Origin of the sequence: Flavihumibacter fluminis (assembly GCF_021491375.1) — a bacterium.
GTDB lineage: Bacteria > Bacteroidota > Bacteroidia > Chitinophagales > Chitinophagaceae > Flavihumibacter > Flavihumibacter fluminis.
Map to the genome: position 1 here is coordinate 807,400 of NZ_JAKEVY010000003.1, position 57,671 is coordinate 865,070.

The following is a 57,671-nucleotide window of genomic DNA, read 5'->3' on the forward strand; positions in this document are numbered from 1 at the left end:
CCGCAATATTTGCTTCTTGCGAAAAGGGGCTCAATATTGAGCCAACCGCAAGTATTTCAGCTGAAAGGGCGCTCCTGACTGAAAGCGATGTGCGTGTAACCTTGATTGGTGCCTATGATGGTCTCCAAAGGGCTACAGTTCTTGGAGGTGATATTCAGGTAATCAACGAATTACTGGGTAATACCGATAATATTCGATTTACCGGTACTTTTGCAGGTTTGTCGGACATTGCTTTCCTTGAAATGTCAGCTCCTAATACGTTTGCTCGTGATACCTGGGCTGCAGCTTATAACACCATTCTTCGTTCAAACTATGTGCTCTCTGCACTGGATAAAGTAACCTCTTCCCAGGCTACAAAGGATCGTTTTGAAGGAGAAGCTTTATTTATCAGGGGTGTTTTATATTTTGAATTGGTTAAATTGTTTGGTAAAGCATGGGGTGATGGAGATAACAATGCAAACCCTGGTGTTCCAATTATACTTGCTCCGACAACTTCAGTTACGCCTGAGAGTTATGTTTCCAGAAATAGCGTTGCACAAGTATATCAAAGAGCAATTGATGATTTGACTAGAGCTGAAAGTCTTCTTCCTGCAAGGAATTCTTTTTATGCAACAAAAGCTGCTGCTGCTGCAGTACTTTCAAGGATAGCATTAATGCAGGGCGATTATGCAACTGCACGAGATGCAGCAAATCGCGTAATTGAAAGCGGTATTTATTCCTTAACACCCTCTTTTGCGGAGTTATGGGTAATTAATCCAAATGGAACTGATTTCACAACTGAAAATGTTTTCGGTATGAAAGTAACTGTTCAGGACGGAACAAATAGCTTGAATACCTACTTTGGGACTGGTATTGGCTCAATCCCTGGAACTGCTGGTCGTTCTGATTGTAAAATTCTGCAAGCTCATATTGATAAATATGAAGACGGTGATTTCAGGGGTGATTTCTTCCAGCAGGTTGGTTCTTTCACTTATACACGTAAGCATCTTTCCAGATTTGGCAACGTTGCATATATACGTTTAGCCGAAATGTATCTGACAAGAGCAGAAGCTAACTTCAGATTGGGTACTTCAGTTGGAAATACACCAGTTGACGATATCAATATTATTCGTAACAGGGTTAACATCGCTGACCTTACCACAATAACTTTGAATGATATCTTGAACGAACGATATCTTGAACTCGCATTTGAAGGAGAACGTATGGCTGATATTAAACGTACACGTGGAACTGCTGATGGAATTGCATGGAATTCACCATTGTTAATTCTACCTATTCCTCAACGTGAAATTGATGTGAATCCGAACCTCGTTCAGAACGAAGGGTACTAATTGTTTAATTAAAATTTTCAATAAACTGTATCCAGAAAGCAGCCCATTTTATAGTTTTATTTAAACGACAAGAGGCGGTAGTTTTACTACCGCCTCTTGTTTATTTCCCTATAATAATTGTCTGATCAAATCCTATCGTATCAGTTAGAGATTAATCACTTCGTAAGGTAGAGTATACATCACATTTGTGTTGCCGTCAAAAATCGGCCATTGTGATTGGAAGCCCCAGCCCTGATTCGTTGTTCCTGTTCCAAAATAGAAATTTCTATTTATAATGAAATTTCTGATTATTGGGTCATTCGTTCTAACAGTACTGGAAACATTTACGCTTGTTGTGACTCCATTATATGAATAACTTACTGTTGAGGTTAATGTGCTTGGATCATTATTATCTTCTTCATAAATTCCAAGAGCCTGTTCGACCTTTTCAGAAGTCCAATTAGTGTCCCATAAAGTTAACACCTGCTTCCAGGTTCCCTTTCTAATTTCTTTTCTTTTCATATTCACTGCTATGAACGGGAACCCTGGATTTACATTTCCATTCGCATCTGCTGTGGCAAAACCACGTCCAAATCTTAACACTCCGACCCACCACCATTCCTAATGGAAATCAATTTATCGTATTGTTTGGTACATTTTACCCAACCTAAATAAACTTTATATATTGTAACTCCTGTTATTGGAGGATTAGGTGGTGGAGGTGGATCACTTCTTACATCCATAATATTAATAATATGCGTAGCCTTTGTTAACTCAGCATAGTTATCATTAACTGTAACTGTTCGCCACCGAAGTTGTCGTGGAGCGTCTCTTCCAGCTTGATAATAATAGGGTTCATTTCCTGGTCCAGAATCCGCTTCTCTGTCGGCTGCGACTAAAGTCACCAAGCGCTGCATTTGATCTGTTACTGTATTTAATCCGGGTGTACCAGGATTATAAAGACTTCCCCAGTTTTCTGAATATGGGAAATATATTTTAATGCTATTAACATTAAATACTTCAAGTGGTAAAGAATCCAGCGCAACCATCACATCTGAAGAATTACTATTTGCTGATGACCCTACTTCATCAGAAAGGTATCCAGAATAGTATTTTTGAATTAATGGATATGACTTTTTATTTAATTGTTTTTTGAATTCTTCTTTAAATATACCATGGTCAATTTTCATTTCAAGAAATGCCGGATGATTATATAATCCAATTCTGTTTGGAGACAACAGACTTGTAATTGAAATAGACTCATCTGGTTCAAAAGATGAATAAATTGCTGCATTTACCTCATCTAGCGCATTTTGATTTAAATACACAGATTGTAAAACCTCTTTTAGCTCTTTTATCAATGCGATTTTAGTCCTATCAGCGTTTGAAAGGCTGGGGTCTAAATCGGGATTATAATTATTAAAATCTTGATCAAGGTTTTTTTTACACGAGCTAAAAGCAAGTAAAGTGATTAATAAATAGGTTATAAACTTCATAAATAGTTAATTTGGAAAGATTCATTGTTAGAAATAAGGTTGTTGTTTCGATAGATTTTTTCAGGAACAGGTTTTGATAAATAATTTTATTAAGGGAAATATTTTCCATCATGTCCAAATATTTATATGGATAAGATGTTATACCTTATGAATATATAAAGCTAGATTGGTTTCTTTTTTAATATTACACCAAAAGGCATTTTGTAGGTACCAAACTAGTTTTAGAATGTATAAAAAGTGACTTTTGATAAGTAAGTTTTATAGCTGTTCTTTCAAACAAAAAAGCTACCTGATATCAGGTAGCTTTTTACTTTTTACAACTTTATCTCTTCCTCATGGTCATCGTAAAAGTGAAACTCAGTGAGGTGATAGTTGGTATTTGCCTGTAATTTGATGTTTTGTTTGAAACGACGCTTCCATTTCCAGAATTTGCTGAAGATCCAGCCCTTGGTGAGATAAGCATACATAATCGGATGCACCACAAGGGTCAGGTTGGAATGCTTATGTGTAATGAGATAATTCAGGTTCTTTTCGATTTCATCTTCAAGAACCAGTGAAGAGGATATTTTACCTGTACCATTACAACTGGGACAAACCTCCATTGTATTGATGTTCAGCTCCGGTTTCATCCGCTGACGCGTGATTTGCATCAAACCGAATTTGGAGATCGGTAAGACGGCATGTTTGGCACGGTCGGGTTTCATCATAGCCTCCATCGCGTCCATCAGCTTCTTTTTATTCTCGGGTAGCTTCATGTCGATGAAGTCTACTACGATAATACCACCCAGATCGCGCAAACGTAACTGACGGGCGATTTCCTCAGCAGCTTCCATATTCGTTTCCAGGGCATTCTGCTCCTGGTTATTGCTCACACTTTTGTAACCACTGTTCACGTCAATGACATGCAGGGCTTCCGTATGTTCAATAATCAGGTAAGCACCACTGGGCAGGTTAACAGTCTTGCCAAATGCTGCTTTTACCTGCTTGGTTACACCATACTGATCAAATATGGGAGAGCCATTGTGATAAAACGAAACGATATCTGCTTTATCAGGAGCAATACGCTGAATATAGGTTTTGGTATCGTTGTAGAGATTCCGGTCGTTCACTACGATGCGGTTGAAATCTTCATTGAGCAAATCCCGCAACATACTGGTGGTCTTGGTTTGCTCACTGAGGATTTTGGCCGGCGCAGCTGCCCCTTTTAAGTTCTGCTGAATCGTTTTCCAGGTTTCTACCAGTGCCAGTAAATCCTCATGCAGCTCAGCTGTGTTTTTACCTTCCGCCGCAGTTCTTACAATTACCCCAAAATTCTTGGGCTTGATCGCTTCAATGATTTTTTGCAGGCGCTTTCGTTCATCCGCAGAATGAATCTTACGGGAAACTGCCACAACATCATTAAAGGGGGTAATAACCACGAATCGCCCGGGTAGCGATATTTCACAGCTCAGTCGCGGCCCTTTGGCTGCAATTGGTTCTTTCAGAATCTGCACCAGGATATTAGGCTTGCCACCCAATACCTCATTGATCTTACCGGTTTTTACGATTTCAGCTTCGACCTCAAACTTACCGAAGTCAAAGCTGCCGGAATTATCAACAATGGATTGCTGTGTGAATTTGAGGAGCGACTTGGCATAGGGACTCAGATCGGTATAATGCAAAAAAGCATCCTTTTCGAACCCTACATCCACAAATGCAGCGTTCAAGCCAGGTATCAGTTTGCGTACCTTCCCTAAATATAAATCCCCGACAGCAAAACTGGCATCTGCTTTTTCATTATGCAGTTCGACCAGCTTTTTGTCTTCCAGGAGAGCTATCTCAACACCCTGAGGCGCTGAGTTAATAATTAATTCCTTGTTCAAGCGAGTAATCTTTTAACATCAGTCCAATCTCACCAAAAGGAACTCAGCTGTGTTTGATAGGAACGATGGTTTTTAGTTTTTTGCAATAATCACCTACAACCACGTAAAACGAACAGCTGAAAGGGAATAAAGCCGGAATAAGATAATTCATTCCGGCTTTATATAAAGGCGTTGAAAGAAGGAAAATTATTTCTTCTTCTTATGACGATTCTTTCTCAATCTTTTTTTCCGCTTGTGCGTCGCAATCTTATGACGCTTTCTTTTTTTACCACAAGGCATCTTCAGTACTATTTACAATGTTAACAATTCAAATCACTTCAGTTGTTTGATACGCTTATCCAGTTCCGCTTTTAATACCGGATTCTCGATATGTTCGGCAGCGTGCTCATACCATTCAATCGCTTTCGCTTTATCGCCTTTCCGTTCGTATCCTTCTGCCAGCATCAGCAACACTTCCAGATTATGAGGTTCAGATAAGGCAACTTTCTCCAGGCGTTCAACGGCTTTGTCGTATTGCCCCGATACAATTCCTCCGATTCCCAACATCTTCTGCGCATACATATTGGTGGAATCTTTCCTGCTTACTTCCAGAATTTTCTGGATGCCCTGCATCACCGCCTGGGGATTTTCTGCGGAAGCTCCGAAAATATAAGTGCTTCCCAATCCCACTTGCAGTGAATCATTGGAAGGATTCAACGCAATTGCTTTTTCAAATAACTCTTTCGACTCGCCGGCAAGCCAGGATTTTAATCCCGGATCCTCCACTGCGCGGAGGTTATCCAACAAGATTCGGGCTGCAAAGGTGAGACTTTTTTCAGAATTTTCCAACTTGGCCGCTTCCGAGGTATAATAGGCGAATGGAACAAAGGCCCTGGCAGAGTCACTCCAGAACCTGGCCAGCTGCTGATAATTCTTGATTTTTTGCTCTTTTACATCCCCCCGAACCACGGCTTCGCTTAACCCATTTACATAAGTTTGCTGCGATTCACTGAGTTTTGCAGTAGCTCCTTTGATAACAGACTGAATATCAAATGTTTCAGAAGGTGCAGAAACAGTTGCCCCTGCCTTTGCCTTTACAGGCGGGGTCGTCTTGCCAAAGAAAAAAACTACCAGTAGCAGAAGAACACCGCCTCCTACTACTAAAAATTGCTGCTTTTTCAAATCCTACATTTAAGGCAGCAAAATTACATTTCTTCGTCGGGGTTTGGTTGCCCTTCCTTAACTGTTTTGAGTTTTTTTACTTCCTGCACAAATTCCTTGGCAGGTTTAAAGGCGGGAATAAAATGTTCGGGAATCTCTACCGCAACATTCTTTTTGATGTTACGCCCGATTTTGGCTGCTCGCTTTTTCGTAATAAAGCTGCCAAAACCCCGGATGTAAATGTTCTCTCCCTGCGACAACACATCCTTCACCTCTTTGAACATTGCTTCCAGGGTTACCAGCACATCCACTTTTGGGATGCCGGTTTTTTCTGCAATTTGATTGATGAGGTCGGCCTTTCTCATAATTCACCTGTTTTGAATCTTTTGTCAAGTGGCGGAATGCTGGCCAGTTAACCCGGATTCCACAACAATGCGGTTTTGTTTTGTTAATATAAAATAAACTTCTAATCCGTGCAACTCTTATGCAATTTATTGATTTTGAATTAAATTGAAATATTTTTCCAACATTCTGATGAACCTGCCCGAGTTTACCAAAAACCTGCTCAGCTGGAACCAGTTCAGCAACTCCCGCCAGATGCCCTGGAAGGGTGAAACCGACCCCTATAAAATATGGTTGAGCGAAATAATTCTTCAGCAAACACGTGTAGAACAGGGACTTGCATATTATGAAAAATTCATAAGCAGATTTCCAAAGGTCCAGGACCTGGCAATGGCTCAGGATGCTGAAGTGTTTAAATACTGGGAGGGACTCGGCTATTACAGTCGTTGTCGAAACCTTTTGGCTACTGCCCGTTGGGTAGCTTTTGAAAATAAAGGCCATTTTCCGCCTGATTATGAAGGATTATTAAAGTTGAAGGGGGTAGGTCCATACACGGCTGCAGCCATCGCTTCCTTTGCATTTGGTGAGCCCCGTGCCGTACTGGATGGAAATGTTTTCAGAGTGCTTTCGAGGTATTTCGGAATCAATACACCAATCGACAGTTTGACTGGTAAAAAACTCTATGCACAACTTGCCCAGGCGCTGTTGCCAACCGATCAACCTGGAGCCTATAACCAGGCGATAATGGACTTCGGTGCCGTCGTATGTAAACCCCAGGCACCACTTTGTTCAGCCTGTGTGCAGCAAACTGATTGTGAAGCATATCGGTTGGGTGTAGTGGGTGATCTGCCAGTGAAGGAAAAATCAATCAAAAAAAGAACGCGCTATTTTTATTACTTCCTGCTAAAATGGAACAACCAGTATTATGTAAGGCAAAGAGGGGGAGGCGATATCTGGCAGGACCTGCATGAATGGGTGCTTATAGAACAAGCTGAACCGCTTGCGACGGATCCTTCTATTTACCGGAATCTTTTGAAAAAATACCTGGGAACTGCCAAACTCAAACAGCTGAGAGTAGGAGAGGAAGTGCGGCAACAATTGTCTCATCAAACCATTATCGGACGCTTCATCACCGCTGAACTTACCATACCGCTCTCAACAGAAACCGGATATCAATTACTTTCTCCAGATGCCCTGTCCAAACTGGCTTTCCCCCGTTTCATCACCGCATTTTCACCCAGGCTCTGATTACTGCCTTTTCGCCAAAGGCGGATGCTTACCGGTTGGGTGCCACCCGACCGGTGAAGCGATGACGTTAAAACTGCATTAATGTCTCAAAAACAAGGAATTCCTGCGAAAAAAAATTAATTTTAGAGAGTACAAACAGGGATAGACGATTTTAAACACAAATGAAAGCATATGAGAGGTGTAAACAGAGTGATGCTGATCGGAAACCTGGGCAAGGATCCGGATGTACAGTTCCTGGAAGGAAATATCGCCGTAGCAAAATTCTCTCTCGCTACCACTGAAACCTACAAAGATCGCACCGGCAAACTGATTTCTCAAACAGAATGGCATACGGTTGTTTTATGGCGTGGCCTCGCTGAACTCGCACAAAAATACCTGCACAAGGGCAGCCTGGTTTATATTGAAGGCCGTTTGAGGACCCGCAGCTGGGAAGACAAAGAAGGCAATAAAAAATTCGCAACAGAGGTAGTGGGTGATAACCTCATCATGCTCGATAAAAGAAACGATGTACATGGACAATCCTTTAACGGACTGCACGGAGAAGGATTAGATGGGATTACAGGCGAAGATGCACCTCCTGAATCCAATCCGGATCTTCCTTTTTGATTGGAGAAAATAGTGCAATTTTGCTTCTATTGTAAACAAAACCCACTGCTTTGGACTACGTTTCAGTTGATCCCTTCTCAAATACCATGCTGAGCCTCCTGTTCCTTGCTTCCAATGTACAGGGAACGACTGTAATGGTAATCATGATTCTGGCACTATTGGTCGTTTCTTATTTCATTTCGGGATCTATGGTTGCTTTTTTCAGCCTGACCAGCCGGGATATCAATATGCTTAAGACCAAGCAGGGAACTGCCTGGAAGCGAATCGTGAACCTGCTCGAAGAACCCAAGATCCTGCTCGGTTCGATGCGGATTGGAAATACTTTTGTAAACATAGCCATTATCATCCTTTCCAATTTCCTTATCAATGAGCTGATGCCAATTCAAAACAGTTTCTGGTTCTTTGAACTGTTATTGAAAATTATCATAGTTACTTTTTTTCTGATCCTGTTTGGAGAAGTACTTCCAAAAGTGTACGCTTCTCAAAATAATCTTCGCTTCGCCCGGGATGCTTCCTTCCTGGTGGAAATTGTATACCTGCTTTTTAACCGGATAAGCCGGTGGCTGGTTGGTATGTCGGAGGGTGTTGAAAAATCATTGCGCTCTGAAGATGCAGCCAACCATTTCGAAGAACTGGAAGATGATTCCCTTGCTTCGGAGGAGGAAAAAAATATCATGAGGGGTATTGCCAAATTTGGCAACATTACGGTAAAGCAGATTATGAGAACTCGTCTGGATGTGAGCGGTGTTAATTTCAACACGACATTTACGGATGTATTGAAACAGGTTGAGGCCCTTCATTATTCCAGAATTCCCGTTTACCGTAACAACCTGGATGAAGTTGTAGGAATTCTTCATTCCAAAGACCTGCTTCCTTATCTCAAAGAAAGTGATTCTTTCAACTGGCATTCCCTGCTCAGACAACCCTATTTCGTTCATGAACAGAAACTGATTGAAGACCTGCTCCAGGATTTCCGCAATCGCAAAACACATTTTGCCGTAGTAGTTGATGAATTTGGAGGAACCAGCGGCATCGTGACCCTGGAAGATATCATGGAAGAAGTAATCGGTGATATCAGAGATGAATTTGATGATGAAGAAAGTATCAACCGTAAACTCGATGAGAACAATTACCTCTTCGATGGCAGAACCATGATTTATGATGTTTGTAAAATTATGGACCTGCCTACTTCCACCTTCGATACCGTTAAGGGGGAAAGTGATTCACTGGCCGGGCTCATCCTGGAAGTTGCAGGAAAGATTCCCGCAGAAAATGAAGTAATTGAAGTGGGTGATTTTCAGTTGGCCGTCCTTGAACTGGATCGCAACCGAATTAAAAAAGTGAAAATAACGATCCGCCCCGTTTAACTATTTGTATGATTTTATTCAAGCGCTTCTCCGGTAAGACTATTGCCTATCTTTCAACAATGCTGGTACTGATTGGTTTTCAACTGATCGCTGCCTGCAACAGTCCTTTTACACCCAAGCCCCGGGGATATTTTAAAATCGCCCTCCCGGAACATGAATACCAGGTTTTTGAAAAACCTGGTTTCCCATACAGTTTCGAGTACCCGAAATATGCAACTATTATTCAGGATAGTACCTATTTTGATGAGCAGCCTGAAAATCCGTATTGGATCAACATTGATATTCCGTCTTTAAATGGAAGAATTTATATCAGCTATAACCAGATAGGAGGAAAAGCGAGATACAAAGTACAAAACAAATCAGGAGCATATGTTGATTCTTTCGGAGTTAACACATTCGATAAATTGCTGAATGATTCGTACACGCTATCCTATAAGCATTCTTATAAGGCAAGTTCAATTGAAGACAGTGCCTTTGTATCGCAGGGTGGAATAAATGGCATTTATTTTCGCATTGGCGGAAATACGGCAACTGCAAACCAATTTTTGCTTACTGACAGCAGCCGTCATTTCCTGCGGGGAGCTCTGTATTTTGATGCGGCTCCTAATGAGGATTCACTTCGGCCCATCAATAATTTTCTCAGAGAAGACCTGAAACATCTGATCAATACCCTTCGCTGGAAAAATTAATCAAGTGCACTATAGACCAATACTTTGAATTTTTCATGAATCTCACCATGACTATTTGGCCACTGGTTGATAAATAACTGTGCAACTATTTTTTGTTCCGGATCAATCCAGTAAGATGAACTGAATGCGCCACCCCAGTCGAAGCTGCCTTCGGATACTCCCAGCTTTAATGACTCCTTCGACGAAGTAATTCCGAAACCAAGTCCGAATGAATTATAACCAGATTTTAGATGCCCAATCTGGTTGGTGGTCATTAGCTTTACGGAATTCGGACTCAGAATTCGTTTCCCGTTCAGGCTTCCCTTATTCAGCATCATCTGCATAAAAAGCGCATAATCATAAGCGGTAGATACCAGTCCGCCTCCACCTGAATATAATTTGCCCTGTACATTCGGGTAATTGACAAGCAGGCTGGTGCCATTGACATCCAGTTCCTCTTTCATGGTGGTAACTTTTTTAAGTGAGTCTTCACCATGTAATGCCACTAATCGTTTTTGTTTATCGGATGGAAGATAGAACCAGGTATCTTTCATGCCCAGGGGTTCAAAGATCCGGGTACGAAAAAAATCTGCCAGAGATTGTTTGCTTACCACTTCAACGAGCCTGCCCAACACATCTGTATTCAAACCATACGTCCATTTTTCTCCCGGCTGATGTTCAAGTGGAATGGCTGCAATCTTATTTACCTGTTCCTCCAGCGAATGAAAAGGCACACCAATCTGACCAAATACACCCGCTTTGGCTGCCATTGCATTATAGGTTTCTGATCCAATTTGCGCATATCCAATACCGGAAGTATGGGTAAGCAGGTGCCGGATCGTAATCTTCCCTTTAACCGGTTTGGTAGTAAAACTGGAATCTGCATTATTAAATTTATCCAGGACGGCAACTTTGGAGAAAGCCGGAATGTATTTTTCAACCGGCTCATCCAGTAACAGCTTGCCCTCTTCGAGTAAAATCATCACGGCCGTACTGGTTATTGCCTTGGTTTGAGATGCAATCCGGAAGATGTGATCGGTCCGCATTTTCTCTTTGGTTGAGATATTACTGCTGCCAAATGCTTTATGGTATACAATTTGACCCTCTTTCATGACAATGGCAGTAGCACCTGCAATCCATTGATTATCGACATATTGTTGAATAAGCTGATCAATACGGTTGGCTGCTACTGGAACAAAACTGTTGGTTTTGCTGGCAGGCGGTGTTTGTGCCAGCAGTATTGTCTGCAATAGCATTGACAGTAATAGCAGTACCGGTTTCATGTTGGCTGATTTATTAAAAAAAGGTACTATTAATTTTTCGAAGAATTAACTTTGTCAAAATACACTGCATGATCGTTATAGAACATACCCTGGTTAGTGATGAGGTGTTGGAAGAACAGTTTGTATGCGATCTCAACAAATGTAAAGGGGGCTGTTGCGAGGATGGGGATACCGGTGCACCGCTTGAAACAGATGAATTAGATATCATTAATGAGGTATTTGAAACCGTAAAGCCATACCTCGCACTGGATGGATTACGTGAAATTGAGCGGGTTGGCCGTTACCAGTATGATAAAGAATTCGGGTGGGTTACCCCAGCTGTTAATGGTGGCATCTGCGCCTATGGGTACCACGACGAAAAAGGCATTTTGAAATGTGCATTTGAACAGGCTTATAATGATGGCAGGATTAGTTGGAAAAAGCCCATCAGTTGCCACCTTTTCCCGATCCGGATCAAATCCGGCAAAGAGTATGATATGCTTAATTATGAACCACGGGAAGTCCTGTGCGCACCGGCCTGTGTACTGGGAAAGAAACTGAAAGTTCCGGTTTATCAGTTCCTCAAAGAGGCCCTGATTCGCAAATACGGGCAGGAATATTATGAGGGGCTGGATGCTTATTATCATCAGTATCACGGTAAAAACCAGGCAGGATGAGTACAGACTATAAATCAGGTTTCCTGGCTAAAAGCACGATTAAGGCGGCGGATCTTGACCACCGCCGTAAAATCAATTTTAATATCGGACGGTACAATTCCGTTGTGCCCCTGGGTAAACAGCAATTCAGTGATCTGGAACTGGCTCGCGAAAGAGCCAAGAATATCAAATGGAGGGCTATCGAAACCCTGGATCAGCAACTCGAAAATTTTGAGGCCAATTTTACTGCCCGGGGTGGAAAAGTGATTTGGGCGGAAACTGCTGACCAGGCCAGAGAAGCCATTCTTGAAATCTGCCGGGATAAGGGCTGTAAAACCCTTGTCAAAAGCAAGAGCATGGTTACGGAAGAGATACGGTTAAACGAGTTCCTGGAGAAACATCATATCGAAAGTGTTGAGACCGACCTTGGAGAATATATCCAGCAACTGGACGGCGAATCTCCCTATCATATCGTTACTCCGGCCATGCATAAAAGCAAGGAGGATGTAGCCAAATTATTTGCCGAAAAACTGGGAACCGATCCAAAGCTGAATCCGGAACAATTGACGCTTGAAGCAAGAGCAAGACTGAGAGAAAAATACATACAGGCCGAAGTGGGTGTAACCGGTGCGAATTTTCTGATCAGTGATATTGGAGGCGTGGCGGTTACGGAAAACGAAGGGAATGCCCGCCTGAGTTGCGCCTGGCCTTCCACCCATATTGTGGTAGTGGGAATTGAAAAAATGATCCCCTCTATGCAGGATCTGGGACTATTCTGGCCATTGCTCGCAACCTATGGAACCGGTCAGTGGCTGACCGTTTATAATAGTATCATCAGTGGTCCGAGGCAACCAGGCGAAACCGATGGTCCGAAGGAAATGATCGTTATTCTGCTGGATAATGGTCGAACCAACCTGCTTGCCAATCCCAAAACCAGGGAGAGTTTGTATTGCATTCGTTGCGGTGCCTGTCTGAATGCCTGCCCGGTTTATAAAAATGTTGGTGGACATACCTATAGCACCACCTATAGTGGTCCCATTGGAAGTGTGATCACACCACATTTGCGCGACCTGAATGAATGGAAACACCTGAGCCATGCATCCTCTCTTTGTGGCAATTGCACGGAAGTTTGTTCTGTAAAGATTAATCTGCATGAACTGCTACTGGAAAACAGGGCGGAAGCAGTTCGGGAAGGGTATAGTCCTTTTGTAGAACGCATAGCCTGGAAAGGATGGAAAATTGCCATGCTGCAACGGAAATGGATGAATAAAGGTAAAGCAGGAATGAAAGACTGGGTTGTTAACAAGATGGTGAAGGGATGGAATACACACAGGGCTGATCTGCATTTCCCGGAGAAATCCTTCAACCAGCTCTGGCGCGATAAACACCCCGCTAACTAATATGCTGGTATATTGCCCTGACCCTTCCCCCCGACTCGCCTATGTGCTGGATTTTATCAGTGAGGAAATGCTGATGGAAAGGGCTGTGATCTGCCAGGACATGAATACCTTTCTGCATTTTGAAGGAGTTCGGATCAATTACAGTGAGCAGGATTTTGAAGGCGTATATCATACGATTCGCCCACATTCGTTGCTTCGGGAAACGGGCATTGCAGTGCAGGATATAAAGATGGGACGATGGAAAAATCTGCCGGTTTTCTTTTACAGGCAACAAGCCGGCTTGAGTTTTGATCTTTTTGCTGCTATCTTTTATTTGCTCTCACGATATGAAGAATACCTGCCGCATGAAAAAGATGAATTCGGCCGATTTTCTCATAAGGCTTCACTTGCATTCAGGGAAGGATTCCTGGATCGCCCATTGATCAATGAATGGCTGATGGCCTGGCGAGAAGAACTATCAGCCATCTTTCCGACGGCCGTTTTTAAACGCAGAAGTTATCGTTTTGTTCCCACCTACGACATCGATATGCTGTATAGCTATCAGGGTAAAGGATGGCTGCGCAATATCGGAGGTACAGCACGTTCTTTTTTACATGGAGATGTTAAACAAGCAATTGAACGTTGGAAGGTTTTAAGAGGAAAGATGAAAGATCCTTTTGATGCCTATGAATGGCTCGATGCCCTTCATTTGTATTGCCGGGTTAAACCAATTTATTTTTTCCTGGTGGCGCAAAAACAGGTGGGACTGGACAAGAATATTTCAACTTCATATAAGCCTTTCCAGGACTTGATCAATTATTATGCATCCGTTTACAAAATCGGTTTACATCCTTCCTGGCAGAGCAGTGTGGAAGATGGCAACACCATTTTGCGGGAGGAGAAAGAATGGCTGGAGGCGGTTTCCGACATACCAATTGAAAAAAGTCGCCAGCATTTTATCAAGTTCACATTGCCCGGTGGTTACCAACGCCTGCTGGACTCAGGAATACAAAAAGATTATTCCATGGGTTATGGAACAATCAATGGTTTCAGGGCTTCCGTTGCATCCTCCTTCTACTGGTTTAACCTTGAGACCAATTCAGCAACAGCACTTCGTTTGTATCCCTTCTGTTTTATGGAGGTCAATGCATTTTTTGAGCAAAAGCTGACTCCACAGCAGGCATATACTGAGCTCATGAAGTATTATGTGGCGGTAAAAAAGGTACAGGGAATTTTCATTACGATCTGGCATAATAACTATTTGGGATCCGATCCAAAATATGCCGGCTGGCGCGACCTGTACGAAATCTTTATGAAAGAGGACGCTTATTGGGATGCGGTTGGTTGATCGGAGACAATTTGTTTTTTCCGGAAGGCTTCGTTTACCAGGTATACTCCAATCAATGCAACTACTCCGCCAATCAGAATATAGGCGTTGAGTTTTTCATCAAACAACCAGGTGCCAAGTAAAAGGGCAACTATCGGATTGATATATGCGTAAATAGAAACCTGCTCTGTAGGCAGGTGCTGTAAAGCGTATAGATAAGCCATAAACGCCAGGACAGAACCTGCTACCGCGAGATAAAGGATCGCTATCCAGGAGGGCATCGGTATTTCGGTTATAGGAATATGTTCGCCCGTGATGCGGGTTACACCAAACAGGGCGATACCTGAAATCATCATCTGCAAACCGATGGAGAAATAAGGATTGAAACCCAGTACCTGTTTTTTTGTATAAAGTGTTGCGAAGGCCCAGCTTAGTGTACCCATTACCGATAGAAAAATGCCAAACCTGAATTCAGGGTTTAAAAAATCTGCCAGGTGATCATAAAAGATGATGCAGATGCCTGCAAATCCAAGCAGGAAACCAATGATCGATTTGGTCGTCAGCTTCGAGTTACCCGCGATCAGCGCAATAACAACCAGCCAGAGTGGGAATACTGCTCCGATGATGGCGCCTAACCCGCTGGAAATGTATTTAACTCCCCAGGTGGAGAAACTGTTGCTGAGGAAGAAATTTAGAAAACTCAAAGTCAGGATGGGCCACCATTCTTTCCCCCTGGGGAAAGCGCGGCCCTTGGCCATAAAGAATCCGATGTACAGGGCACCCCCAAGCATTTGACGAATGCTGGCTAGTTGTAGTGCAGGCATGTATTTTACACCTGCTTTGGAGCCAACCCAGGTAGTACCCCATAAAAAGCTAACGGCAGCCAGCGCTAATAATGCTTTGGCATGTGTCCCTCTTTTGTGAAGGCTTAGTGGATTCATGGAGGCCAGCAGCTTTGCCAAACAGTCCTCGCTTTTCGTTTAATGTTTGAAATGACGCATGCCTGTCATCACCAGTGCGAGCTGGTGTTGCTGGCAATACTCTACAGAGTCTTTATCACGGATGGATCCACCCGGCTGAATGAATGCCTCTATACCGGCTTCATGACCCATCTGAACGCAATCGTTGAACGGAAAAAATGCATCACTTGCCAGCACTGCACCTTTCAAATCGAAAGCAAATTGTTTTGATTTTTCAATAGCCTGACGCAGCGCATCAATCCGGCTGGTTTGGCCGCATCCTTTACCAATCAGTTGCTTGTTTTTCACAAGGGCAATTGCATTGCTCTTCAGGTGTTTGCAAACGAGGTTGGCAAATTCAAGATCCGCTCTTTCAGCGTCGGTAGTAGTGCGACCACCGGCTTCTTCCCATTTTTCATAATTGCCTTCATCATGCTGTTGAACCAGTACTCCGTTCAGCATGGATTTGTATTGGTGGGAACCGCTCACGGATTTTTTTTGCTGCAGGAGAATTCTGTTTTTCTTGGATTTCAGTATATCTAAAGCAGCAGGTTCAAATTGTGGAGCAATTAAAACTTCAAAGAAAATTTCATTGATGGCATTTGCAGTAGAACTGTCGATCGTACCATTGCATACAAGTACACCGCCAAAAGCGCTTTCCGGGTCTCCTGCCAGTGCTGCATCCCATGCCTGCTTAACAGATGCTCTTGCAGCGATACCACATACATTGGTATGTTTGATGATGGCAAACGTATACTCCGGTTGTACATTAACGTTAGAATCAAACTCACGGATCAGTTGTACTGCGGCATCTACGTCAACCAGGTTGTTATAGGAGAGTTCTTTACCATTGAGCTGGGTAAAAAGTGTATCCAGTTGGCCATAGAAAATACCCTGCTGATGCGGGTTTTCACCATAGCGCATGATTTTTGGTGAAGGTATGGAAGCCAGGAAATAATTATCCTGTTTAGGTGTGAAGTATTGTGAGATAGCCACATCATAATGCGCGCACACTTCAAATGCTTTTGCCGCAAAATGTTTGCGTTGTTCGAGTGTGGTACTGCCGTTCTGATCTCTTAACATGTTTTCCAATAAGCTGTAATCCTGTTTGGAAGCGATCACCACAACATCCTTGTGATTTTTCGCAGCCGCGCGGATCATAGACGGACCACCGACATCAATTTTTTCAATAATGGCCTGCTCATCACTTGTATTGGCTACGGTTTCTTCAAAGGGATAGAGATCTACAATAACGAGGTCCAGTTCCGGAATTTCAAATTCTTTCATTTCGCTCAGATCCTGCTCATTGGCTCTTCTGCCCAGAATACCTCCGAATACTTTAGGGTGAAGGGTTTTTACCCGTCCGCCTAAAATGGAAGGATAAGAAGTAACAGATTCCACAGGAACACAGGGAAGATTCAGTTTTTCAATGAATTGCTGGGTGCCACCGGTTGAATAAATCGTTACTCCCTGTTCGTGCAGGAGTTGTACTAGGGGCTCTAAACCGTCTTTGTAAAAAACGGAAATCAATGCAGACTGGATCTTCTTGTTCATACCAAGGAATTATCAGTTAAAAGATGGGCAAGCAAAACTTCGACAGAAGGCGCAAAGCTACGGTTTCGAATTCATTTTTCCGGTATGGGATTGGGAGGAATGGTTGAAAGGGATTGACAAAACGCACCTTCCTGCCAGGTTGAATGGACCCGGTAGCCGGCCCTTGAGAGTGCTGAATGCCATTGGGCTGCCCGCGATTCGGGAACTGATCCGTCTATTAACAGGAACGTTCTTTTTGCGGGTCTATTCAAAAGAGCCTGTATGGAACTGATCTGCCTGTTAAGCAGGAGATAATCGGGGTCCAGCTCAAGGTATTGTACCAATTCTCTATTGTTTCGCGGCAGGGCGAGTAGCTGGTTTTCAAAGTTTATTATACTGGCAGTAGCGTACTGACTTGTATTAATACCAAAATGTCTGCGGGTATCATCCAGCGTTTTATGCGTTGGGGGTGAGAATCGGTTCAGGTAAAAATGAGCTGTTGTTCCGCTGATAATAGTCAGGATTGACTTGCCTGGCAGATGATGGAGCAGTAAAAGTTCCTGTTTCGCCTGGTTCCATTTCTGGCTAAGCCTGAGTGTTAGAAATCCTGTGAGCAGTATCAGGGAGAATATGAATAATCGTGGCTTGCGGAATTTTAACCAGCCTGTCAGCACGACCAGTAAAAAATAAGCGAGCATAACCTGGCTAGAGGTCCAGTTGATATCAGGGATCAGTGCGCCTGGTAAGCGACTGATCTGCTCAATTCCAAGATTCATCCAATGAATCAGATAACCCGTAAAGGTACCCAGGAGGGGGAATGTTAATCCAATGGCTGCTATCATCCAGATGGCCAGGGTACCAATAAGGGCCATGCTGGATAAGGGTACAGCCATTAGGTTGGCAGGTAGGAAATAGACTGGAAGCTGGTGAAATAACAGGATGCAAATTGGAATGGTCAGGATTTGGGCAGCGATCGTTACGGCACTTAATTCCCAGACAGCTTTCATGAAGGGGTTCTGAACCGATACCAGGGTTACCCAACTTTTTTGATACAGCACAATGCTCAGGAGGGCTGCAAAGGAGAACAAAAATCCGGCATCCCAAAGCCAATTGGGGTCTATCAGCAGGAGTATAAAAGCAGTGAGGGAAATGGATTGAAAGGAACTCACCGGTTTGCGGAGAAGTTTGGCAAAGAGTATGAAACTAAACATGGAAGCTGCACGGATGATGGATCCGGCACTCCCTGCCACTGCCGCAAAAAACCAGGTAAATGCAACCACCAGGAGGAATTTTATCCATTTGGTGAAGGGAAATCTGCTTTCCGGGAATACGAGGATTCGCTGAAGGATTAGGAAAATGAGTCCCAGGTGCATGCCAGATACCGCTATAACGTGTACTACCCCGGTTTGCGAATAGGTATCCAGCAGTTCCCTGTCCACTTCTTCCCGGTAACCGATCAGCAGAGCTTTTGCCAGTTGGTTATGTGGAACCTGAATCGAGGAATCCATGGCTTCAAGTGCTATTTGTTGTGCGCTCGTTAACCATTTGCGATACCGGTTTTCATAGGTAGCTGGAAATTCAACAAGCTGGCTACTGTCGAGGTATAACTGGTGAAAGATGTTTTTTTTCCGGTTGTAGAGTGCGAAATCAAAACTTCCCGGATTTCGGTTGGGTATCAGGGTTTTTAACCGGTCGGCAGGGAGGAGATAAGTTGTACCAGGTTGCAGGTATCCGGATTGATCCTTTGGAAGGTATAACAGGAAACGACCTTTACGTTGCTGGTTGATTCCGTCTTTGGTAATTACTGATTTAACCTGCATGGTAAATCGGGCGGATTTGGCTCCTAATGAGGGAAGCGCCTCTGGTTCAGCCATTATCAGGATTTGCTGATTCAACTGATGGCCGATCCAGTTGGGGGAGTGCCGGATATCATGAAGGAGCAGGCTGGTCCAACCCAGGGATACTAAAAAAAATTGCAGGCAACAACCAAATAAACGGTTGAATGCCTGCAACTGATTTTGCATGAGTTGGTGAAATAGAAAACAGCTCAAGAGCAAAACGATGGATGCCGCTGAACTTAACTCTATACAGCGGGGCAGCAAATTGTCTCCCAACCCGATACCACCAATAAAGGGTAAAACCAGGCGGATAAAGGGGGCTGCCATCCAGGGAGCTGCATCTTTTTGCATAGCTGTTGATCTCCCTGAAAACTAGTGCCCGTCTGGTTTCCCTGCAAGGGTTTTTTAACCCTGATTGCTTGTCTGTTTAGTTCATGTTGAATGACAGTTCCCTCAAACTTACTTCACGTCTTACTTTGGGAAGTTTGGCAAGAGGATCTTTTTCCTCATCCCGGAAACCGAGCGCCAGGAGGAGTACGGCACTGGTGCCATTTTCATCCAGCCCCAGGATTTCATTTACTTTTTCGGGATTAAAACCTTCCATCGGTGTACTGTCAATTTTTTCTAGAGCGGCTGCCGCTGTGGCATATCCTAGCGCGATATAGGCCTGACGGGCGTTCCACTGAAATAGGTCCGCAGCTGATTTACCTTCCGTATTGGCGAGGATCATGTTTTTAAATCCGTCAAGTGATTCGACGGGAACCTGCCGAATCCGGGCCATTTGATCAATATAGGCGTCCACCTGGTCATTAGTAATGTTCTTCCAGACTGTGAAAACCAGCAGGGCGCCGCTTTCTGTAATAGCAGGCTGGTTGTAGGCTGCGGGTGCGAGCTTTTCTCTTAGCTCAGGATCCTCAATTACCAGCACTTCAAAAGGTTGAAGTCCGAGTGAACTGGGTGCCAATTTTATAGCTTCCAGTATGTTTTGAAGCTTTGTTTCCGGTACGGGTTCTCCATTGTATCGCTTGGTGGCATAACGCCAGTTCAGCTGTTCGAGGTAATGCATAATGTGTGTTTGGTGTTATTAATTGCACATACAATGTTCAAACATCGTTCCGGTTTTAAACTTACTGCCAAGATTGCAGTTTCCCTTCACCGGTCGGGTGGCACCCGACCGGGGGATGAAGGAATGAAAAATCCCCTGGGCCGGGTTGACGCAGGGGATTGTACAAATTGAGTAAAGGATCTTATTTGCTGAGGTACATCGAGCGGTCTTTGTACAACTGCCGGAAATAAGGATCGCGGAGGTCTTTTACAAAGCGGATGGCTTCACCAGTACTTTTCATTTCCGGACCGAGTTCTTTATTCACGCCAGGAAACTTGTTGAAACTGAACACGGGCTCCTTGATTGCAAATCCTTTCAGTTTTTTCTCGAATTTGAAATCAGTGAGTTTGTTCACACCTATCATCACTTTCGTAGCAATATTCAGGTAAGGAATCTGATATGCTTTCGCGATGAATGGGGTAGTACGGGAAGCACGTGGGTTCGCTTCAATCACGTAAACTTTTCCATCCTTAATGGCGAACTGAATATTGATCAGTCCCTTGATATTTAAAGCTCTTGCAATTTTCTCCGAATAATATTCCATGGTGGTCACCTCCAGCGGGGTCAGGTTGAAAGCTGGCAGCACTGCATTGGAGTCTCCCGAATGGATGCCTGCCGGTTCAATATGTTCCATTACACCCATTACATGGAAATTCTCACCATCAAAGATGGCATCCACTTCCGCTTCCTGGCAGCGATCCAGGAAATGGTCAATCAGTATCTTGTTACCGGGGATATGTTTCAGCAGACTAACTACTGCCTTTTCCACTTCTTCGTCGTTGATTACGATCCGCATTCTTTGTCCGCCCAATACATAAGAGGGTCGCACCAGCACAGGATAGCCAACGCGATTGGCCACTTCCACTGCTTCATCCACATCGTATGCTGTACCATAATCAGGATAAGGAATACCCAGTTCTTTCAGCATATCGCTGAAGCGGCCGCGGTCTTCAGCGATATCCATATTATCAAAAGAGGTCCCAATGATGCGGATTCCTTTTTCATTCAACCTTTGTGCAAGTTTGAGTGCCGTTTGTCCGCCTAATTGAACGATTACGCCTTCGGGCTGCTCATGTTCGATGATTTCCCAGAGATGTTCCCAGAAAACAGGTTCGAAATACAATTTGTCTGCGATATCGAAATCAGTTGAAACGGTTTCCGGGTTACAATTTACCATGATGGCCTCGTAACCGGATTCCTTTATAGCCAGTAACCCGTGTACACAGCAGTAATCAAATTCGATACCCTGTCCAATTCTATTGGGACCAGAACCGAGTACCACAATCTTTTTCTTATCGGTAACCTTGCTTTCGTTTTCGCCACCTTCTTCAAAAGTGGAATAGAAATAAGGTGTTTTTGCTTCAAACTCCGCGGAACAGGTATCTACCATTTTATAGACCCTTCGGATACCGGCTTCTTTACGTTTTGTATAGAGATCATCTTCATGACCATCCTGCATGATGCGGCAGATTTGTTCGTCGCTGAATCCATGGAGTTTTGCTTCGCGAAGCAGCTCAATGGGAAGAGTGGCCAGTTTGTATTTGGCGATTTCTTTTTCCAGGTTAACAATCTTCTGGATCTCATAAAGGAACCAGCGATCAATACCATTCGTAGCTTTTGAGATGGTGTTGATACTAACACCGAGCATCAGGGCATCTTTGATACGGAAAATGCGATCCCATTTCGGTGTTTTAATATATTCAATTAACTCTTCCGCATGCATCTGACTCTTGCCATAGTAGCCGAGTCCGACTGCATTATTTTCCAGGCTCTGGCAGGCTTTCTGTACGGCTTCCGTAAAGCTCCGGCCGATACCCATCACTTCACCCACACTCTTCATCTGCAATCCAAGTGTATCATTGGCCCCTTTGAATTTGTCGAAATTCCAGCGGGGAATTTTCACGATTACATAATCCAATGCGGGCTCGAAGTATGCGGAAGTACTTTTCGTGATTTGGTTTTCCAATTCATCCAGTGTATACCCGATGGCCAGTTTAGCGGCAATTTTTGCGATGGGGTATCCGGTTGCTTTTGAGGCAAGAGCGGAGGAACGACTTACGCGGGGGTTGATCTCAATAGCGATAATCTCTTCCGTGGCTGGGTTCAGTGCGAACTGAACGTTACAACCTCCGGCAAAATTACCCAGGTCACGCATCATATTGATGGCGGTATTGCGCATCAACTGGAAGGCTGTATCGGAGAGTGTCATCGCAGGAGCCACCGTGATGGAATCCCCGGTATGCACACCCATGGGATCAAAGTTCTCCACAGTACAGATGATCACCACATTGTCATTGGCATCCCTGAGCAGTTCAAGCTCAAATTCTTTCCAACCGAGTACAGCCTGTTCAACCAGTACTTCGTGAATGGGGGAGGCTTGCAATCCGCGATTCAGGGCTTCATCCAGGTCTTCTTTGTCATGCACGAATCCACCGCCGGTTCCACCCAGGGTGAAGGAGGGACGAATTACCAGGGGGAAACCGATCTGCTGGGCAAACTCCTTTCCTTCCAGGAAACTGTTGGCTGTTTTTGCAGTTGCTACCGGCACTCCGAGTTGAATCATCCACTGGCGGAATTTTTCGCGGTCTTCGGCTTTATCGATTGCTTTGATGTCTACACCGATCAACCTCACGCCATATTTTTCCCAAATTCCCAGGTCCTCTGCTTCCTTGGCCAGGTTGAGCGCCGTTTGTCCGCCCATGGTAGGCAATACTGCATCAATCTGGTTTTCTTCCAGGATCTGTTCAATACTTTCTACTGTCAGAGGGAGAAGATACACACGGTCGGCCATCATGGGATCGGTCATGATCGTAGCTGGATTGCTGTTGATCAGAATTACCTTAATCCCTTCTTCGCGTAAACTACGTGCAGCCTGGGTTCCGGAATAATCGAATTCGCAGGCTTGTCCGATGATAATGGGTCCTGAACCGATGATCAGAACAGATTTGATGGAATTGTCTTTTGGCATGGTTGCGGAAAAATAAATTGCGCAAAAGTACGGTCCGGGAAGCAATATTCCCTGATTAATTTTCACCCGACCGGTGCCATCTGACCGGTGGCACTGGTCGGGTGGAAAGGGAGGCATAAAAAAAGGCCCTCACCGGGGTGAAGGCCTGCTTTATGCGGAAGAGGTGCATTAACTATTGTGATATGCCGCCATTTCGATGTCATCCAGCAAAACCTTCCCTTTGCGTACTTCCGCTTTACGGATCGCACGGGATTGCTTTTCTTCCTGCTTGCTCAGGATTCTGAACATCCATTTCTGGCGGGCCTCCTGACCTTTAAAAGCCCCGATCAGGGATCCCACTACCATTACCACCATCACTACTGCTTTTTGTTGGAATCTTTTCATACCATTCTATTTAACCTTTATAAAATTGCTGCAAGCCAAGCCTCATTGTTTAGACACTTGTATAACAACAAACGCTGTTCCATGTTTGCAAAAGCCATACCTAAACCGATCATTTATTTTAATTTAACAAGTTGTTTAAACAACTAAAAAATTTCTACGTTCCATTCCTCCCTCCTCCATTCCCCCCTTCCCTGCTTATCTTTGCGGCTTCAACAAAAAAAAGCCGATGATTCGACTTACCCTGATGGCCCTTTTTCTTAGCAGTTTGGTCCGGGCCCAGTTTCCGCCCAGTCCGGATTATCCAAAAGGTTATTTCAGTAATCCACTTTCCATCCCGATCAGCCTGAGTGGAAATTTCGGTGAGCTCCGTCCCAATCATTATCACATGGGGCTTGACCTTAAAACGGAACGCCGTGAAAACCTGAAAGTGTTTGCTTCGGCGGAGGGCTATATCAGTCGGATCAAAGTGGAACCTGGCGGATTCGGAAGAGCCATCTATGTGAATCATCCAAATGGACTTACAACAGTTTATTGTCACCTGAATGATTTTTTCCCGGAACTGGAAAAATGGGTGAAAGACTTGCAATACAAGAAGGAATCCTGGTATCTGAACGATGAGGTTCCTGCCGAAAGGTTTCCTGTAAAAAAAGGTCAGTTTCTGGCAAACAGCGGTAATACCGGAGGTTCACAGGCACCACACCTTCATTTTGAAATCAGACGAACTTCTGATGAGGTCAATCTGAATCCGATGCTGTTTGGTTTTCCATTAGCAGACCAGACCAAACCTACCATTCTTCGGGTAGCCATCTACGATAGAACCAAATCCGTATACGAACAATCGCCCAGGCTTGTACCTGTTGTTAACAAAGGAAGTGGGGAATACAGTACGGCCGTACAAACAGTGAGCACACCCAAAGTAAGCCTGGCGCTTACAACCTATGATACGCATTCCGGTTCTTCCAACCTTAATGGTGTTTTTGAAGCGGTTTTGTTTGATGAAGAGCAACCGGTAGTCGGATTCCGGATGGATCAGATCAGCTATGATGCCACCCGTTACCTGAACGCGCATATCGATTATAAAACCAAACAGGGTGGAGGCTCTTATCTGCAACACCTGAGTGAATTACCGGGTTATATCAATTCGATTTATACGAGATTCAATGGCGACGGAGTAGTGGATTTATCAGATGGGCTGGTGCATGAATTGTCAATCGTGGTAAAAGATGCCTATGGAAATGCAAGCAAGGTTAAAGTGCCGGTAAAATTCAATGGAGTACAAGCACCCAGACTGGCATTACCGGGTAAACGCTTTTACCCGATGATGGTGGATATCTTCGAGTCGGAGGAATGTGAGTTTATCATTGGGGAAAGAACCCTCTATGATTCTGTCAGCCTGGTGCACAGAAAACAACCGGCAATGGGAGCGGGTGTGGTTTCTTCCGTTCATACGATTGGAACTCCTTCCATCCCCCTGCAGGATGCCATGATGGTGCGGATCCGGTTGACCGAATCTCTTACAGATTTTCATAAATCGAAAGTAATCATGCAACGGATTACCGGCACCCGCAAGGAGGTTCAGAAAGTTAGCTGGGAAGAAGATTGGGCGCTTGCCGGATTCCGTGAATTTGGATCCTTTCAATTAGTTCTTGATACCACGGCACCTGAAATTATCCCTGTCGGATTCAAAGATGGAGCCAACCTTTCGGCGGCATCGCGTGTTGTTTTTACCGTTACGGACAATTTTGGAAAATGGAAAGTGCTGAGAACGGAACTGGATGGGAAATGGATCCGTTTTACAAATGACAAAGGGAAAAATTTTATTTATGTGTTTGATGAACACTGTCCTCCCGGTGAACATGAATTAAGAATTGTAGCAGTTGATGAAGCGGGTAATGAAAGGGAAGAGAAGTGGAGGATAAGGAGGTAAGGAAAAGGAGACAAGGGAGACAAAGGAAACAAGGGAGACAAAGAAATACTCTATGAATAAGTTGGAGGCGGGCGTTAAGGCGCCGGTATTTAGTGGAAAAGATCAGAATGGGAAAACAGTAAAGCTTTCTGATTTTAAAGGTAAAAAAGTAGCACTTTATTTTTATCCGCAGGATATGACACCAACCTGTACGGTGCAAGCCTGCAATCTGCGTGATAATTACAGCCTGCTCCAGGCAAATGGAATCCAGGTGATCGGGGTATCACCGGATGAAGTGAGCAGTCACAAAAAATTCGAAGAGCGCCATCAATTGCCATTTCCTTTGATAGCAGATACAAAACATGCCATCATTGAAAAGTATGGAGTTTGGGGGGAGAAACAATTATATGGCCGTAAATACATGGGACTGCACAGAACCACTTTTCTGATCAATGAAAAAGGGATCATCGAGAAAGTGTTCCTGAAACCCAAAAGCAAACAGCATGCGGAAGAAATCCTGGACGCTATAAAGTAAGGATAGAAGCATCCCGGGAATATACCATTTGTCCGGATTTCGTTCCTGTTGACATATTACATAAACCAGTTGTACCTTTAAGAAGCGTAAGGGCTGGTTAGCGGCAATATCTTGCATGTCATTTTCTAATTAACCATTAAACCATTTTGACATGAAAAATTTATTGCTATTGCCATTGGCAATGGGGCTTTTCCTTTTTCTGATAAATAAAAGTCCGGTTGCTTCAGACAACAATCTAGTAACCTCCTCCAGCATTTATTGTGCGCCGGTGCTTGACCTCGCTAAGCTAAGTGATGAGCATGGCCCGCTAATAAAAGCGTTTAAATTGGTTCATTTTCCTGTCACCACTAAAGTGGATTCAGCTCAGTTTTATTTTGATCAGGGATTAAGTCAGTTGTATGCCTTCAATCACGGTGAGGCCGGACGTTCCTTCAAAACGGCTATCCGTCTGGATCCAACCGCTCCTATGCCTTATTGGGGAATGGCAATGGTTCTGGGCCCAAATTATAATGCTGCCCTGAATCCTGCCTTGCTGAAAGATATTAATGCAGCTATTGAAAATGCAAAAGCGAGGATAGCAACTGCAACTCTTACAGAAAAAGGTCTTATTGAAGCACTTGATCTGCGGTTTCCTGAAAACAAGGTGGACGACCTGACACCCTATAACGAGGCCTATTCTGCGGCAATGAAAAAAATGTATGAAACGAATCCGGCCAACGCAGAAATAGCAGTGCTCTATATCGATGCCTTAATGAATGAACATCCCTGGAATTTCTGGTTAAAAGATGGCACAGCCCAGCCATGGACGGAATATACCCTTTCAACCATTGAGTCTGTTTTGAAAAAATGGCCGGAGCATCCGGGTGCCATTCATTATTACATACATCTTACTGAGGCGTCCAGGCAGGCGGAGAGAGCGTTGCCATATGCAAATCGGCTTGGCGAGCTTGCGAAAGGGAATGGCCACCTTGTTCATATGCCCTCTCACACCTATATCCGTACTGGTCATTATCACCAAGGTGTACTGGTTAATGAGGCTGCAGCTGCTTCTGACAGTGCTTATATCAGTCAGTGTCGGGCAGAAGGTTTTTATCCGATGATGTTATATCCGCATAACATTCATTTTCTGGCGGCCTGCGCTTTCCTCGAAGGAAGCTCTAAAAAAGCAATCGATGCAGCATGGGCTGTATCAAGGCAGGCAGATAAAAAATACCTGGCGGAGAGCATTACTGTTCAGCATTTCTACAGCATCCCCTACTATGTGCTGGCCCAGCTTGAAAAATGGGAGGATATTCTTCGGTTACCCATGCCCGGTGAATCATTGAAATATCCCAGGGCCATCTGGCATTACGCAAGAGGATTGGCATTTGCAGGTAAATCGGACTATAAAAATGCAGGCCTGGAACTAAATGCCCTGGAAAAAATTTCCGCTGAAGGAACCCTGAAAAATTACATGATCTGGGATTTAAATTCAGCCCAGCAACTGGTAGATATGGCGGTTCTCATTCTGAAAGGTGAATTGAACGCCCGGCTGGGAAAAGTGGAGCTGGCCATAACACAATTCAGGGAGGCTGTTAAACTGGAAGATCAGTTGAATTACAATGAACCACCCGACTGGTTTTTTTCCAATCGTTTACGATTAGGGAGCTGGTTGATAAAATCCGGCCAGTTTGAGGCAGCTGAGAAAGTGTATCGGGAAGACCTGGAAACCTTCCCGGAAAATGGATGGGCGTTACATGGCCTTCAAAAAGCGCTGACCGGCCAGGGGAAAACGGCTGCAGCAAGGGAAGCGCAATCCCGTTTCCAAAAAGCCTGGCAGTGGGCTGATATTACGCTAAAATAATTTTCGATCGGTGTCAGCCAGATATAGGCACAATGTGTTAACATCGTGGTTACATATGGCTGACACCTTTCATATTAAGGAAGATTCCTTTTGGGCAAAACTGGCGGCCAAAAGGATGAAAGCTGATAAAATGGCTATGGTGCTGGGCACAACCATTCATCTTTATAACACGCAGCCCCAGGAATTTCTGAGAAACAAACGGTGGCTTCGGCATGAATTGGCGCATATCCGGCAGTTCCGGCAATATGGCTGGATTCGTTTTCTGTTTCTATACCTGGTGGAATCCGTTAGAAAAGGCTATTATATGAATCGCTTTGAAGTGGAGGCCCGCGAAGCAGAGCAGGATCCTTTCCTGGAGGACAAGTATTCTTTCATACCCAATTTTGCCCAGTCAGAAAATCTAACCTGATTATATCCACTCTATCTCTCCAACCCGGAATCGGCGGTCGGTTTGATCCCTGGTCAGGAGTTCTCCGTTTGAATCCACACCAAGCACCAGGCTTTCAAAAACAATAGTATTCTTACGAAAGCGGCAGATTTTTCCTTTTCCAAACAGATGCGCCTGGTAATCCTTATGCAATATTGATCTCTTCCCATCTCGCAACTGCTGCCATCGGAACTCCAGGTTTTCAAAGAGTTTACGGGTTTCCTGCATCAGGTCATAGGTTTTTCCGGTTATTTGCCGAAGCGAAACCGGTTTCCGACCCGTTTCTTCAAATACTACCTGGTTCACATTGATACCAAGTCCTACTACGGCAAACTGCCAATCTGAACCGGACCATTTGTTTTCGATCAGGATACCGCCTGCCTTTCTGTCACGCCAGAAAAGATCATTCGGCCACTTAACCCGGGTCTCCTCTCCGGCATGCTTAGCCAGCCAGTCGTGGGCTCCCAGCGCCATTGCCATACTCAGGTAAAACAGGTCCGAACTCGCCAGCTGACTGGTTTCCAACACTATACTTACCATGATATTGGTGGCTGGCTCACTTTGCCATTGCTTGCCTCTTTGTCCTTTTCCTGCTGTTTGTTCCAATGCAAAATAAGCGGATCCATGTTCTGCCTTCTGTGACTGAACCTGGCCCATGGCATAGTTGTTGGAGCTATCTACGGAGTCCAGAATCGTAAGCTTATGTCCTATAGGATAATGAGGCATAGGATTGCGCAAAAGATTAGTACTTTTGATCGGGACGAATGTAGTATTTTCAGTTTTTAGTTCACTAAAAGAATAGATTATTGGAACCATTGTCAGCTTTAGCTTCACGTCAACGCAGTAGTGTGACTCGCCTTACCAAAAATTCCAAAATCCTGACCACCATTATAAAGGCTATCCAGGATAAGAAGGGAGAAAACATTGTTTCCCTGGATCTCAGAAAGATTCATGAAGCTGTTGCCGATTTCTTTGTGATATGTGAGGCCAGCACCAATACACAGGTAAAAGCCATTGCCGATTCCGTTGAACAATCAGTAAAAGAAACCCTGGGCGAAGCGCCCTACCGGCATGAAGGTCAGCAATCAGCCCAATGGATTTTAATCGATTATGTAAATGTGGTGGTGCATGTTATGCAACCTGAAACCCGCCGCTTTTACAAACTGGAAGAAATGTGGAGCGATGCACCTATGACCAATTACGAGTCATAAGTTTAACCACTTCATTTGAACAAAGACGGCACATAAGCATTAAATATTTATAGTTATCTAACATATGTCACAAGAAGATCTGAAATCAAACGACAGGGGAGGATTTAACCGGATGAGGCCGAGAATGGATGGAGGTGGAAATGATCCGCGCCGGGGACCCCGTTTTAATATTTACTGGGTGTGGGGCGCGCTGGCGGTAATCCTGCTTGGATTTAACCTGTTCAGTTCCTTTACCCCGGATGCCAAGCGAATCAACTTTGATGTGTTTAAGGAAATGCTGACAAAAGGTGATGTTGCCAAAATTGAGCTGATCAGTAACAAGAACCTGGTTCGTGTTTATATTAAACGCGATAGCCTGAACAAGCCATTTTATAAGGATAAATTACCCAAAGGTTTTAATGCAACCTTGAGTGATAAAGCCCCTCAATTTGAATTTACCATTGCCAAACCGGAAATCTTTACCGACGACCTGCGAGATTTTTATACCAAAAACCCGCAGGTGAATGAAGTGCCGCGACTTGATGAAACAGAGGGCGATTGGTTGGCACCTATCTTCCAGTTCGTATTGCCGATTTTCATAATCGTGCTCATCTGGGTACTTCTGATGCGGAAAATGGGCGGTGGCGCCGGAGGCGGTGCTGGTCCGGGTGGTATTTTCAATATTGGAAAATCCAAGGCCCAGCTGTTTGATAAAGGCACCAAAGTAAACATAACATTCAACGATGTTGCCGGTCTCGATGAAGCTAAAGTGGAAGTAATGGAGATCGTTGACTTCCTGAAGAATCCAAAAAAATATACCAACCTGGGTGGAAAGATACCTAAGGGTGCATTGCTGGTAGGTCCTCCGGGAACCGGTAAAACCCTGCTTGCCAAAGCCATGGCAGGTGAGGCACAGGTGCCTTTCTTCAGCCTGAGTGGTTCCGATTTCGTCGAAATGTTTGTGGGTGTGGGTGCCAGCCGGGTACGCGACCTGTTCAAGCAGGCCCGTGAAAAAGCGCCCTGTATCATTTTCATTGATGAGATTGATGCAATTGGTCGCGCACGTGGTAAAAATGCCATCATGAGCAATGATGAAAGAGAAAGTACCCTGAACCAGTTGCTGGTTGAAATGGATGGATTCAGTGGAGAAAGCGGGATCATTGTACTGGCGGCAACCAACCGTCCGGATGTTCTGGACACCGCGTTGTTGCGTCCGGGCCGATTTGATCGTCAGATAACCATTGACAAGCCGGATGTAAAAGGTCGCGAAGCGATTTTTAAAGTACACCTGAAACCGATCAAAGTTTCAGAGCAGGTGGATATTCATAAACTGGCTGAGCAAACTCCTGGATTCGCAGGTGCGGACATCGCCAACATCTGTAACGAAGCCGCACTGATCGCTGCCCGTAAAGGCAAGGAAGCTGTGGACATGAGTGATTTCCAGGATGCGGTGGATCGTGTTATCGGAGGATTGGAAAAGAAAAACAAGATTATCTCCCCCGAAGAGAAAAAGATCATTGCATATCATGAAGCAGGCCACGCTATCTGTGGCTGGTACCTGGAACATGCGTATCCGCTGTTAAAAGTAACCATTGTGCCGAGGGGTACAGCAGCGCTGGGATATGCACAGTATACACCGAAAGAACAGTATCTCTATAATACCGATCAGTTACTGGATCAGATCTGTATGACATTGGGCGGAAGGGCGGCTGAAGATATTTTCTTCAATAAAATTTCCACCGGTGCTCAAAATGACCTGCAGCAGATCACCCGGATTGCTTATTCCATGGTTACTGTCTATGGAATGAATGAGAAAGTGGGGAATGTAAGTTTCTATGACCCTCAGAATGAAAATTCTTTCACCAAGCCATATTCAGAAGAAACTTCCAAACTCATTGACGAGGAAGTAAGAAAGCTGATAGATTTGGCTTATGACCGGACGAAGAAACTTCTTGCCGAGAAGAAGCAGCAGGTGGAGATACTTGCAGAAAAACTGTTGGATAAAGAAGTGCTCTTCCAGAGTGATGTGGAGCAACTGATCGGAAAGCGTCCGTACGAAGAGAAGAAGACACTGGAAGTGGACGAGTCACCGAGTATTGCCTGATAGTCATGAAAGCGGCTGCATCCAAAGAATCAATTTTAAAAAAAATACGGAAGGCGTTGAGTGAATCAACGCCTCTTCCATTTCCTTCGAGTGAAGGCAATCATTCTGTTTTTCAACCTGCACCTGATGACCTGGATCTTTTATTTGCTGAGCAGTTCGGGAAATTACAGGGCAAGTTTGTTTTTTGTCTGAATGATCAGGAGTTGCAATTACAATTGGCTCTGCTTGCCAAACAGAAAAATTTCCAGAAAATTTACTGTAGGGAAGAAGATTTTCGGTCAGGTATAACCGAAGAAGCGGTTCGTTCAGTTTTGCTGGAAGATCAATCTCCTGAAGCATTAAAGAATTGTGATGCTGCAATTACCGGTTGTGAATGCCTGGTAGCCAGAACCGGTACAATTGTACTAAGCAGTGCACAGGCCAGTGGCCGTACTTCCAGCGTATATGCTCCGGTGCATATATGTATTGCTACAACCAGTCAGTTAGTCTACGATATCAAAGACGGACTTCGGCTTTTGAAAGAAAAATATGGAACCAGTCTGCCCTCATTTATCAGCTTTGCCAGCGGCCCAAGTCGTACTGCAGATATAGAGAAAACATTGGTTGTGGGGGTTCATGGTCCGAAGGAAGTCTATCTTTTTCTTGTTGATAATTCATAAACCTGTTATCCATGTTATTGTTTGTCTACGGATCCCTGCGAAGAGGTTTTCATCACCCGGCTTATTCCTATATCAGCCAGCATTTTGATTTTGTTGCGGATGGAAAAGTGAGAGGTGTATTATACGATATGGGAGAATATCCCGCAGCTATTCCTACAACTGAGGACCGCTGGATACTGGGAGAATTATACCGGTTAAAGCCGGAAGCAGATTGGGATTGGGCTATCGCCCAGCTGGATGATTATGAGGGAGTGGCTCCGGAGGAAGGTGAACCCGCCTTGTATAAAAGGGAGATGGCCAATGTTCAATCAGTCAACGGCCAATCAACAGAAGCCTGGATTTACTGGTTTAACGGAGATGTTACCGGAAGACCACTGATCCCAAGTGGGGATGTGTTGCAATACCGACGCGAAAAGGGATAATAGTATATTTGCGGGCATGCAACTGGAAGCTGGAAAGAAAATATATTTTATCTCGGATTTTCACCTGGGTGCGCCTGATCATGCGCAGAGTCTTATACGTGAAAAAAAAATCGTTCAGTTTCTGGACCGAATTGAACCTGAGCTGGGCCAGTTGTTCATTGTGGGAGATCTCTTTGATTTCTGGTATGAGTATAAAACGGTGGTTCCGAAAGGGTATGTGCGATTGTTGGGTAAACTCGCATCCCTTACTGATAAAGGCATACCAGTTCATTTCTTTGTGGGGAATCACGACATGTGGGTGGATGGTTATTTTGAACAGGAGCTCAATATTCCCGTTTATTACGAAGAAAAAAGATTTGAATTCAATGGAAAGAAGTTCCTGATTGGGCATGGAGACGGACTGGGACCCGGAGATCACGGATATAAATTCATCAAAAAAGTTTTTCGGAATAAATTTTGCCAGTGGTTGTTTGGAGCCTTGCATCCCAGTTGGGGAATTGGAATAGCGAACTACATGAGTCGCAGAAGCCGGGCGGCAACTGGTCAGTCGGACGAACTATTTCTTGGAGAAGATAAGGAGTGGCTGATCCAATATTGCAAAGAAGTTTTGCAGAAAGAGAGCTTTGATTATTTTGTTTTCGGTCACCGCCACCTTCCTATTGATTTCAAACTGAATGAACATAGCCGTTATGTTAACCTGGGCGATTGGCTGCGATATGATTCCTATGCTGTTTTTGACGGCACTACTTTACGTCTCGAATATTATACACCATGAGAAACTTGTTACTACTGGGATTGTTGTTGCTTCGGCTGGTTGTGCAGGCAGCTGACCCGCAATTCCTGAATGACAGTTTTCGTCTGAAACAGGTGGTAGGTGAGAATCTCACTGGTTTTGCCGTGGATAATCTCGGTTATATGTACCTGTTAGATGCAAGCGGGCAGCTGAAAAAACTTTCTCCCAAAGGTGATTCCATCAGCGTATTTAATGATGTGCGCAGGTATGGGAAGTTATACTCCATGGATGTTTCCAATCCGCTTAAAGTGTTGTTGTTCTATAAAGATTTTGGAACTATCGTAGTATTGGACCGGTTTTTGAATAACCGCTTAACTATTGATTTGCGAAAGCACCAGATTTTCCAGGCAAAAGCAATTGCTCAATCTTTCGATAATGGGGTTTGGGTGTATGATGAGTTGGAAGGCAGATTGAAACGACTGGATGATAATGGTAACCTGGTTGGTGAAACAGTTGATTTCAGGGTAATTGTGGATGATGCCCCATCTCCTCAGTTTATTGCTGATGCAGACAGGCTGGTTTATCTATATGATCCTGCAAGAGGCCTTTTTGTACTGGATTATTTTGGTACGCTTAAAAACAAAGTGGCATTAACCGGATGGACGGATTTACAGGTAATAGGGAATAGGGTGCTGGGAAGAAAAGGAGGTATGTTGGAAAGTTATGTTCCAGGGAGTTTGGAGTTGAAGGAGCAGGCTGTTCCTGAACTGCTGGAAAAAGCTAGTAAAGTTCAGGTCAGCCTGGATCATTTATATGTTTTAAAGCAAGGCAGGTTATTTATTTACAGTTTATAAATCGGATGTCAATATGAAGGAGGTTTTGGACTATGTTTTCCTTGAGAATACGGTTCGTGCGTATATCATCTGTTTTGGAACCATCCTGCTTGCTATTCTGTTTAAGCGATATTTGTCCAGAGTATTATCACGTATAATTTTCAAAATAATTAAGCGCAGATCCTGGAAAATAGATCAGCATTCTTTTGTTGAATTGGTTTTCCAGCCAATACAGGTATTTCTGATTGTCTCGGTAACCATAATTGCGCTGGATAATCTCAGATTCCCTACAATATTCAATGTGAAAATCTATCATGTTGAAATCCGTGAAATTTTGGCCAGTATTGCCAGGGGTATTTGGGTGATTATTTTTATCTGGTTACTGCGCAGAATGATTGATTTCATTGCAATGCTGATGGAGCAAAGAGCCAATCTCACAGAAGATCTGGCAGACAACCAGATGGTTGTTTTTTTCAAGGAATTCTTTAAGACCGTTTTGGTTATCGTCGGAATTCTGCTCGTTATTCGTTTTTCTTTCAATAAGGATATTACTACTTACCTCGCAGGTCTCTCTATCGTTGCTGGTGCTCTTGCCCTTGCTGCGCGCGAGAGTCTGGAGAATCTGATTGCTTCTTTTATCATTTTTTTCGACAAGCCATTTCATGTGGGTGATACTGTAAAAGTGCATCAGATAACGGGTACGGTTGAACGAATTGGTCTCAGGAGTACAAGGCTAAGAACGGATCAGAAAACCTATGTAAGCGTTCCCAATAAGCAGATGGTAGACAGCATTATGGATAATCTGAGTTTGCGTTCCCAGCGTAGGGCCGATCTGAGGCTCGAACTTTCTTTGAAAACCTCCACCGTAAAACTGGATCATGCAGTTGCAGGCATTAAAACCATTCTGAGTCACCCTGCGATTGAAAATTATTCCTGTTTGCTGAGTGATATTACAGCCAGTGCATTCATCATAACAGCTGAATATTATACCGGAATGATACCAATGGCGGAGTTCAATCAGTTGAAGCAAACCATCAACCTGGAAATATTACGTCTGCTCGAATCAATGGAAATTGAGCTGGCAGGAGAAACTCGCGAAGTGGTGGTAACAAATCAACACTAAATCAAAGATTCGCTTTCAATTCCAGCAGGAAAGCTTTCAGCTGTTGCAGTTTCTGGATAACCTGGAACTGGTTTTCCATTTTTTTCTTTTGTCCTTTCAGGTGTTCTTTGGCCCCTTCCAGTGTGAATTTGCGAACGCGTACCAGGTGATAAATAAGGTGCAGGAATTTTACATCTTCCGGCCGGTAAAATCGGTCTCCTTTGCGGTTTTTCCGCGGTTTTAACATGGATTCAAATTCATTGCTCCAGGTGCGGATCAGGGCCGGGTTCATCCGGAACATATTGGCCACATCACCGATACTATAGTATTGTTTGGTGAATAACTCTTCGTCGGAGGGAATTTCAACCAGGTCGGCCTCGGCTGCTATTTCCTTTAACGATTTACGTCCGCGTTTGCCTGGGGTGGCAGATTTCCAGGTCTTTTCTTTTTGTTTGCGGCCGGGTTTGCGGCGAATGGTGATGCTGGTTGATTCGGTTGTCTGTTCAATTTTGACTGGCGCTACTGTGGGGGCTGCCGGTAATGGGGCTACCTCAGGAGTTTCCGGTTCCTGAAATCCAAAATCTAATGTGATTTGTTGATATGGCTTTCCCATTGACGCATAAAGATACAATGGTCGTGCCGCAAAACGGTATCGCTTTAATCAAAACTTTGGTTGCTGGCGGCAGCCATTTTAAGCAAACGATCGTACTGCTCGGGAGTAAGGTCGTTGTAGAAGAAATACACGGGGTCGAGCCGTTTCCCATTTTTGTGCACTTCATAGTGCAGATGCGGACCGGTTGATTTTCCGGTACTTCCTACATAGCCGATAATCTCACCACGTTTTACCCGTTGACCGGATTTTGCTTTGATCCGGTACATATGTCCGTACAGGGTTTCGTATCCATACCCGTGATTTACGATGACATGGTTGCCATATCCATTACCGGTGTTGCCTGCAAGTTTGATGGTTCCATTGGCTGTTGCATAGATCGGGGTTCCCTGTGGCGCTGCAAAATCTAATCCCGCGTGCATTTTTACGGTTTTATAAACCGGATCGATTCGGTATCCAAAACCGGAAGCGATCCTTCGTAAATCTGAGTTGCTTACAGGTTGAATGGCAGGAGTAGCGGCCAGCAGAATCTCTTTGTTTTTAATAAATCCTTCGATATCATCGTATGATTTATGCTGATAGGCTGCCCGTTTGATCAGGTTATTTAAGGTTCCAACGATATCTGTATACAGTGCATCCGCGTCCATTGCCTGGACCAACTGGATCTCTTTTTGCTTTTCCATTTCCTTTACCCTTGCGCTGTCGGGGATGGGACTGGCCTCAAAAATGGAGCGGTAAATTTCATTGTCCCGTTTCTCCAGTTCTGTCATCTGCTGCTTCAACTTTCCTAGTTGCATATTGAGCAGGTCATAGTTGTCCCGGGCCCGCTCGTAATTCTGGCGGAGGATTTTTTCTTTAGGAGAATCCAGGTATTGAAAGGCGATGGAGACTATAATCAGGGCGGTAACCAGGGAGCCGGCTATAAAACCAAGGGCGCGAAGTAGCTTAACCCTAAGGGGGGTCTCAAGCTTCTCGTATCGAAGGGTCGTCGGGTTATAGTAATATTTGATTTTTTTCATATATGCCTGCACAGCCCATTTCCTTAGCTTTGCACCACTTTCACCGGCTTTGCGCAAATATAGCAGGCGCGGCGAAAAATACGCTCAAGAATCATTCCGAATTATGTTGACAAGTGCTGAAATAAGAAAAGCTTTCCTGGATTTTTTTGCTTCCAAGGGACATGTAATAGTGCCATCTGCACCAATTGTAGTGAAAAACGACCCTACCCTGATGTTCACCAATGCGGGTATGAACCAGTTCAAGGATTATTTCCTGGGAAATAAAAAAGCTCCCTATACCAGGGCAGCGGACACCCAGAAATGTTTGCGTGTGAGTGGAAAACACAACGACCTGGAAGAGGTTGGCGTGGATACCTACCACCATACCATGTTTGAAATGCTGGGTAACTGGAGTTTTGGAGATTATTTCAAGAAGGAAGCGATTGAATGGAGCTGGGAACTGCTGACCGAAGTATACAAGATTCCCAAAGATCGGTTATACGTGACCGTTTTCGAAGGTGATCCTGCTGAAAACCTGCCGGCATCTACTGTTGCCTTGGCGAAATGGAAGCAGTTGGTGGCGGAGGATCATATCGTTTATGGAAATAAAAAGGATAATTTCTGGGAAATGGGGGATACCGGTCCATGTGGTCCCTGCAGTGAGATCCATGTGGATTGCCGTCCGGATACTGAACGTGCCCAGGTACCAGGTCGTGATCTCGTCAACAAAGACCACCCCCAGGTAATTGAAATCTGGAACAATGTATTTATTCAATACAACCGTAAGAAAGATGGTAGCCTGGAGCCGCTTCCTTCTACGCATGTAGATACAGGGATGGGATTTGAGCGACTGGTGCGGGTATTGCAGGGTAAACAATCCAACTATGATACGGATGTATTTACCGGAACCATTACTGCGACGGAAAAAATCACCGGTAAGACCTATGGATTCAGTGATAACCGCGCGGATATTGCGTTTCGGGTAATTGCGGATCATATCCGGGCGATTGGATTTACTATTGCAGACGGACAGTTGCCTTCGAATACGGGTGCGGGTTATGTGATCCGCCGGATTCTTCGCAGAGCGGTTCGTTATTACTATTCTTATCTCGATTACAAGCAGCCTTTGTTGTTTCAATTGATGCCGGTACTGGCAAAACAATTTGAAACAGTGTTTCCGGAATTACAGCAACAGCTGGATTTTGTGAGTAAAGTGGTAAAAGAGGAAGAGGAAGCTTTCTTGCGTACGCTGGAGAAAGGATTGAAAAAAATGGATGATATAATGGCAGGGTCCGCTACTTTGATTGATGGTGCGGCTGCTTTTGAATTATACGACACTTATGGGTTCCCGTTAGATCTTACGATGCTGATTGCACGGGAAAATAAACTGGAGGTTGATGAGGCCGGATTCAGGAAGGAAATGGAGCAGCAGAAAGAACGGAGTCGCGCTGCAACTGTGGTAGATACTGAAGACTGGGTAGGTTTCCAGGAAGATCAATCCTCGGTATTTGTAGGATATGATCAACTGGAAGTGGAGACAAAACTAATCCGGTACCGGAAGGTGAAAGCAAAGGGTAAAGAAGCTTACCAGTTAGTATTGTCTGCAACCCCTTTTTATGCTGAAAGTGGCGGACAGGTTGGGGATACCGGGGTGCTGTCCTTTGAAGGAGAAGAGATCATGGTGGTGGACACGAAAAAAGAAAATGATCTCATTATACATGTGTCGGAAAAATTGCCGGTTAACATTACCGGTATTGTAACAGCGCGGGTGGATGCTGCAAAGCGCCAGGAAACTGCAGTGCATCACTCCGCAACACACCTTTTGCATGCAGCCTTGCGCGGGGTATTGGGTACACATGTGGCACAGAAGGGATCGCTGGTAAACGCACGGCAATTGCGATTCGATTTTTCGCATTTCGCAAAAGTGAGTGAGGAGGAGTTGGTGCGGATTGAAGCGATGGTGAATGAAAAAATCCGGGAGAACTGGCCGGTTGTAATTCGGGAAATGCCAAAAGAAGAAGCAATAACAGCTGGCGCAATGGCACTCTTCGGGGAGAAATATGCCGACCTGGTGCGGGTGGTTACGATTGATCCGAAATATTCAATTGAACTATGTGGGGGAACCCATGTAAAAGCGACCGGTGAGCTGGGCTATTTTAAAATTGTTAGTGAGTCCGCTGTGGCAGCCGGTGTACGCAGAATGGAAGCAGTTGCCGGAGGTGCTTTTGGAAGTTGGCTGACGGACCAGGTGGATCAATTGGAATCGGTGAAGACTGCATTTAAAAATCCCAAGGAGCTAACTAAATCAGTTGAGGCCGCGCTGGCAGAAAATGCCCAGTTGAAGAAGCAACTGGAATCGTTGGAAAACCGCGCCCTGGTTGGTATCCGGAATGAGTTGCTTCAAAAAGATGAAATCGTGAACGGCATAACATTTATAGGCGATATCGTAGAAGTAGGAAATGCAGATGCGCTGAAAAAATTATGTTTTGATCTGAAAAATAACCTGAACGATTATGTGGTGGTATTGGCTGCCAATATTGGCGGTAAGCCATCCGTAGCGATATCCATTGCGGATACTGTGGTGGCTGCCCGTGGCCTGGATGCAGGTAAACTTATTAAGGAAAAAGTGGCGCCCCTGATCAAGGGTGGGGGTGGAGGACAAAAAAACCTCGCAACTGCCGGTGGTCAGGATGCCAGTAACCTGCCTGCGGTAATTGCTGCTATTCGTTCCCTGCTTTAACATTATCCACACAACTGATCAGATCCCGCCCGTTCTGGCGGCTATTATTCCGCCTAGGGAGGACGGGATCGTTCAGCAGGAAATTAACATTTCCGAAATGTTTCGTAGATTGAAAACTTCTCCTATATTTGATCTACGAAAATCACCGTAAATGAAAAATAATATGAAAGCGATTCAGTTTGCAGCCGCTGGTTTAGGGATACTGATGGTTATGGCACAGCCGGTATCTGCCCAGCAAAAGGAAAAGGAAGGACTTGGGGAATATGATCAGATTATTATAAAGAGGAAGGGAGACAAGGCGGACAAAGGAGACAAAGGAGACAAGGGGGGTAAGGATGTGAAGCTGACGATTGTCATAAAAGATGATAAAGTGGAGGTTAACGGCAAGCCCCTGGCAGAATTTAATAACGATGAAATAGCCATTCTTAAGAAGAATATCATTGTACGGGATGGAAATACCATGCGGGTGACCATTCCTAGGCAACCCCGTTCACCTTTTCGGGATGGTGGGTCGCAGGGCCGTGTAGAGGAAGAAAGGATCATTGAATTCCGGGGTATGAACAAGGCATTCCTTGGTGTGTCTACCGAAAAATCAGAACGCGGCGCGGTTATTATGGAGGTAACAGAAGGTAGTGCAGCGGAAAAAGCCGGATTGAAGGCAGGTGATATTATTACCAAAATTAATGACATTAAAATTGAATCACCCCAGGCGCTGACCGATGCCATTGGGAAATTCAAGCCGGAAGAAAAGATCAAAGTAGGGTATTTGCGGGATGGCAAATCAGCTGAGCTGACAGCCACCCTGGGGCATCGGGCATCGGCATTCAGTTTCAATGGCAGAGAGCCCATGGTTATACCTTTTGACAATGAAGATTTCAATATTGAAGGCTTCAGAGGTCGGAATTTCAATTTTAACTGGAATGAAAATCAGCCTAAACTTGGCATCAAGGCACAGGATACAGAAGATGGTAAAGGAGTAAAAGTGCTGGAAGTGGATGAAGAGTCAGCTGCTGCAAAAGCCGGTATCAAAGAGGGGGATATCATTACTTCCTTTGATGGTAAACCAATTAATAGTGTGAATGAACTGGTAGATGGCAACAGGGCTGCGCGTGAAGCTAAAAAGATCAGCCTGCCCATTGAATACCTTCGTGATGGCAAATCACAGAAAGTTGAAGTAAAAGTTCCCCGCAAACTGCGGACCGCAGAACTTTGATTTTTAATGAGATTAAATAAGAAGGGTGGGGGCCGGATTACTGCTACCCACCCTTTTCGTTTCCGTCTTTCTTTGTCCTTTCCTCCATTCCTCCCTTGTCTCCTGTATCCCCTGTCTCCTGTCTCCCGTCTCCTCTGTCTCCCGTCTCCCTTGCCCCTTCTTCCGTTCCTCCCTCTTCCATTCCTCCTTTCCTCCATTCCTCCTACCTTTGCGCCATGGAAGCAAGCATCCGGGAAGCACCGATTCAGCTGGAAGAAAAATATGAACTGGTCATAGGATTGGAAGTACATGCCCAATTATCCACGCAAACCAAATTGTTTTGCGGTGATTCTGCCAGTTTTGGCGGGGCACCCAATACCCATATCAGTCCGATTACCCTTGCTTACCCGGGAACACTGCCCAGGCTAAATAAGGAAGCCATGGTGGCGGCTGTGAAAATGGGCCTCGCCTGTGGCTGCAGGATCACTGAAACCAACTGGTTTGCCAGGAAGCATTATTTCTACCCGGATTTGCCGAAAGGATACCAGACTTCCCAGCATATCAACAATATTTGCCAGGGAGGGGAAGTACGGATCCAGGTAAATGGTCAGGAACGTGCTGTTAAGCTGCATCATATTCACCTGGAGGAGGATGCCGGTAAAAGTATCCACGATGCGCATCCTGAAAAGACAGCAATAGATCACAACCGGGCAGGCGTACCACTAATTGAAATTGTATCCGAACCTGATTTGTATAGTGCAGAAGAAGCGTACGCATATGTAACTGAGATCCGGAAACTGGTCCGTTTTCTGGGTATATGTGATGGGAACATGGAAGAGGGAAGCATGCGTTGTGATGCCAATATTTCAATCCGCCCGAGAGGCGAAAAAAAACTGGGGACCAAAGTAGAGGTTAAAAACCTGAATTCCATTCGAAATGTAAAGAGAGCAATCGAAATAGAAGCGCAGCGCATGATGGAAATGGCTGAGCGGGGAGAAACCATTCAACAACAAACCAGAAGTTTTGATGCGGAACGAATGATAACCTTCTCTCTAAGATCCAAAGAGGAAGCAAATGACTATCGCTATTTTCCCGACCCGGATCTACCGCCATTTGTAATTTCAGCTGCTCAACTGGAGTCTATTCGTGCTGGGATGCCTGAATTACCGGATGCAATTCAGCATCGATATATCAAAGACTACCAGCTACCTGTATACGATGCCAGATTGCTAAGTGACGAAAAAGAATTGGTTCAATATTTTGAGGCAACCATTCAATTCACAATACAATACAAAGCTGTTGCGAACTGGTTACTGGGTCCCATCAAAGCATGGCTAAATGAAAATAATCTGAACATTGATCAGTTTAAACTGGAGCCTTCGCAACTGGCCAGGCTGGTAGAATTGGTGCATTCCGGAAAGATCAGTTTTTCGTCGGCCTCTTCCCGTTTATTCCCAAGATTGCTTGAGCAGCCTTCTGCAGATCCTGTTACTCTTGCAACCTCCCTTCAGTTGCTGCAGGATGCCGATGAAGACCAGATCGAACAATGGGTTGCAGAAGTGTTATCAAAAATGCCTGAGAAAGTGGCTGAATACAAAAAAGGTAAAAAAGGACTGATTGGCCTGTTCATGGGAGAAGTGAAAAAAGTATCGAAAGGAAAAGCAGATCCCAAAACAACTACGGCAGTATTAGAGCAAAAACTAAATCAATAATTCAGTGAGTATGAAATTTTCCCGTTCAATAAACAGCATGGCTTTTATCCTGCTGGTAATTCTGGCATCCTGCCAGACCAAAAAGGCCGGAGGTGATTTTTCGGTTACAGTAAAATTTAGCAATGCGGATCAGCTAACTCCAATGCCTAACCGTAGAATTCAAATAGAAGAAATTCCATTTGGATCTGATGCGGTTCCGGTAATTCTGGATTCTGCCACAATAAAAGGTGCAGCAGGTACTGTTACATTAAATGCAAAGGCAAAAGAAGAGGGAGTATATGAGGTTTCGGTAGATGATGGACCTGTATTTCTGGTAGTGAATGATACGGAAGAAATCACAGTAGAATTGGATATGTCAAAAAGGGAGCGAAATTATTCGGTTACTGGTTCTTCAGCCAGCAAACAGATTCAGGATCTCATCAATGAGTACAGTGATCGAAGTTTACAGATCAATGATGTATTTGCGCAACTGGATAGTATAAAATCCTTCCCCGGTTCGGATACTATGGTATTGGAACTCACGGATAAAAAAAATAAGCTTATTGCTGATCTTACAGGTTATGTGAAAGGGGTGGTTAGTAAAAGTGAAAGTCCGGCAGTGAGCATGTTTACCCTTGGACTTGCTTCTCAGATAGTTCCGAGAAATGAATTTGAACAGATTTTAACGGAAACGGTTAACCGCTTTCCTGCATATGGAAGTTTACAGTCAGTTAAGAAAACATTTGATCAGCAAAAAGCCCAGCTGGAAGAAATGGAGAAAAGACAGTCGGCTAAAAGCCTGGTTGGTAAACCTGCGCCGGAGCTTACCATGCCGGATGAAAATGGAAAACCCATGTCTATATCTGGTTTCAAAGGAAAATATGTATTGGTAGATTTCTGGGCTAGCTGGTGCGGTCCATGCAGAAAAGAAAATCCCAATGTGGTTAGAGCCTATGATAAATTTCGTGCAAAGAACTTTACCATTTTAGGTGTATCACTGGATAAAAGCAGGGAAGACTGGCTGCAGGCTGTGAAAGATGATAAGCTGACCTGGTCGCATATGAGTGATCTGAAATTCTGGGATAGTGAATCTGTAAAAGTGTATGGTTTCGAAGGAATTCCTTACAATGTATTAATTGATCCCAATGGAATTATCATTGCAGAAAATTTACGCGGGCCTGATCTTGAGAATAAATTGCTGGAAGTATTGAAGTAATTAATTTGCCATTCAACTAAAAAAGGAACCACCATTGGTTCCTTTTTTAGTTTCGTAAACTATTCAAGAAATTTAGAATTTATTCACAGTCTATATACGGTAAGCATTATCAAATAAAACAAAATTTAATAGGTATAAATCACATACGAAATTGTAAAAATAAAATAATGATATAAACAACTATGGATTATACCATAAACAATTAACCTTAGTTTAAACATTGTGTGTTTAATTTGTTAATTCCAGACAAAATATTACACACATGAGAACGTTGCGCTGTAGTGAGAGAAGCCCTCTAGTCATTATAAGTTCCGATCAAATTATCTTGAATAAAATTTCTGGTTCCACCTACCAGTTTTAAAGCAGCTATTCAAGTTTTCGCCTGTCATACATATTAACAAAGATTTTTTTTAATCAAACACACAATGTACATGAGAAAAATGCTCTGCATGCTTTTGTGCATGGTTGTCCTGGCAGGGCAACTATGGGCACAATCCCGAACTATTACGGGGAAAGTTGTAGATGACCAAGGAAAGCCGCTATCTAATGTAACAGTTAGAGCGATTGGCAGCAACATTGGGTCTTCAACTGATGATAATGGTAATTTCACATTATCTGTTCCAACCAGTGCGCGTGACCTTGAATTTACTTCAATTGGTTTTGCCACTAAGTCTGTATTAATTCCATCTTCAGGTTCTATTGAAGTGAAAATGGAAAAAGGAACATCTACTTTAAGTGAAGTAGTTGTTACAGGTTACTCTTCACGTAAGAAAGCAGAATTTACGGGTGCGGTAGCCAAAGTAGTGGCAGAAGAAATCAACCAGGTTCCACTGGCATCCTTTGAGCAGATTCTGCAAGGACGTGCTCCTGGTTTATACATTGCTTCCGGATCTGGCTTGCCTGGTTCATCTGCAAGGGTAAACATCCGCGGCGTTGGTTCAATTTTCGGTGGAAATGATCCGTTGTATGTAATGGATGGTATTCCTATTGAAGCTGGTGTATTTCGTTCATTAAACCCCAATGATTTCGAAAGCGTTGACGTTTTAAAAGACGCTGCTGGTACATCATTGTATGGTTCAAGAGGAGCGAATGGTGTAATTGTGATTACCACCAAAAAAGGAAAAGGGGGTAAAACACAGCTTAATTACAGAAATATGTTTGGGTTTGCTGAACCTCCTCAGTTGAAGAATGTAAAAATGATGAATACAACTGAGCGTTTGAGATATGAATCTGAAATTCTTGGACCGGGCCTTTTCCCATCTCCAACTGGATTGACAGGGTTACCTGGATGGGATTATTCTCCAAACAATCCTAGGTATGCAGGATTAACTGATGCACAAAAAGAATTGAATGCGCGTTTATTGGATTCCATTTCCAGAATTAATACCAATTGGCCTGATCAGTTTACCCAGAGAGCCCCTTTTCAGCAACATGAATTGAGTGCGTCTGGTGGCAATCAGAATCTGAATTTTTATACTTCTCTTTCATATTTTGATCAGGAAGGTATTATCCTGAATTCAGGATTAGAGCGTTATACCTTCAGAGCGAATATTGATTTTAAATCAGACAGATTAAGTGTATCTGTTAGATCTACTGCTGGTTGGAGTAAGCAAAATGGTATTGAATCTGAAGCAGGTGTAGCTTTGGCAAACCCAATCGCCGCTTCTTACCTGGAATTACCTTACAGGAGACTGCGCAATGATGCAGGCACGGTAATAACCGGTGCTGGACGAGTGGGAAGTAATGCATATGACAGAATATTCACTACTACCAACATAAATAATCAATTCAAGGGAAATCTTGGTGTCACAATTAACTATAACATCTGGAATGGTATTTCATTCCGTACTATTAATGGGGTAGACTGGAGAAACACCAACACCAGCCGCTTTATTGATCCTACTTCTTTTGCAGGTACAACGTTTACTGGAGCAGGATCAGGTAACGCAGGGGCAGGTTTCCCTACTTCTGGTGTTTATGGTGAAGGAAATGCTGAAAACTTAGGATTGATTTCTACAACTGGACTAGTATATTCAAAAAGTATCGGAGAGAAGCATACAGTTAATGCTTCTGCTATGTTTGAAATGATCCGGAATAAATTCAGAAGTATGGGGATAACGACTTTCGGTATTAACCCAAGTTTGCCTAACACCTTTGCTGGAGCTTCTGCGGGAACTGCTACTAACAACTATATTCCAACCTTCAGTGGTGGTAAAACTTTAAATGGGTTATTCTCCACTTTCGCAACGGTTGATTACACCTATGATGGCAAGTATACTTTCTCTGGTAGTATTAGAAGGGATGCTCCTTCTCAGGTTCCAGAAACCAATCGTAATAACATTTTCTATTCTTTTGGTGCAAGCTGGAATATCATGCGTGAAAACTTCATGGACAAACAAAATATTTTCCAGGATGCGGTGTTGAGAGCTAGCTATGGAGAAAGTGGAAACGCAAATGGATTTACCAGCAATTTTGGTTATATCGCTACTTATGGTCAGTTAGGGGCAGGCTACGCAGGTGCACCTGCTATCATTCCAACTTCTCCTGGAAACCTAGATTACAAATTGGAGAGCCAGGTAATTTCAAACGTTGGTTTGGATTTGAGTTTCCTTGACAGAAGAATCAATACCACTTTCGAATATTACATTAAGGACACTAGAAACCTTTTTGTAGACCAAAGTCTTTCCCGTACTACCGGTTTCAATGCATTGTCAACTAATGCTGCGAAGATGAGAAACCAAGGTTTTGAGTTCTCTGTAAACGCTGATGTAATTCGTAGAAATGATTTCCGACTTTCTCTCGGTGTTAATGGCGCTACCCTTAAGAATGAGATTCTTGATTTAGGTCAGGTTTCTGAAATTCCGTTAGGTACAGGCATTATTCGTGAAGGATTGCCTTTAGGTACCCACTTCATTGTAGGTTATGCCGGTGTAGACCCGCAAACTGGTGATCCTATTTATACTGATGTCAATGGAAACCCTACTTCTGTTTATTCTGCAGCAAATAACAGGGCTGATTTTGGTACCTACCTGCCAAGTTTCACTGGTGGTGCGAATATGGATATTAACTTCAAGGGATTTGATTTCTCTATTTTCTTTTCAACTGCACAAGGTGTAAAACGTTTCAACAACGAATCTTTCTTCTACGAAACAACCAATTCAAATATTGGCTTTAATAAAAGAGTTGAAATGTTAACCGAAACATGGACTGAGTCTCGTACCATTACTGATTATCAGCGAATAGGAACACAGCGTCAGTTTAGTAGCAAAGATATACGTGATGCCTCTTTTGTTCGGTTGAGAAATATGCAAATTGGTTATACACTGGATTCAAAAAGAATCAAAGGCATACCAGTTCGTAGTTTCCGTTTCTGGGCACAGGGTCAGAACTTATATACTTGGACAAAATGGCAAGGTTTTGATCCTGAAGAAAGCAATAACATTGCTACGTATGAATTTCCAAATCCAAGAACAATTACAGTAGGATTGGACATCAACTTTTAAATAAAAAATTGCTTATTAATTATGAAACGACTATATAGAACGTCACTAGCAATCCTTCTCGCTGCCTCATTAGGAGCTTGTGAGAAAAAGGTTGTTGATCTGGATCCAATAGACCAGATTCCTACCGACCGAGCAATCAGAACGGTGGCTAATGTGAATACAGCAGTAAACGGTGTTTATGGTACCTATCAATACAGAAGAAATGTGTATGTGAATGCCTTTATTTCTGATGAACTCAGACTTGGTACTGGAACAGAATACAGAAATGTTGGAAACATTCTTTTCAACTGGCAACACGTATCTGATTCACAGGATTGGAGAGATGGTGAAACCGGTGGTATCTGGACAAATCGCTATGCTGTAATTGATCGTGCCAACAGGATTTTAGAGTTGATAGATGGAATTCCTGCAAATACACCAGCAGAAGAAGCTTTGAAGTCGCAATACAAAGGTGAACTTTTGGCAATGAGAGCAATTGCCCATTTTGATTTGCTCAATTATTTTTCTGCTACACTGGCATATGATCCTACTGCATTAGGTATTGTAGTTCAAGCCGAGTCAGCAAAATCTCCCAGCTCTTATCAGCCCGCAAGAGTAAATCAGCAAGAGGCAATTAATTTGATCAATGCCGATTTAGTTCAAGCTAAGACCTTAATCCCCGCAACATTCACCAATGCCAGCCGTATTACACGAAATGCGGTTTCTGCAATGCAGGCAAAAGTTGCCCTTTATACGCGTAATTGGGGTGCCGTTGCAGGTTTTGCAGATGAGGTAATAAACTCACAGCCATTGGCAACAATTTCAGCCTACCCTTCCTTGTGGAGCACGAAATCACTTCCTGAGAACCAGAGTACCGAAGTAATCTGGAAGTACAATGTAAATGCTGCTAACTCTGGATTTAATATTGGCGGATTGTTTCAGGATGGTAATGGGGCTGTTCAGGCATCTCCTTCTCAAAAGTTGTTGAATACTTACAATCAGGAAGATGACGTTCGTTTCACTACATTCTTTCTTACCGCTCCCAGAAACCTGATTGCGAAGTACGGTGTAGTAACAGGAACAATTTCTGATAACTTCCAGTATGATATCAAAATCCTTCGTACTTCAGAATTGGTTCTTGCAAAGGCTGAAGCACTTGCAGAACTCAATGATCTTGATGGCGCAAATGATGCATTAGCTTCATTACGATCAAATCGTATTGCGGACTATGAACATACGGATATAACTGACAAGGCTGCTTTGATAGATGCAATTCTGGAAGAGCGTTATAAAGAATTGGTTTATGAAGGCCATCGTTATCTGGATCTTCGCAGAAGGAGTCTTCCAATTACCCGTTTGTTGGAGGATGCAGGTGGAAATCCGCAAAGTACTACATTGGCAACAAACAATACCAAGTATATCTTGCCTATTCCGCAGCAGGAAAAGTTCGCAAATCCGAATATGCAACAAAATGCAGGTTATTAAGTACTGTGGGTATTTGATATAAGCACTAAAAAGGCGGCTCTACAAAGGCCGCCTTTTTTATTTACTAATGGAATTAATATCCATCATTCTGTTCTACAATACCTCCACTAGTTTGCACTTCTCTTAGTGGAATCGGATACAATGCCCGGAAGGCTTCATTAATACCCAAACTTGCAATCTTATTATACCGACGTAAATCAAACCAGCGATGACCTTCATGTGCCAGTTCAACCCGACGTTCTTTTTCAACCGCAAGAACTGCTTCTTCTGCTGATGCAGGAGTAATAGGATCCAGTCCAGCCCTTTGACGAACAATATTAATATCTTCAGCGGCCCCTACTAAATCCGGACTAGCTTTACGTGCCCTTGCTTCTGCACGGATAAGATATAATTCTGCCAATCGCATTACAATTACATTGTCATCACCCGCAACACGGAAAGCTTTCAATGTTTTGTTAGCAGGAATTCTGGGAACTGATGTATTATCAAGAACAGTTACATTGACTGCCTTTCTCAGATCGCCTTCTTCATGCGCGTTTGCTAGTCCCGGAGAAGAAGTGATTTCATTTCTTCCACCATTGGCACCGGGGAAATAAAAGAAAGCAATGGAGTTTGCATCATCAATTGCAAAAGGCAATTCAAACACTGATTCTGGAGCAACATTTTTAACTGCCCAAAGTGAACGGTAATCCGGGGCCAGTCCGCCTAGTGTGGCACCTGCATAAACAGAAAGTACTTCTGTTGCGGTTGCTTCTGCTGCAGCGAACTCTTCATTGTACAACTCAACTCTGGCTTTGAGCATTCTGGCAGCTCTTGCTGTTGCCCTGGCAACGTTTGTTCCGGTAAGATTAGCCACTGCGAAGTCAATATCGCTTTTGATTTGGGTAATCACTTCAGCTTCTGTTGCTCTTTCTTTTGGATCAGCATCGGAAGGGGTAAGCGTTGGAGCAGTGAATAATGGTACTCCAACTCCATTTCCTTTGTTGTATCCTGTAGCACTACCGCCAAAGTAGCGAAGCAAATCATGATACATCAATGCGCGAAGGAATCTAGCTTCTGCAATTGCGTTTTGTTTGTTGAATGCCGGATCTTCAAGGTTTTCGGCAGATGCGATAATATTATTAGCGCGATTGATACCATTGTATATTGTATTCCACATGTTATTCAATTCGACATTATCCGCAAGGATTTGTTTATTGAATATCTGGGCAAAACTGGGAAAGGTTCCAGTATGATTGATATTATCGGCTCCCATATCAGCAAATGCCTGGTAGCGCAATCCATAGTAGTTGCCGCTTTGCAAGGCATCATATATACCGATCAGGCCAGCTTCAACACCTTGTCTGGTTGTGAACGCCGTAGTAGCGTCCAGTGCTCCCTGTGGCTCCTGTTCGAGAATCTTATTACATGCAGATCCTGTAAGCAGGACAAAAGCAAATATGATTGGAAATTTCATTCTTTTCATTTTTTCTCAATTTGGATTAAAGACCTAGGTTAACTCCGAATGTGATGGTTCTGGCCTGGGGATAGGTCAGGAAATCTGTACCGGGCGCAGTGTTGGTAATACTGAACGTACTAACCTCCGGATCGAAGCCCTGGTAGTTGGTCCAGGTTTTCAGGTTTTCACCTTGGATAAAGAACCTGATATTGTTCATCTTCAGTTTTTGAACCACTGTTTTTGGAAGGTTATAGAAAAGCTGAATGTTTTTCAAACGAAGGAATGATCCATCTTCCAACCATCTGGTAGATGTTCTTCTGTTATTGGAAGGATCTCCAAACACCGCACGAGGCAATGTTGCTGATTCTCCCTTGTCAGGTGTCCAGCGATTCAATGTGGTAGATAATTGTCCGAATACACTATTCATGCCTTCACCAAATGCACGGGTGTTATTGTAGATCTCATTGCCAGATACAAACTGCAGAAATACATTCAGCCCGAAACCTTTGTAACTCACTTCGTTAATCATACCACCAAAGAAATCAGGAACAGCACTTCCAATGATGCGCTGATCATCAGTTGTGATCCTGTTATCGCCATTCAGGTCTTCGAATTCAATATCACCAGGACGTGTAGCTGCAGAATGAACAGGTGCTGCTGCAATTTGATCCTGATTTTGGAAAATTCCTTTCACCACAAATCCTCTAAAAGCACCAAGATCCTGGCCTTCTTCTACCCAGCTTGCAAAGCCGGATGCAAAGGGTGTTCCAGCCAGCTTCACTACCTTATTGTCCGGGAAGGTAATATTGAAGTTGGTAGTCCAACGGAAATCACGCTTGTTGATGTTTGTAGTATTCAGTGAGATTTCCAAACCCTTATTGCGGAGTGATCCGATGTTTTCATTAATTGTGGTGAAACCGGAAGAACCCACCAGTGGACGTGCCAATAAAAGGTCATTGGTATTTCTGATATAATAATCTGCAGTCAGGTTGATGCGATCATTGAAGAAACCGAGATCAAGTCCGACGTTGATTTGTTCAGAGTTTTCCCATCCTAAATTAGGGTTACCCAATTGTGAGGGAGCCAGACCTGCGGCCTGTGCAAAGTTCTGACCGGCACCAACAAGCGGAAGGGAAGCGAAATCTCCAATGCTGGAGTTACCAGCTTGTCCCCAGCTTGCGCGCAGTTTCAGATCACTGATGAAATTACTATTCTTCAGGAAGTTTTCCTCACTAACTCTCCACGCTACAGAAGCAGCGGAGAAAGTACCCCAACGGCGGTCGGCACCAAAACGGGAAACTCCATCTCTTCTCACACTGGCAGTAAGTAGGTATTTGCCTTTGAAACCATAAATGGCTCTGGCAAGATATCCAACAATACCGTAGGAAGATCCATTGGAAGTAGCAGCCACTCTTTGTGAACCTGCAGTAAGTCGGATGATTGCGTCACCAGGGAAATTGGTTGCCTGCGCAAAAATGCTTTCAAATTTAGATTCCTGGAAAGAGGCTACACCGGTAAAGGTCAGATCGTGGTTATCACCGATTCTTGGTTTGTAAGTAAGAATGTTTTCATTGGTCAGGTTAATATCCTGCGTATAACCTTCTCTGCCATCCCCCCGAACACCTGCACCCTGGATATGGGTTGAAGGAATGTACTGTTGTTCACGAAAGTTCAGGTAGTCTACCCCTGCAACAGAGCGGAAGCTGAGTGAAGGTAAAATCTGCCATTCTCCATAACCATTCGCCAGTATACGATTGTTCGCAACATTATATGTAGGTTCCAGTGCGTTGGCGATGGCATTTTCGATAGAAGCATTCGGATCCCGTCCATAGGTTCCATTCTCATTAAATGCCGGGAAATAGGATCCGAGAAGAAGTGAAGTACTAACAACACCGTAGATATTGTTATCGTTTTGAATTCGGGTACTGTTAGAGCGACTTAAACCAATGCTGGTACCAATTTTGATTTTTTTGGAGAGGTTATTGTCAACATTGATCCGAAGGTTATAGCGTTCAAATTCAGATCCGATAACAATACCTTCCTGGCCGAAATAAGAACCTGCTATAAAGAATTTGGTATTCTCATTTCCGCCCTGCAGGTTTACGTCCATTGATTTTACGTTGGCACTTCTGAAAATTTCATCCTGCCAATTAGTAGTTGGGTAGGAAGAAGGATCATTATCATAGCCCACCAAACCGAGCTGACTGGGAACAACGGAAGCGCCAAAACGGTTACGCACCATTTCCTGCATTTGCTCGATGAATTGAGGACCTGTTAAGGTTGGTAGTTTTCTGTAAACCTCAGATTTACCCAGGTAAGAATTGATGTTTACACGGGTTTTGCGGTTTGCTCCTCTTTTAGTGGTAACCAGAACAACACCATTCGCAGCCCTGGAACCATAAATGGCGGTTGCAGCTGCGTCTTTCAATACTTCAAAGGATTCAATTTCGCTGGGGTTGATATCCGCCAGGGCATTCATGGTTTGGCCACCCACGCCAATCTGTGAATAGTTGCCTATGTTGATGGGAATTCCGTCGATAACATAAAGAGGTTGAGAACTGGCGTTGATGGAGCCGGTACCCCTGATGTTGATGTTGATAGATCCCCCAGGTGTTCCAGAGCTCTGGGTAACATTTACCCCTGCAGCCCTACCTCTCAGCGCCTGATCCGGACCCTGAATGGGGATGTTCTGCAGATCAGTTCCTTTAACCTGTGAAACGGAAGTGGTCAACTCACGTTTTTTCTGGGTACCATAGCCAACAATTACAACTTCAGACAAATTTTTGTCAGAGGTAGAAAGTTGGATACTGAACTCATTCTGAGACCCCAGAGTTTGGGTGAAGTCGCCAAATCCAATGGCAGAAATAACAATGCTTTTCGTGTTGGCGGGAACAGTCAAACTAAATTTACCTCCTTCTCCGCTTGTTGTACCAATATTGGTACCCTTGACAACAATGGAAGCATTTGGCAATGGCTGACCCAGGTTGTCGGTTACCACGCCTGTGATGGTCCGGCTTTGGGCAAAGGCGGAGCCAATCACTACCAGTACGCATAGCAGCGTGCTTAGCAATTTTCTCATCAGTGTATGTGTTTGGTTAAAAAATAAACGGCTACCAGTTCAGAAATTGGATTTTACGGTAAGGAACAGGCCTTATTTTTTCAAGGATGAGGTACTTGTCAAGAACTTAACAAGATAAGTAGGTAAAAGTTGATAAAAATAGGGTAAAAATAAAATTAGTACATGTTTAATTAAAAATAATACCATTGTTTATTTGGCTAAACAAACCAAAGAATGACACTAATATGGCTGTTCGAATTAATTAATGGTCAATAAAAAAGAGGCTGCTCCATTGAGACAGCCTCTTTTACATGTTATTGAATTGCGTTAATTGTCTTCACACAGGCTATTCAATAAAAGTTCTGTTGAAGAAATTGGCCAGATATATTCCTGTTGGGTTGGCTGAACTGCACTAACCCCGGGTTTTGCTGGTAGTGCCAGTCCTAATCTGGTCAGATCCTGCCCAGCCAGCCCTTCACCGAGGAATTCAATTCTTCTTTCCGTCAGGATGGCATTTGCCAGATCTTCAGATGAAGCAAAATCACCCGCAACAAAGGTGGTAGTCGCGTCAGAGCGCTGGCGAACCGCATTCAGCAAGGCAATAGCGCGGGCATCTACAGTATTTGTGCTCCTGGTAATGGCTTCAGCCAAACTCAATAATACCTCCGGATAACGGATAACCGGTGCCCAATCGGTAAAAGGAGCCGCTTTAGGGTATTTATTCAGGTATTGCTTACCACCGGATGTTACAATCAGACCTCTGCGCGCATCGGTTTCCTTCCAGCCGGTATTGGAAATAATTCCGGTTGATAACAGAGAGTATTCTCCATTTCCTCCATTCATGGCTGCAGAACCATAATAGTAACCTAACTGGTTCTGTGTGCCTGGAGCTTCTACATCACTGAAAGGCATAGATAGAATGGATTCAGTAGTGGTATAGTTTGTATACAGCGTTGCAACATTCGCCTGTAATGCATGTGCCACACCGCTAGGAGCTGTAAAGGGAGCAGCTGCACTTACAATCTTATTTGCTTCTGTGATTACATCTGAATAACGTTGCATTGCAAGATAAACGCGGGTCTTGAACGCGATTGCAGTATTCTTGTGCGCCCTGGTGGTATTCAAAGCAGCAGTGGTATAATTGGTCGGAAGATTTTGTTCTGCGTAATCCAGATCTGCCAATATTTGAGTATAAACTTCCGCTACTGTACTTCTAGCCAGATCATAATTTCCGGAACCAGTATTGGGCGTCAAACGCAATGGTACTCCTGGCTTACTTCCATTTCCATCCCAAAACGGGCGGGCATACAACTGCAATAATGCATAGTACGACATCGCGCGAACAAATCGGGCTTCAGCCCTAAAGTTATTCGCTTTAGCATCTCCCACCACGCTGGCTCCTTTTGAATCCATACCTGCCAGAAAGACGTTAGCCAAGTTAATCGCGTAATAGGCTCTAGCCCAAACGGCCAGAACAGAGTTTCCGGAACTATTGCTGGGAGTATAATTCCAAACATCAAACCCTGTTACAACGTTTGTTCTGTCGTTTTGAAAATCTCCACCACGTATATCATTAAAAATCTGGTAGCGACCTCCATACATTCCTGCGTTCTTGATAGTTGCATAAATGGCGTTTACCTGGCCGACAATCCGAACCTCACTATCAAATGCAGATAAATCAGATACCACGTTGGTTGGAACGGGTTCAAGATCTTCTTTTTTACATCCGGCCAAATGAATTACACCAATTGCAATGGCCGCGTATAATAATTTCTTTTTCATTTTCTTGTTTGATTTTGGGTTAGAAGCCTACATTCATACCTACGGTCACACCTCTCTGATTACCTACCGTGTTTCTGTCAATACCCTGGTTAATATTACCGGTACCGTTGGATGAAACTTCAGGATCCGGACCAGGATATTGAGTACCAATCCAAAGGTTATTTCCTGCTACATAGAAGCGCAGGTTGTTTATTTTAACCCGACTGGTAACTGCCATTGGGAGATTGTAAGCAAGTGTAAGGGTTCTCAACTTGATGAAATCACCTTTGAATACATTGATATCAAGAGGGAAAGAAGATCCGTTTGATACGTTGTCTCCAAAATAGGACTTCGGCATATCGGTTACATCACCAGATTTTGTCCAGGCTCTCAGTACATCCGTTGAATTGTTCCAGAAACGCTGATCACGTAGACCTGCATAAGTACCCCAGTAAACGTAATTTCCTCCTTGGAAAGTGAAGAGGGTATTCAATTCAAAGTTTTTATACCGGAAGGTATTGTCAAAACCTCCAAAAAACTTGGGGAGTGTGTTTTTGTAAACGACCGCATCAGCAGAACTAATATTTGGAGCAGCTGTTCCATCCTCATACTCAAACCGGAAACCAGTTGTACCGGCTGGAATCACATGCTGGAACAATACTCGATCACCATCTTTATTTATAAAGATACGACGACCTGTAGCTGGGTCAACACCAGCAGTACGTGTAACAAATAACATACCCAGTGATTCTCCAACTACTGTGATACTGGGCGACTCAAGTCCGCCGGTTGCAGCAATAATATTGGTTAGACCTGGAGCAAGAGAGGTAACCTCGTTTTTGTTGAAGGTTATATTGAAATTAGCTGTCCAGGTGAAATCCTTTTTCTGAACCGGAACAAAATTCAAAGCAATTTCAACTCCTTTGTTGTACATAGTTCCAACGTTTGTTGGAATATTACTGGGCAAACCTGCTGAAGGTGGTGTTGGAACGTTCAAAATCAACCCGTCTACATCATTTTTGTAGTACGTTACTTCACCTGTAATCCGGTCATTAAGCAATCCAAAATTAATTCCGATATCTGTTTTGGTACTGGATTCCCAACCCAGGTTGGGGTTCCCAGCCTGATTAAATACAAGGGTACCATTTCCACCATAAAGACCTGATCCAAAGGTGGAAAGAGAAGCATATTGACCAAGTCCGTCAATATTACCAACCTTACCATAACTACCCCTGATTCTCAGACTGCTGAAAATTTTATTCAATCCCGCATCTTCGAAGAATTTCTCATTGTTTACGTCCCATCCCGCAGATACTCCCCAGAAGTTACCCCATTTGTTATTTTGTCCCAACTGAGAAGCACCATCTCTACGCAGATTCGCAGCCAGGTAGTATTTGTTGGCGAAGTTGTAGGTTAGTCTTCCGAAATAGGATAACAGATAGTTTTCACCAATACCCAATCCGGAAGCATTCGGAGTTCTCCAGCCACCCTGTATGTTAATGAAATCAGGATCGTTAGCACCAATCCGGTTCAAACCATAACTTTTATTATTACTTTTTTGTTGCTCAGTTCCGACTAGCGCACTGAAATTATGATTGTCTCCAATTGACTGATCGTATTGTAGGGTGTTTGACCATACCCAACGTTTATTCTGATTGTAAATAGAAGTAGCGCTACCTCCATTTGAAAATCCCTCACCTGAAATCGGAGACCAGTAAATTTCATTGTCTACATACAGATAATCAATATTATACTGTGAGCGGAACGTAACTCCTTTAACTGGTTTGATTTGTACGTATGCATTTCCCAAAATACGGTTTGCTTCAGAGTTACCTCTGTTTTGATCCAGTTGGATAACCGGGTTATTAAAACCTACCTGGCCTACTTTATTGTTCATAACTCCAATAAGCGCACCGGAATAATTGTAACTACCGTCATTATTATAGGGCGAAACATTGGGTGCAGTAATCAATGGTACACGACCAAGACCCGCTGTTGCGAATGCATCGCCCAATGAGCCTGAACTGGTTGCAGCAAAGTTTTTCTCATTGGAAAATTGGATTTTTGTACCAACAGAAATCGCTTTGTTGACTTTGTGATCTACATTCATCAAAGCTGATATCCTCTTAAAATCGTTCCGCTGTATAATACCTTCCTGTTCTGTATATCCGATTGAAGTATAATATTTGGTTGATTCATTTCCGCCAGACATACTCAGTGAGTTATTGTGAGAAAAACCTGTCCGATATACATAATCATACCAGTTGGTATTGATTGGCTGACCATCCGGTCCCTCTGTTAATGCAAACTGATTTGTAGCTGAAAACAAACCCGCATTTGTCAATGACTGGTTCTTGTATTCAGTGTACTGAAATGCATCCAGCAATTCTGGTAAACGCTGTACTTTACTCCAGCCCACCCAGCTATCCAGGTTTACTTTAGGGCGACCTGATTTTCCTTTTTTGGTTGTTACAAAAATGACACCGTTGGCAGCGCGTGATCCATAAATAGCTGATGCTGCTGCATCTTTAGCGATATCAATGCTTTCAATATCATTCGGGTTTAAGGAAGCCAATGCATTTCCGGCTGCGGCTGTTGAACTGGCATCCCCTGAATAAACAGGAATACCATCAATAACAATCAATGGTTGAGAGGAAAGGGAGATGGAGTTTGTACCACGAACCCGGAAAACCGGTGGAGCGTTCAAAACACCACTTGGGATTACAACCTGTAAACCTGGAGCTCTTCCGCCTAAAGCCTGGTCAAAGCTTTGAACAGGCCGGTTTGCAACAGCAT

The 57,671-nt window shown here is 43.7% G+C and carries 44 protein-coding genes (2 of these 44 only partly in view); 25 read left to right on the forward strand and 19 right to left on the reverse strand.

The window, feature by feature from the left end:
- Positions 1–1,331, forward strand: the 3' portion of a protein-coding gene (locus L0U88_RS14715; RefSeq protein WP_234866837.1) for a RagB/SusD family nutrient uptake outer membrane protein. It extends 31 nt beyond the left edge of the window; 1,331 of the gene's 1,362 nt are visible here — the last part of the coding sequence; the start codon falls outside the window, past its left edge; the stop codon is at positions 1,329–1,331.
- A gap of 144 nt (positions 1,332–1,475) precedes the next feature.
- Here the strand turns inward: L0U88_RS14715 and L0U88_RS14720 are convergent, their stop codons facing one another.
- The 5 genes from L0U88_RS14720 to L0U88_RS14745 all read right to left on the reverse strand — a co-directional run bounded on the left by L0U88_RS14720 (position 1,476) and on the right by L0U88_RS14745 (position 6,173).
- The gene (locus L0U88_RS14720) at positions 1,476–1,832 is read right to left on the reverse strand and encodes a hypothetical protein (protein ID WP_234866838.1); all 357 of its coding nucleotides are present in this window, start codon (positions 1,830–1,832) and stop codon (positions 1,476–1,478) included.
- 74 nt (positions 1,833–1,906) lie between these two features.
- Positions 1,907–2,806, reverse strand: a complete 900-nt coding sequence (locus L0U88_RS14725; protein WP_234866839.1) for a hypothetical protein — start codon at positions 2,804–2,806, stop codon at positions 1,907–1,909.
- 314 nt (positions 2,807–3,120) lie between these two features.
- Positions 3,121–4,668: an Rne/Rng family ribonuclease gene (locus L0U88_RS14730; protein ID WP_234866840.1), complete on the reverse strand. Its 1,548-nt coding sequence runs from the start codon at positions 4,666–4,668 to the stop codon at positions 3,121–3,123.
- 312 nt (positions 4,669–4,980) lie between these two features.
- A complete protein-coding gene (locus L0U88_RS14740; RefSeq protein WP_234866841.1) occupies positions 4,981–5,829 on the reverse strand; it encodes a tetratricopeptide repeat protein in 849 nt (282 codons plus the stop codon).
- A gap of 23 nt (positions 5,830–5,852) precedes the next feature.
- Positions 5,853–6,173: an HU family DNA-binding protein gene (locus tag L0U88_RS14745; RefSeq protein ID WP_039136824.1), complete on the reverse strand. Its 321-nt coding sequence runs from the start codon at positions 6,171–6,173 to the stop codon at positions 5,853–5,855.
- Between the two features lie 169 nt (positions 6,174–6,342).
- Here L0U88_RS14745 and mutY point away from each other — a divergent pair, with 169 nt between their 5' ends.
- The 4 genes from mutY (at position 6,343) to gldD (ending at position 10,060) form a co-directional block, all read left to right on the forward strand.
- A complete protein-coding gene (mutY, locus tag L0U88_RS14750; protein ID WP_234866842.1) occupies positions 6,343–7,398 on the forward strand; it encodes an A/G-specific adenine glycosylase in 1,056 nt (351 codons plus the stop codon).
- 171 nt (positions 7,399–7,569) lie between these two features.
- A complete protein-coding gene (locus L0U88_RS14755; RefSeq protein WP_234866843.1) occupies positions 7,570–8,004 on the forward strand; it encodes a single-stranded DNA-binding protein in 435 nt (144 codons plus the stop codon).
- 50 nt (positions 8,005–8,054) lie between these two features.
- Positions 8,055–9,371 carry a gliding motility-associated protein GldE gene (gene gldE / locus L0U88_RS14760; RefSeq protein ID WP_234866844.1) on the forward strand — a complete coding sequence of 439 codons (1,317 nt, stop codon included), beginning with the start codon at positions 8,055–8,057 and terminating at the stop codon, positions 9,369–9,371.
- A gap of 8 nt (positions 9,372–9,379) precedes the next feature.
- Entirely contained in the window at positions 9,380–10,060 is a 681-nt protein-coding gene (gene gldD / locus L0U88_RS14765; RefSeq protein WP_234866845.1) for a gliding motility lipoprotein GldD, read from the forward strand.
- Here gldD and L0U88_RS14770 read toward each other — a convergent pair.
- Positions 10,057–11,322, reverse strand: coding sequence for a serine hydrolase domain-containing protein (locus L0U88_RS14770; protein WP_234866846.1), 1,266 nt, complete (start codon positions 11,320–11,322; stop codon positions 10,057–10,059). The two genes, gldD and L0U88_RS14770, sit on opposite strands and share 4 nt — an antisense overlap.
- 68 nt (positions 11,323–11,390) lie before the next feature.
- Here L0U88_RS14770 and L0U88_RS14775 point away from each other — a divergent pair, with 68 nt between their 5' ends.
- From L0U88_RS14775 to L0U88_RS14785, 3 genes are read left to right on the forward strand one after another with little or no spacing between them, the layout of a single operon-like run.
- Complete coding sequence (locus L0U88_RS14775; RefSeq protein ID WP_234866847.1) at positions 11,391–11,978, forward strand: DUF3109 family protein; 588 nt, start codon at positions 11,391–11,393, stop codon at positions 11,976–11,978.
- On the forward strand, positions 11,975–13,357 hold the full coding sequence (locus tag L0U88_RS14780) for a lactate utilization protein B (RefSeq protein ID WP_234866848.1): 1,383 nt from the start codon (positions 11,975–11,977) through the stop codon (positions 13,355–13,357). Before L0U88_RS14775 ends, L0U88_RS14780 begins: the two co-directional genes overlap by 4 nt.
- Position 13,358: 1 nt before the next feature.
- Positions 13,359–14,684: a DUF7033 domain-containing protein gene (locus tag L0U88_RS14785; RefSeq protein WP_234866849.1), complete on the forward strand. Its 1,326-nt coding sequence runs from the start codon at positions 13,359–13,361 to the stop codon at positions 14,682–14,684.
- Here L0U88_RS14785 and L0U88_RS14790 read toward each other — a convergent pair.
- The 6 genes from L0U88_RS14790 to L0U88_RS14815 form a co-directional block, all read right to left on the reverse strand.
- The gene (locus L0U88_RS14790; protein WP_234866850.1) at positions 14,663–15,625 is read right to left on the reverse strand and encodes a DMT family transporter; all 963 of its coding nucleotides are present in this window, start codon (positions 15,623–15,625) and stop codon (positions 14,663–14,665) included. The genes L0U88_RS14785 and L0U88_RS14790 overlap by 22 nt on opposite strands.
- A gap of 18 nt (positions 15,626–15,643) precedes the next feature.
- Positions 15,644–17,176 (reverse strand): bifunctional phosphoribosylaminoimidazolecarboxamide formyltransferase/IMP cyclohydrolase, encoded by a 1,533-nt coding sequence (gene purH / locus L0U88_RS14795; protein WP_234866851.1) that lies wholly within the window; start codon positions 17,174–17,176, stop codon positions 15,644–15,646.
- A gap of 71 nt (positions 17,177–17,247) precedes the next feature.
- Entirely contained in the window at positions 17,248–19,344 is a 2,097-nt protein-coding gene (locus L0U88_RS14800; protein ID WP_234866852.1) for a ComEC/Rec2 family competence protein, read from the reverse strand.
- Between the two features lie 76 nt (positions 19,345–19,420).
- Positions 19,421–20,059 carry an NAD(P)H-dependent oxidoreductase gene (locus L0U88_RS14805; protein ID WP_234866853.1) on the reverse strand — a complete coding sequence of 213 codons (639 nt, stop codon included), beginning with the start codon at positions 20,057–20,059 and terminating at the stop codon, positions 19,421–19,423.
- A 181-nt stretch (positions 20,060–20,240) separates the two neighbouring features.
- Complete coding sequence (gene carB / locus L0U88_RS14810) at positions 20,241–23,066, reverse strand: carbamoyl-phosphate synthase large subunit (RefSeq protein ID WP_234866854.1); 2,826 nt, start codon at positions 23,064–23,066, stop codon at positions 20,241–20,243.
- Between the two features lie 168 nt (positions 23,067–23,234).
- Complete coding sequence (locus L0U88_RS14815) at positions 23,235–23,450, reverse strand: hypothetical protein (RefSeq protein WP_234866855.1); 216 nt, start codon at positions 23,448–23,450, stop codon at positions 23,235–23,237.
- A 226-nt stretch (positions 23,451–23,676) separates the two neighbouring features.
- Between L0U88_RS14815 and L0U88_RS14820 the strand changes: the two genes are divergently transcribed.
- The 4 genes from L0U88_RS14820 to L0U88_RS14835 all read left to right on the forward strand — a co-directional run bounded on the left by L0U88_RS14820 (position 23,677) and on the right by L0U88_RS14835 (position 28,143).
- The gene (locus L0U88_RS14820) at positions 23,677–25,377 is read left to right on the forward strand and encodes a peptidoglycan DD-metalloendopeptidase family protein (protein WP_234866856.1); all 1,701 of its coding nucleotides are present in this window, start codon (positions 23,677–23,679) and stop codon (positions 25,375–25,377) included.
- A gap of 52 nt (positions 25,378–25,429) precedes the next feature.
- Positions 25,430–25,891, forward strand: coding sequence for a thioredoxin-dependent thiol peroxidase (gene bcp / locus L0U88_RS14825; RefSeq protein WP_234866857.1), 462 nt, complete (start codon positions 25,430–25,432; stop codon positions 25,889–25,891).
- 151 nt (positions 25,892–26,042) lie between these two features.
- Positions 26,043–27,734, forward strand: coding sequence for a tetratricopeptide repeat protein (locus tag L0U88_RS14830; RefSeq protein ID WP_234866858.1), 1,692 nt, complete (start codon positions 26,043–26,045; stop codon positions 27,732–27,734).
- Between the two features lie 55 nt (positions 27,735–27,789).
- Positions 27,790–28,143, forward strand: a complete 354-nt coding sequence (locus L0U88_RS14835; protein WP_234866859.1) for a DUF4157 domain-containing protein — start codon at positions 27,790–27,792, stop codon at positions 28,141–28,143.
- Here the strand turns inward: L0U88_RS14835 and L0U88_RS14840 are convergent, their stop codons facing one another.
- A complete protein-coding gene (locus tag L0U88_RS14840; protein WP_234866860.1) occupies positions 28,144–28,887 on the reverse strand; it encodes a biotin--[acetyl-CoA-carboxylase] ligase in 744 nt (247 codons plus the stop codon).
- Positions 28,888–29,009: 122 nt separating this feature from the next.
- Here L0U88_RS14840 and rsfS point away from each other — a divergent pair, with 122 nt between their 5' ends.
- From rsfS to L0U88_RS14875, 7 genes are all read left to right on the forward strand, one after another.
- A complete protein-coding gene (gene rsfS / locus L0U88_RS14845; RefSeq protein ID WP_234866861.1) occupies positions 29,010–29,372 on the forward strand; it encodes a ribosome silencing factor in 363 nt (120 codons plus the stop codon).
- A gap of 64 nt (positions 29,373–29,436) precedes the next feature.
- A complete protein-coding gene (ftsH, locus tag L0U88_RS14850; protein WP_234866862.1) occupies positions 29,437–31,455 on the forward strand; it encodes an ATP-dependent zinc metalloprotease FtsH in 2,019 nt (672 codons plus the stop codon).
- 5 nt (positions 31,456–31,460) lie between these two features.
- Positions 31,461–32,114, forward strand: a complete 654-nt coding sequence (locus tag L0U88_RS14855; RefSeq protein ID WP_234866863.1) for a LutC/YkgG family protein — start codon at positions 31,461–31,463, stop codon at positions 32,112–32,114.
- A gap of 11 nt (positions 32,115–32,125) precedes the next feature.
- Positions 32,126–32,536 (forward strand): gamma-glutamylcyclotransferase family protein, encoded by a 411-nt coding sequence (locus L0U88_RS14860; RefSeq protein WP_234866864.1) that lies wholly within the window; start codon positions 32,126–32,128, stop codon positions 32,534–32,536.
- Positions 32,537–32,552: 16 nt separating this feature from the next.
- Complete coding sequence (locus L0U88_RS14865; RefSeq protein ID WP_234866865.1) at positions 32,553–33,311, forward strand: UDP-2,3-diacylglucosamine diphosphatase; 759 nt, start codon at positions 32,553–32,555, stop codon at positions 33,309–33,311.
- A complete protein-coding gene (locus L0U88_RS14870; protein ID WP_234866866.1) occupies positions 33,308–34,123 on the forward strand; it encodes a hypothetical protein in 816 nt (271 codons plus the stop codon). Before L0U88_RS14865 ends, L0U88_RS14870 begins: the two co-directional genes overlap by 4 nt.
- Positions 34,124–34,136: 13 nt before the next feature.
- Positions 34,137–35,225, forward strand: coding sequence for a mechanosensitive ion channel family protein (locus L0U88_RS14875; RefSeq protein WP_234866867.1), 1,089 nt, complete (start codon positions 34,137–34,139; stop codon positions 35,223–35,225).
- Position 35,226: 1 nt separating this feature from the next.
- Here L0U88_RS14875 and L0U88_RS14880 read toward each other — a convergent pair whose 3' ends face one another.
- Both L0U88_RS14880 and L0U88_RS14885 read right to left on the reverse strand, forming a co-directional pair.
- Positions 35,227–35,817, reverse strand: a complete 591-nt coding sequence (locus L0U88_RS14880) for a MerR family transcriptional regulator (protein ID WP_234866868.1) — start codon at positions 35,815–35,817, stop codon at positions 35,227–35,229.
- A 44-nt stretch (positions 35,818–35,861) separates the two neighbouring features.
- On the reverse strand, positions 35,862–36,833 hold the full coding sequence (locus tag L0U88_RS14885; protein ID WP_234866869.1) for a M23 family metallopeptidase: 972 nt from the start codon (positions 36,831–36,833) through the stop codon (positions 35,862–35,864).
- A gap of 103 nt (positions 36,834–36,936) precedes the next feature.
- Between L0U88_RS14885 and alaS the strand changes: the two genes are divergently transcribed.
- The 6 genes from alaS to L0U88_RS14915 all read left to right on the forward strand — a co-directional run bounded on the left by alaS (position 36,937) and on the right by L0U88_RS14915 (position 48,618).
- Positions 36,937–39,552, forward strand: a complete 2,616-nt coding sequence (gene alaS, locus L0U88_RS14890) for an alanine--tRNA ligase (protein WP_234866870.1) — start codon at positions 36,937–36,939, stop codon at positions 39,550–39,552.
- Between the two features lie 151 nt (positions 39,553–39,703).
- Positions 39,704–40,765 carry a PDZ domain-containing protein gene (locus tag L0U88_RS14895; RefSeq protein WP_234866871.1) on the forward strand — a complete coding sequence of 354 codons (1,062 nt, stop codon included), beginning with the start codon at positions 39,704–39,706 and terminating at the stop codon, positions 40,763–40,765.
- 215 nt (positions 40,766–40,980) lie between these two features.
- Positions 40,981–42,456, forward strand: coding sequence for an Asp-tRNA(Asn)/Glu-tRNA(Gln) amidotransferase subunit GatB (gene gatB / locus L0U88_RS14900; protein WP_234866872.1), 1,476 nt, complete (start codon positions 40,981–40,983; stop codon positions 42,454–42,456).
- Between the two features lie 10 nt (positions 42,457–42,466).
- Positions 42,467–43,651: a TlpA family protein disulfide reductase gene (locus tag L0U88_RS14905; protein WP_234866873.1), complete on the forward strand. Its 1,185-nt coding sequence runs from the start codon at positions 42,467–42,469 to the stop codon at positions 43,649–43,651.
- 431 nt (positions 43,652–44,082) lie between these two features.
- Positions 44,083–47,154: a SusC/RagA family TonB-linked outer membrane protein gene (locus tag L0U88_RS14910; RefSeq protein ID WP_234866874.1), complete on the forward strand. Its 3,072-nt coding sequence runs from the start codon at positions 44,083–44,085 to the stop codon at positions 47,152–47,154.
- 210 nt (positions 47,155–47,364) lie between these two features.
- Entirely contained in the window at positions 47,365–48,618 is a 1,254-nt protein-coding gene (locus L0U88_RS14915) for a RagB/SusD family nutrient uptake outer membrane protein (protein ID WP_491893169.1), read from the forward strand.
- 73 nt (positions 48,619–48,691) lie between these two features.
- Here L0U88_RS14915 and L0U88_RS14920 read toward each other — a convergent pair whose 3' ends face one another.
- From L0U88_RS14920 to L0U88_RS14935, 4 genes are all read right to left on the reverse strand, one after another.
- Entirely contained in the window at positions 48,692–50,074 is a 1,383-nt protein-coding gene (locus L0U88_RS14920; protein ID WP_234866876.1) for a RagB/SusD family nutrient uptake outer membrane protein, read from the reverse strand.
- Between the two features lie 25 nt (positions 50,075–50,099).
- A complete protein-coding gene (locus L0U88_RS14925; RefSeq protein WP_234866877.1) occupies positions 50,100–53,135 on the reverse strand; it encodes a SusC/RagA family TonB-linked outer membrane protein in 3,036 nt (1,011 codons plus the stop codon).
- A gap of 306 nt (positions 53,136–53,441) precedes the next feature.
- Positions 53,442–54,896, reverse strand: a complete 1,455-nt coding sequence (locus tag L0U88_RS14930; protein WP_234866878.1) for a RagB/SusD family nutrient uptake outer membrane protein — start codon at positions 54,894–54,896, stop codon at positions 53,442–53,444.
- A 19-nt stretch (positions 54,897–54,915) separates the two neighbouring features.
- Positions 54,916–57,671: the 3' portion of a SusC/RagA family TonB-linked outer membrane protein gene (locus L0U88_RS14935; protein ID WP_234866879.1), read on the reverse strand. Its footprint extends 382 nt past the window's final position; the window shows 2,756 of its 3,138 coding nt (coding positions 383–3,138); the start codon falls outside the window, past its right edge; it ends in the stop codon at positions 54,916–54,918.

Coding starts and splice junctions, on each gene's coding strand:
- L0U88_RS14720 (WP_234866838.1), bottom strand. CDS start 1,832: ATGAAAAGAAAAGAAATTAGAAAGGGAACCTGGAAGCAGGTGTTAACT.
- L0U88_RS14725 (WP_234866839.1), bottom strand. CDS start 2,806: ATGAAGTTTATAACCTATTTATTAATCACTTTACTTGCTTTTAGCTCG.
- L0U88_RS14745 (WP_039136824.1), bottom strand. CDS start 6,173: ATGAGAAAGGCCGACCTCATCAATCAAATTGCAGAAAAAACCGGCATC.
- mutY (WP_234866842.1), top strand. CDS start 6,343: ATGAACCTGCCCGAGTTTACCAAAAACCTGCTCAGCTGGAACCAGTTC.
- L0U88_RS14755 (WP_234866843.1), top strand. CDS start 7,570: ATGAGAGGTGTAAACAGAGTGATGCTGATCGGAAACCTGGGCAAGGAT.
- gldD (WP_234866845.1), top strand. CDS start 9,380: ATGATTTTATTCAAGCGCTTCTCCGGTAAGACTATTGCCTATCTTTCA.
- L0U88_RS14770 (WP_234866846.1), bottom strand. CDS start 11,322: ATGAAACCGGTACTGCTATTACTGTCAATGCTATTGCAGACAATACTG.
- L0U88_RS14775 (WP_234866847.1), top strand. CDS start 11,391: ATGATCGTTATAGAACATACCCTGGTTAGTGATGAGGTGTTGGAAGAA.
- L0U88_RS14780 (WP_234866848.1), top strand. CDS start 11,975: ATGAGTACAGACTATAAATCAGGTTTCCTGGCTAAAAGCACGATTAAG.
- L0U88_RS14785 (WP_234866849.1), top strand. CDS start 13,359: ATGCTGGTATATTGCCCTGACCCTTCCCCCCGACTCGCCTATGTGCTG.
- purH (WP_234866851.1), bottom strand. CDS start 17,176: ATGAACAAGAAGATCCAGTCTGCATTGATTTCCGTTTTTTACAAAGAC.
- L0U88_RS14800 (WP_234866852.1), bottom strand. CDS start 19,344: ATGCAAAAAGATGCAGCTCCCTGGATGGCAGCCCCCTTTATCCGCCTG.
- L0U88_RS14805 (WP_234866853.1), bottom strand. CDS start 20,059: ATGCATTACCTCGAACAGCTGAACTGGCGTTATGCCACCAAGCGATAC.
- carB (WP_234866854.1), bottom strand. CDS start 23,066: ATGCCAAAAGACAATTCCATCAAATCTGTTCTGATCATCGGTTCAGGA.
- L0U88_RS14815 (WP_234866855.1), bottom strand. CDS start 23,450: ATGAAAAGATTCCAACAAAAAGCAGTAGTGATGGTGGTAATGGTAGTG.
- L0U88_RS14820 (WP_234866856.1), top strand. CDS start 23,677: ATGATTCGACTTACCCTGATGGCCCTTTTTCTTAGCAGTTTGGTCCGG.
- bcp (WP_234866857.1), top strand. CDS start 25,430: ATGAATAAGTTGGAGGCGGGCGTTAAGGCGCCGGTATTTAGTGGAAAA.
- L0U88_RS14830 (WP_234866858.1), top strand. CDS start 26,043: ATGAAAAATTTATTGCTATTGCCATTGGCAATGGGGCTTTTCCTTTTT.
- L0U88_RS14835 (WP_234866859.1), top strand. CDS start 27,790: ATGGCTGACACCTTTCATATTAAGGAAGATTCCTTTTGGGCAAAACTG.
- L0U88_RS14840 (WP_234866860.1), bottom strand. CDS start 28,887: ATGCCTCATTATCCTATAGGACATAAGCTTACGATTCTGGACTCCGTA.
- ftsH (WP_234866862.1), top strand. CDS start 29,437: ATGTCACAAGAAGATCTGAAATCAAACGACAGGGGAGGATTTAACCGG.
- L0U88_RS14855 (WP_234866863.1), top strand. CDS start 31,461: ATGAAAGCGGCTGCATCCAAAGAATCAATTTTAAAAAAAATACGGAAG.
- L0U88_RS14860 (WP_234866864.1), top strand. CDS start 32,126: ATGTTATTGTTTGTCTACGGATCCCTGCGAAGAGGTTTTCATCACCCG.
- L0U88_RS14865 (WP_234866865.1), top strand. CDS start 32,553: ATGCAACTGGAAGCTGGAAAGAAAATATATTTTATCTCGGATTTTCAC.
- L0U88_RS14870 (WP_234866866.1), top strand. CDS start 33,308: ATGAGAAACTTGTTACTACTGGGATTGTTGTTGCTTCGGCTGGTTGTG.
- L0U88_RS14875 (WP_234866867.1), top strand. CDS start 34,137: ATGAAGGAGGTTTTGGACTATGTTTTCCTTGAGAATACGGTTCGTGCG.
- L0U88_RS14880 (WP_234866868.1), bottom strand. CDS start 35,817: ATGGGAAAGCCATATCAACAAATCACATTAGATTTTGGATTTCAGGAA.
- L0U88_RS14885 (WP_234866869.1), bottom strand. CDS start 36,833: ATGAAAAAAATCAAATATTACTATAACCCGACGACCCTTCGATACGAG.
- alaS (WP_234866870.1), top strand. CDS start 36,937: ATGTTGACAAGTGCTGAAATAAGAAAAGCTTTCCTGGATTTTTTTGCT.
- L0U88_RS14895 (WP_234866871.1), top strand. CDS start 39,704: ATGAAAAATAATATGAAAGCGATTCAGTTTGCAGCCGCTGGTTTAGGG.
- gatB (WP_234866872.1), top strand. CDS start 40,981: ATGGAAGCAAGCATCCGGGAAGCACCGATTCAGCTGGAAGAAAAATAT.
- L0U88_RS14905 (WP_234866873.1), top strand. CDS start 42,467: ATGAAATTTTCCCGTTCAATAAACAGCATGGCTTTTATCCTGCTGGTA.
- L0U88_RS14910 (WP_234866874.1), top strand. CDS start 44,083: ATGAGAAAAATGCTCTGCATGCTTTTGTGCATGGTTGTCCTGGCAGGG.
- L0U88_RS14920 (WP_234866876.1), bottom strand. CDS start 50,074: ATGAAATTTCCAATCATATTTGCTTTTGTCCTGCTTACAGGATCTGCA.
- L0U88_RS14925 (WP_234866877.1), bottom strand. CDS start 53,135: ATGAGAAAATTGCTAAGCACGCTGCTATGCGTACTGGTAGTGATTGGC.
- L0U88_RS14930 (WP_234866878.1), bottom strand. CDS start 54,896: ATGAAAAAGAAATTATTATACGCGGCCATTGCAATTGGTGTAATTCAT.